The organism is Massilia polaris (assembly GCF_012927275.1).
GTDB lineage: Bacteria > Pseudomonadota > Gammaproteobacteria > Burkholderiales > Burkholderiaceae_D > Telluria_A > Telluria_A polaris.
The window spans coordinates 281,348-337,660 of sequence record NZ_JABBGG010000002.1 but is presented as its reverse complement, the minus strand read 5'-3'; the positions used below and the strand labels follow the sequence as shown (position 1 = coordinate 337,660).

Sequence of the window (56,313 nt, the reverse complement as noted above, 5' to 3'; positions counted from 1 at the left end):
TCTCCCAGGCGCCGGAGTGCCAGCTGTCGAGCATGTCGGTACTGGCGATCAGGGACGGCAAGGTCGCCTATGAATTCCAGTCCGGCCAACGCTTTATCGGCATCGGCGGACAGCCATCAAAACCGGCCAATGACCGCACTTTGTACCGGATGGCGTCAATTTCGAAGATGATGACGACGCTCGGCCTGATGCGGCTGGTCGAGGACGGCAAGCTGGCCCTCGACACCGACGCTGGCGCCTACCTCGGCTACCCGCTGCGCAACCCGCGCTTCCCGGACGAGCCGGTCACCCTGCGTACCTTGCTGAGCCATACCTCGACCTTGCGCGACGAGGCGGGCTATTCATTCCCGGCGGCGAAGTCGCTGAAGTCGCTGCTGCTCCCGGCTGGCGAGCTGCACGGGAACGGTGCGATGTGGGCGCCCACTGCGCCTCCGGGCCAGTATTTCACGTACTCGAACCTGAACTGGGGCGTGATTGGCACGATCATGGAGCGGGTCACCGGCGAGCGTTTCGACCGCCTGATGAAGCGCCTGCTGCTCGATCCGATGGGGCTGCATGGCGGGTACAACCCGTCCGAATTTTCGCCGGAAGACCTGTCTGACCTGGCAACCCTCTACCGCAAGCGCACGGTCGACACGGAAATCTGGAACACGGCCGGCCCGTGGATTCCCCAGGTCGACGACTACAGCCAGCGACCGCCGGCGCGCCCGGCCGGGATCGATACTTACGACATCGGCACCAACGCCACCCCGTTCAGCCCGACTGGCGGGATGCGCATGTCGGCGCACGACATGGGCAAGGTCATGCTGATGCTGCTGAACGATGGCAAGCACGAGGGGCGGCAGATCCTGCGTCCCGCCACGCTGGCTACGATGTTTTCGCAGCAATGGGCCGACAACGGCAGCAACGGCAATACCGACCATGGCCTGTTCAACTATTGGGGGCTGGGCAACCAGCACTTTGCGGACAAGCCGGGCATGCAGCTGGTCGAAGGGGGCGGATTCGCGGCCGTCGGCCATTTGGGGGAAGCGTACGGGCTGATGTCGGTGTTCGCCGCGGACCTGGCGGGCAAGAATGGCATGGTGGTGCTGGTGGGGGGCGTATCGTCGGATCCGGAGGTATATAAAGGCAAGTATTCCGCAATGCCACGCTTTGAGGAACAGGTCCTTACCGCGCTGCACCGCGGTGTTATTGTTGGTAAAAAAATCTGAACCCGGACGCTCCCGAACGGTGCATGAGCAGTGGTTATGGCCCTTCGATCTACATTCATTGGCCCGAAGCGGGGCCAGCGCCTAAGCTCATGCACTAAATTGTAACTACTTGGGTTGGAAATGCAGCATGTGATCGTAATCGGTGGCGGTGTCGTCGGCCTGACTTCAGCCTGGTGGCTGCTCGAGGCTGGATACGCCGTCACGCTGCTCGAACGCGAAGCTGCGGTTGGCACCGCTGCCAGCTACCGCAACGGCGGCCAGCTCAGCTACCGCTACGTGTCGCCGCTGGCCGATGCCGGCGTCCCGCTCAAGGCGCTGCAATGGCTGATGCAGGAAGACGGCCCGTTGCGATTCCGTCCCGAAGCCGACCTGCGCCAATGGCGCTGGCTGGCCAGCTTCCTGGCCAACTGCACCTCCGGCGCGAATGCGAAAACCACCGCCCGCCTGCTCAAGCTGGGCGAGCTGAGCCGCAAGAAAATGGCGGAACTCGCAGTCGTGCTGCCGCTGGAAGAATTCTCCTGGCGCGACGCCGGCAAGCTGGTGGTCTACCGGTCGCGCGACGTATTCGACGCCGCCGTGGCGCGGCCCGATTCGGACGAATCGCGCCAGGTGCTGTCGCCGTCCGAATGCGTGGCGCGCGAACCTGCGCTGGCCGAGGCCGAACGCGTGCTGGCCGGCGGCATCTTCAACAGTGGCGAAGCGGTGGCCGACTGCCACGCGTTCTGCCGCGCGCTCGAAGCAAGGCTCGAAGCCAACCCGCGTTTCCGTGGCGTGGTCCATGGCTCGGCGCGCGGCTTCATCACTGAAAGCGGCAAGGTCATCTTTCTCGACACCACTGCCGGCATGCTGTCCGCGGACACATTCGTACTGGCCGCCGGCATCCAGAGCCGCAACCTGGCAGACAGCGCGGGCATCTACCTGCCGCTCTATCCGCTCAAGGGCTACAGCCTGACCGCGCCGATCCGCGCCACCGACCGCGCGCCGGAAATCAGCGTCACCGACTTCGAGCGCAAGGTGCTGTACGCGCGCATCGGCGACAAGCTGCGCGTGGCGGCGATGGTCGACATGGTCGGCGAAGACACCTCGATCAACGCCGAACGCATCGCCGGCCTGACGCGCCAGGTGCGTGCGACGATGCCGCACGCTGCCGATTATGAACATATAGAAACCTGGGCCGGATTGCGTCCTGCAACCCCGAACAGCGCCCCGATCGTCGGCGCGACCAAGTATCCGAACCTGTGGCTCAACGTCGGCCACGGCCCGCTCGGCTTCACCTTCGCCTGCGGCACCGCCAGCATCCTCGCCGACCTCATGGGCGGCAAACAAGCGCCGATCCCGATGGGCGGCCTGTCCCTGCGCAACTAAACAATCGGGGTCAACGTGACCCGGTCCGTCCCCGGGGACAGACCCCAAGGGCTTTTGAAATATTTCAAAAGACTGCTGTACTGCCTCCGCGCTTCAATTTTCCGCGTCCACTCCCTCTGGGGACGCGGCGAAACAAGACATCTATATATACGTCGGGGTCCGTCCCCGGGGTCTGTCCCCGGGGACGGACCCCGATTCTTCGCGATTCTTCGTATTGCCCTGACTACGGTTTTTGCCCTAGCCTCGGATTCCACTGCTTGATCCCGGCTCCCGCTGCAAGTATTCTGTACTTGATGGCGTTATGTCAGGAGGCGCAGTGAGTACCCCTTCCGTGGCCGGTGATGAGCAGGCGAAACCCACCCTCAAACGGGTCATGGGGCCGTTGCTACTCTTGCTTTTCATCGTCGGCGATATCCTCGGCACCGGCATCTACGCGCTCACCGGCCAGGTCGCCAAACAGGTCGGCGGCGTGGTGTGGCTCCCGTTCGTCGTCGCCTTCGCCGTCGCGCTGATGACCGCGTTCAGCTACCTCGAACTGGTCACCAAATATCCCAAGGCCGCCGGCGCCGCCCTGTATACCCACAAAGCCTTCGGCATTCACTTCGTCACCTTTATCGTCGCCTTTGCGGTCATGTGTTCCGGCATCACGTCCGCCTCGACGGCGTCGCGGGCTTTCGCGGCGAACATGGCGAACGCCTTCGACCTCAACCTTGCGGGCGGGTTCGGCATTACCGCTGTCGGGCTGGCCTTCATGGCCCTGGTGGCGGCGATTAACTTCCGCGGCGTCAGCGAGAGCGTCAAGTTCAACGTCGTACTCACGTGCGTCGAACTGAGCGGATTGTTGATCATCATTTTTATCGGGCTGACCGCCATGTCCGCAGGCGAGGGGGATGTGTCCCGCGCCCTTGAGTTCAAGGCTGCCGAGGATGGCGGCGCCTTCTGGCCGGTAATCGCCGGAACGACGCTCGCGTTCTTCGCCATGGTCGGGTTCGAGGATTCGGTCAACATGGCCGAGGAGTGCAAGGACCCGGTGCGCCACTTCCCGAAAGTGCTGCTGGCCGGCCTCGTCATCACCGGGCTGATCTATGTCGCGGTGTCGGTCTCGGCAATCACGCTGGTGCCGGCCGATAAGCTGGGCCAGGGCGAAACTCCGCTGCTGCAGGTCGTCCAGGCCGGCGCACCGAACTTCCCGCTGTGGGTCTTCGCCATCATCACGATGTTCGCGGTCGCCAATAGCGCGCTGATCAACATGCTGATGGCCAGCCGCTTGTTGTATGGCATGAGTAACGAGCATGTCCTGCCCGCCTTGCTCGGCAAGGTGCACGCGAAGCGGCGCACGCCTTACGTCGCGATCGGCTTCACCACCTTGCTGGCCTTCGGCCTGATCACCTTCGTCGGCGAGGTGCCCGCACTCGGCGGGACCACCGCCTTGCTGCTGTTGTGCGTCTTTACCGTGGTGAATATCGCCGTGCTGGTGCTGCGGCGCGACCCGGTCGGCCACGAACATTTCAAGACGCCGAGCTTTCTTCCCGTAGTTGGCGCGCTGTCCTGCGCCTTCCTCGCCGGCCCGTGGACCGGCCGCGATCCGCTGCAATATAAGGTGGCCGGCGTGCTGATCGGCATCGGCATCGCGCTATGGGTGGTCACCGTACTGGTCAACCGGGCCACCGGCCAGAAGCCGGCGGAACCGGCCGTCGTGCCATCCGCCAGCGAATAAGCCGTACCGGGTGTCAACACCGGCGTAATGGCGGATAATGTCGCCATGCCGAAAATACCAGCTTCCTGCCCCTGCGGCGGCCCATCGTTTCCCACTTGTTGCGGACCCTTTCTGTCCGGCGACGCGGTCGCGCAGACGGCCGAAGCCTTGATGCGTTCGCGCTACACCGCCTATACCCTCGGCGACGAAGCCTACCTGCGCGCGACCTGGCACCCCAGCACCTGCCCGATTGAACCAATCGTGAATGAAAACGAAAGATTACAGTGGCTGGGACTTGAGGTAAAATCTGCTTTACGTTTACGTCAACGTAAAGTAAATACAGAGGAGGGCGACACCGTGGAATTTGTCGCCCGCTACAAGATCGGCGGACGCGCCCATCGCCTGCACGAAGTGAGCCGCTTCGTGCGCGAGGCCGGCAGCGGCGATGTGCCGCGCTGGTACTACCTCGACGGCAGTTTCCCCGAATAAGACGAAGGTCAGAAAAGGATCGCAATGCCCCACATCGACAGCAAACTCAATCCGCGCGGTGAAGACTTCAAAGCCAACGCCGCGGCGATGCAACTGATCGTCGACGACCTGCGCGCCAAGGTGGCGGCAGCGTCGGCCGGCGGCGGCGCCGCTGCCAGCGCCAAGCACGTCGCACGCGGCAAACTGCTGCCGCGCGACCGCGTGCAGATGCTGCTCGATCCGGGCACGCCCTTCCTCGAACTGTCGCAGCTGGCGGCTTACGAAATGTACGACAACGCGGCGCCTGCCGCCGGCATCATCACCGGCATCGGCCGCGTGGCCGGCCAGGAGTGCGTGATCGTCTGTAACGACGCCACCGTCAAGGGCGGCACCTACTATCCGATGACGGTCAAGAAGCACCTGCGCGCGCAGGAGATCGCCGACCAGAATAACTTGCCGTGCATTTACCTGGTCGACTCAGGCGGCGCCAACCTGCCGAACCAGGACGACGTGTTCCCGGACCGCGACCACTTCGGCCGCATCTTCTACAACCAGGCCAACCTGTCGGCCAAGGGCATCCCGCAGATCGCCGTGGTAATGGGCTCGTGCACGGCCGGCGGCGCGTACGTGCCGGCGATGAGCGACGAATCGATCATCGTCAAGGAACAGGGCACCATCTTCCTGGGCGGCCCGCCGCTGGTGAAAGCCGCAACCGGCGAAGTGGTGACGGCGGAAGACCTGGGCGGCGGCGATGTCCACACCCGCCTCTCCGGCGTGGTCGACCACCTGGCCCAGAACGACCTGCACGCGCTGTCGCTGGCGCGCACCATCGTATCGAACCTGAACCGCACCAAACCGCAGCAGATGGCCTTGCGCGAGTCAAGCGAGCCAAAATACGCCGCTGAAGAACTGTACGGCGTGATCCCGGTCGACACCCGCAAGCCCTTCGATGTACGCGAAGTCATCGCGCGCATCGTCGACGGCAGCGAGTTCGACGAGTTCAAGGCGCGCTACGGCACCACGCTGGTGTGCGGCTTCGCCCACATCTACGGCGTCAAGGTCGGCATCATCGCCAACAACGGCATCCTGTTCTCGGAGTCGGCGCTCAAGGGCACCCACTTCATCGAACTGTGCTGCCAGCGCAAGATCCCGCTGGTGTTCCTGCAAAATATCACCGGCTTCATGGTCGGCCGCAAATACGAAAACGAAGGCATCGCCCGCAACGGCGCCAAGATGGTGACGGCGGTGGCGACGGCAGCGGTACCTAAGTTCACCGTCATCATCGGCGGCAGCTTCGGCGCCGGTAACTACGGCATGTGCGGCCGCGCGTTCTCGCCGCGCTTCATGTGGATGTGGCCAAATGCGCGCATCTCCGTCATGGGCGGCGACCAGGCCGCGTCGGTGCTGGCGACCGTCAAGCGCGACGGCATCGAAGGCAAGGGCGGCAAGTGGAGCGCGGAGGAAGAAGCCGCGTTCAAGCAGCCGATCAAGGAGCAGTACGAGGAGCAGGGCCACCCTTATTACGCCACCGCGCGCCTGTGGGACGACGGCGTTATCGACCCGGCCGATACCCGCATGGTGCTGGGCCTCGGTTTGTCGGCTGCGCTGAACGCCGAAATCCCGGACACGAAGTTCGGCGTATTCCGGATGTAAGGAGATGACCTTGAACACGCACCAGACCCTGGCCGTCACGGTCGCAAACCGCGTCGCCACCGTCATGCTTAACCGCCCTGACGTACGCAACGCGTTCAACGAAACCACCATCGCCGAGCTGGCGCTGGCCTTCGATGAACTCGGCCGCCGCGACGACGTTCGCGCGATCGTCCTCGCGGCCAACGGCGTGGCCTTCTGCGCCGGCGCGGACCTGAACTGGATGAAGAAGATGGCAGGCTACTCGGACGCCGAGAACCTCGACGACGCCACCCGCCTGGCCGACATGCTGCGCACGATCTACCTGTGCCCGAAGCCGGTCGTGGCCAAGGTGCAGGGCGATTGCTACGCCGGCGGCATGGGCCTGGTGGCCGCATGCGACATCGTGGTTGCGGTCGAGGAAGCGAATTTCTGCCTGTCCGAAGTGAAGCTCGGCCTGATCCCGGCGACGATTTCGCCTTACGTGATCAAGGCGATGGGCGAGAACGCCGCGCGCCGTTACTTCCTGACGGCCGAACGCTTCAGCGCGACGGAAGCGCGCCGCATCGGCTTCGCCCATGAAGTGGTCGCCGCCGACAAGCTCGATGAACAGGTAGCCCTCATCGTCAGGTCGCTGGTCACCAACAGTCCGAACGCCGTCGCCGAAGCCAAGGTACTGGTGCGCGACCTCGCAGGCGAGGAAGTCACCGACGCGCTGCTGCTCGATACCGCGGAGCGCATCGCGAAAATCCGTTCGTCGCCGGAAGGGCGCGAAGGCGTCGCTTCCTTCCTCGAGAAACGCAAACCGTCCTGGCTGAACTGATTGGAATCCCGCATGTCACAAGATTGGGTTGCCCGTAGCCTGCGCAGTGTCTGGCATCCGTGCACCCAGATGCAGCACCACGAAACCGTGCCGCTGATCCCGGTCAGCCACGGCCGCGGCGCCTGGCTGTACGACCACGACGGCAAGCGCTACCTCGACGCGATCAGCTCGTGGTGGGTCAACCTGTTCGGCCACGCCAACCCGCGCATCAACGCGGCGCTCAAGGACCAGCTGGACATGCTGGAGCATGCGATGCTGGCGGGGTTCACGCACGAACCTGTTATCCAGCTGTCGGAACAGCTTTCCGACATGACCGGCAATGTGCTCGGCCATGCGTTCTACGCATCGGACGGCGCGTCGGCGGTCGAAATCGCTTTGAAGATGAGCTTCCACGCCTGGCGCAATGGCGGCCAGCCCGACAAGCAGGAATTCGTCTGCCTCGAAGGCAGCTACCACGGCGAGACCATCGGCGCGCTTGCCGTGACCGATGTCGCACTGTTCAAGGACGCCTACGGCCCGCTGCTGCGCGCCGCGCGCACCGTCACATCGCCGGACGCGCGCAATGCCCGTGAAGGCGAGACCGCGCAGGATGTCGCGCGCCGCGCCGCGGCCGACGTGGCACGCCTGTTCGAGGAACGCGCCGGCAAGATCGCCGCCATCATCATCGAACCGCTGGTGCAATGCGCCACCGGCATGGCGATGCACGACCCGCTGTACCTGAAGCTGGTGCGCGAACTGTGCGACCGCCACCAGGTGCACATGATCCTCGACGAAATCGCGGTCGGCTGCGGCCGTACCGGCACCTTCTTCGCGTGCGAGCAGGCCGGCATCTGGCCTGACTTCCTGTGCCTGTCCAAAGGCATCAGCGGCGGTTACCTGCCGCTGTCGCTGGTGCTGACGCGCGAAGAGGTGTACCAGGCCTTCTACAGCACCGATATGCGCCGCGGGTTCCTGCATTCGCATTCGTACACCGGCAATCCGCTGGCCTGCCGCGCGGCGCTGGCGACGCTGGCGATCTTCCGCGAAGACGATGTACTGAACCGCAACCGCGCGCGCGCCGAACGCCTGACCGCCGCACTGGCGCCGCTGGCGAACCATGAACGCGTGAAGAACTTCCGCCAGCGCGGCATGATCTGGGCCTTCGACGCGGTCGAGCCGGACGCGGAACGCGCATCGACCTTCTCGCGCCGTTTCTTCGCCAGCGCGGTTGAAAACGAACTGCTGCTGCGCCCGATCGGCCGCACCGTGTACCTGATGCCTCCTTATGTCTTGAACGACGACGAGATCGACGGACTGGCCGCGCGCACGCGCACCGTGTTCGAGTCCGTGATTGCGGCCTGACCGATGGACCTGATCGCATCCCTTGACCGCAAGCTGACGGCGCTCGACGAGCAAAGCCTGACGCGCCGCCGCCGTGTCGTCGACACGCCATCGGCCCCGCGCCTTGTGGTCGACGGCCGCCCGATGCTGGCGTTCTGCAGCAACGACTACCTTGGCCTGGCCGCGCACCCGCTGGTGATCGAGGCGCTGCGCGAAGGCGCGTCCCTGTACGGCGCCGGCAGCGGCGCTTCGCACCTGGTCAGCGGCCATGGCCGCGCGCACGAGCTGCTTGAAGAACGGCTGGCCGCCTTCCTCGGCCCGCACCTCGAATCGGCGCGCGCGCTGTCGTTCTGCACCGGTTACATGGCCAACCTGGCGATGCTGACTGCGCTGGGCGCCGATGCGGACGCCGAGATTTTCTCCGAGTCGCTCAACCACGCCTCGCTGATCGACGGCGCGCGGCTGGCGCGCGCCAGCGTCAAGGTCTATCCGCATGCCGACCTCGATGCGTTGGCCGCACTGCTTGAGGCGAGCAACGCTTCCGCCAAGGTAGTCGTCACCGACAGCGTCTTCAGCATGGATGGCGACCTCGCGCCGCTGCCGCAGATGCTGGCGCTGTGCGAGAAGCACGGCGCGTGGCTGGTCATCGACGACGCCCACGGCTTCGGCACCCTGGGCCCGCATGGGCGCGGCGCCCTTGAGCACTTCGACCTGCGCTCGTCCAACCTGGTTTATATGGGTACGCTCGGCAAGGCGGCTGGCGTCGGCGGCGCATTTGTCGCGGCGCACGCCAGCGTCATCGAATTGATGATCCAGCGCGCGCGCCCTTACATCTTTACCACCGCCGCCCCGCCGGCGCTCGCGCATGCGCTGCTGGCGAGCCTGGACATCATCGGCGGCGACGAAGGCGCGCAGCGCCGCGCGCACCTGCAGGCCCTGATCGCCCACCTCGACGGCGAACTCACACCGTCGCGCTGGCAGCGTCCCGTGTCGACGACGGCGATCCAGCCAGTTATCATCGGGAGCAATGCCGAGGCCATGCGTGTCGGTGCAGGCTTGTACCGGCGCGGACTGTGGGTCGCTGCAATCCGCCCGCCGACTGTGCCCGTGGATACCGCGCGCCTGCGCATTACGCTGTCGGCAGCCCATACTCACGAAGAGGTAACGCAGCTGGCAACGGCGCTCAACGAACTGGAAAGGACATGGGATGAGTCTCAATGATCCAACTGATACCGTAGCCGCGGCGAAGCTGGCGCCGGAAACCGCACCCGCCGCGGAGCGCGTGCCATCGCGCTTCAGCTGCTTCATCACCGGCACCGATACCGAAATCGGCAAGACGCTGGTATCGGCGGCGATCCTGCACAAGCTCGCCTCCGGCGGCGTGCGCGCCTGCGGCATGAAGCCTGTGGCCGCCGGCGCCGACATGCGCGATGGCGAACTGCATAACGACGACGCCGACATGCTCGCCGCGGCCGGCAATGTCCACCTGTTAGCCAGCATCACCACGCCGTTCATGCTGCGCCAGCCGTGCGCGCCGCACATCGCGGCGAAGCTGGACGGCGTCAGCATCACGCCGGTGCCGATCATCGCCGCGTATGCCGAAATCGCGGCCGCCGCCGATGCGGTCGTCGTTGAAGGCGTCGGCGGTTTTCGCGTTCCCTTCTCGGACGATTTCGACAGCGCCGACATGGCGCAGCAGCTCAACTTGCCGGTGATCCTGGTGGTTGGGATGCGCCTTGGCTGCATCAACCACGCGCTGCTGACGATCGAAGCGATCGTCGCGCGCGGGCTGGTGCTGGCGGGCTGGGTGGCCAACCAGGTCGACCCGGACATGGCGTACTTTGACGAGAACATCGAAGCACTTGCACAGCGTATCCCGGCTCCGATGCTGGGACGTGTGCCTTACCTCTCAAATCCTTCAGCCGCTGCGGCTGCGGAATTTATCGAACTCGCGGGCTTGCCAGGCTGGCCGCCCGTGCGTGACTGAACCACGAACAAGGAATCACAATGACCCAAACTACCGCCGTCTCCTTCCATCCGCCAGCGGATCCGATCACCCTGCCGAAGGAAGCTACCTGGCCGCTGGCCGACGTGCTGGCGCTGTTCGAGCTGCCGTTCAATGACCTGATGTTCCGCGCGCAGACCGTCCACCGCGCGAACTTCCCGGCTGGCGACGTCGAACTGGCGACCCTGTTGTCGATCAAGACCGGCGGCTGCGAGGAAGACTGCGGCTACTGCCCGCAGGCCGCACGCTACGATACCGGCGTCGAAGCCAAGAAGATCCTCGGCATCGACACCGTGCTGGACGCGGCACGCCAGGCAAAAGCCAACGGCGCGACCCGTTTCTGCATGGGCGCGGCATGGCGCAGCCCGAAAGAGCGCGACATGGAAAAGGTCGAAGAGATGGTACGCGAAGTGAAAGCGCTGGGCCTCGAAACCTGCGCCACCCTCGGCATGCTGGAAGAAGGCCAGGCCGACCGCCTGAAGAAGGCTGGCCTCGACTTCTACAACCACAACCTCGACACCGCGCCAGAGTTCTACAACAACGTGATCTCGACCCGCGAGTACCAGGACCGCCTGGACACGCTGGGGCACGTGCGCAATGCGGGCCTGAAGGTCTGCTGCGGCGGCATCGTCGGCATGGGCGAGTCGCGCGCGCAGCGCGCTGGCCTGATCGCCCAGCTGGCCAACCTGAATCCGTATCCCGAATCGGTGCCGGTCAACCACCTGGTACAGGTGGAAGGCACGCCGCTGCACGGCCTCGACCCGCTCGACCCGTTCGAATTCGTCCGCACCATCGCCGTCGCCCGCATCACGATGCCGCAAGCGCGCGTGCGCCTGTCCGCAGGCCGCCGCCAGATGGGCGAAGCAGTGCAGGCGATGTGCTTCCTGGCCGGCGCCAACTCGATCTTCTACGGCGACAAATTGCTCACGACCGACAATCCGGAAGCCGAGGACGACCGCGCGCTGCTGAACAAGCTTGGCCTGCAGACGCGCGCGGCGACGCTCGACTCCGCGCCGAAGGCAAGCTGCGGCGGCTAATCCCAATAACCTGTAAAAACCGATCGGATACTACGCATGTTCACAAAAATCCTCATCGCCAACCGCGGCGAAATCGCTTGCCGGGTTGCCGCCACCGCGCGCCGCATGGGCATCAAGACCGTCGCCGTGTATTCGGAAGCGGACGCCGACTCGAAGCACGTGGCGGTATGCGATGAGGCAGTACTGATCGGGCCTGCGGCAGCCAAGGAAAGCTACCTGGTGGGCGAGCGCATCATCGCGGTGGCGATGGCGACCGGCGCACAGGCGATCCACCCGGGCTATGGCTTCCTGTCGGAGAACGCCGACTTCGCGGACGCCTGCGCCGAAGCAGGCCTGGTGTTCATCGGCCCTCCGGGCTCGGCGATGCGCGCGATGGGTTCGAAGTCGGCGGCCAAGTCGCTGATGGAGACGGCCAACGTGCCGCTGGTGCCGGGTTATCACGGCGAGCGCCAGGATCCGGAATTTTTGCAGGAACAGGGCGACCGCATCGGCTACCCGGTGCTGCTCAAGGCCAGTGCGGGCGGCGGCGGCAAGGGCATGCGCGTGATCGAACGTTCGGAAGACTTCAAGGCGGCGCTGGAGTCGTGCAAGCGCGAGGCGATCAGCTCCTTCGGCGACGACAAGGTACTGGCTGAAAAATACCTGACCCGCCCGCGCCACATCGAGATCCAGGTGTTCGCCGATACGCACGGCAACTGCGTCTACCTGCACGAGCGCGACTGCTCGGTGCAGCGGCGCCACCAGAAGGTGCTGGAAGAAGCGCCTGCGCCAGGCATGTCGGCCAAGCGCCGCAATGAGATGGGCGAGGCCGCGGTGGCGGCAGCGAAGGCCGTCGGCTACGTCGGCGCCGGCACGGTGGAATTCATCGCCAACCAGGACGGCTCGTTCTACTTCATGGAGATGAACACCCGCCTGCAGGTGGAGCACCCTGTCACCGAAATGATCACCGGGACCGACCTGGTGGAATGGCAGCTGCGCGTAGCAGCCGGCCAGAAGCTGCCGAAGACGCAGGACGAGCTGGCGATCAACGGCCACTCGATCGAAGCGCGCATCTATGCGGAGAACCCTGAGAAGGGCTTCCTGCCTTCGATCGGCACACTGCGCCACATGGATACGCCGGGCGCCGTGTCGTTCGAACTGGGCGGAACGCCTGGCGGCGCGCCGGCTGCAGTTCGTATCGATTCCGGCGTGCGCGAAGGCGACGCGATTTCACCGTTCTACGACCCGATGATCGCCAAGCTGATCGTCTGGGGCGCGGACCGCACGCAGGCGCTGGCCCGCATGTCGCAGGCATTGGCCGAGTTCCAGATCGTCGGCCTCGCCACCAACATCGCGTTCCTCAAGCGGCTGGTGGAGGGCGCGGCGTTTTCCAGCGCCGACCTCGATACCGGCCTGATCGAACGTAACAGCGGCACGCTGTTCCCGAAAGCGAAAGCGGCTCCTGTCGGCGCACTGGCGCTGGCCGCGGTCGCACTGATCGGCGAAGAGACCCACAAATCGGCTGCGGCGTCGGCCAACCCGGACGACCCTTGGGGCAACGCCCGCGGCTGGCGCCTGAACAGCGCCTACCAGCGCCAGCTCTCGCTCACCGATGACTACAGCGCAGCCACCGATACCAAGACGTACGCGGTCGGCCTGACCTACCATCCGGGAGGCTGGCACCTCGAAGTCGGCGGCGTCGATGCCGACCTGTCGGTCACCGCGCGCGCAGGTTCGGAAGTGTCGATCAAGCTCGGCGCCACCTCAATCCACGGCAACGTACGCCGCGACGGCGATGTGTTCCATGTGTTCACCGGCGGCCGCCACTTTGCGCTGACCTATAACGATCCGATGGCGCACGCCGGCGAAACGGAAGCCCCAGGCGGACGCCTGACCGCGCCGATGCCAGGCAAGGTCGTGGCGGTGATGGCAAAGGCCGGCCAGGTAGTGCAGAAGGGCGACGCGCTCGTCATCATGGAAGCGATGAAGATGGAGCACACCATCGCCGCACCGTCCGATGGCCTGGTCGAGGAAGTGCTGTACCAGGTAGGCGACCAGGTCGCCGACGGCGCGCCGCTGCTGGCGTTCAAGGCGGCGTAACAAGCATGCGTATCCTCCTGCACCGTGCCGATGGCGTTACCGAACCATGGGTGCGCGACTTCGCCGAGCTTCTTCCCGAGGCAGAAGTGGTGGTGTGGCAGGAGGGCGCAAGCATCGCGCCGTGCGATTACGCGGTGTTGTGGATGCCTCCGGATGGCTTGCTGGCCGATCTGGCGCACGTGAAGGCGATCTTCCTGACCGGCGCGGGCGCCGACGCCATCCTCAAATACGGCGACGCGCTGCCGCCCGTGCCGATCATCCGCCTCGGCGACGCCGGCATGGCGATCCAGATGGCGGAGTATGTGTCGCATTACGTGCTGCGCTACTTCCGCCGTCTCGACGAGTATGAAAAGCAGGCACGCGCAGGCAGCTGGGCGCAGCTTCCGCAGCATCGCAAGGAAGATTTTTCCGTCGGCGTGATGGGCATGGGCGCTCTGGGCATGCGCACGATCGAGGCGCTGCTGCCGTTCGGTTTCCCGGTGCGCGGCTGGAGCCGCACGGCCAGGCAGGTCGACGGCGTGCAGTGCTTCAGCGGCGCCGATGGCCTGGATGAATTCCTGTCCGGTACCCGGGTACTGGTGTGCATGCTGCCGCTGACGCCCGATACCGCCAACCTGCTCGACCGCGCCCGCCTGTCGCAGCTGCCGCAAGGCGCCTACCTGATCAACGTGGCGCGCGGCGCGCACGTGGCCGAACCGGATTTGCTGGCACTGGTAAGATCGGGGCATATCGCCGGCGCTGCGCTGGATGTGTTCCGCAACGAACCGCTGCCGGCGCCGCACCCGTTCTGGGACGAGCCGCGCATCACGATCACGCCGCACATTTCGGCGCTGACGATCCGCACCGAGAGCATCCGCCAGATGGTGGGCAAGATCCGCGCGCTGGAGAACGGCGAGCCTGTGGCCGACGTGGTCGACCGCACCCGTGGTTATTGAGATAACGAGGACGAACATGAGCACCCAGCCAGAACTGCCGAAGAAGGTAAAGATCGTCGAAGTAGGCCCGCGCGACGGGCTGCAGAACGAGAAGGAAGCCGTACCCGCCGCCGTCAAGGTGGCGCTGGTCGACCGCCTGTCGCGCGCGGGCTTCCTGAATATCGAGGCGGCGTCCTTCGTGTCGCCGAAGTGGGTGCCGCAGATGGCCACCAGCACCGAGGTGATGGCCAGCATCACCCGCCGCGAAGGCACCATCTACTCGGCGCTGACGCCGAACATGCAGGGCTTCGAGGCCGCACTGGCCAGCCGCGCCGACGAGGTGGTGATCTTCGGTTCGGCGTCCGAGGCTTTCTCGCAAAAGAATATCAACTGCTCGATTGCGGAGTCGATCGCGCGCTTTGAAAGCGTCGCCAGGGCAGCCAAGGACAACGGCCTGCGCCTGCGCGGCAGCATCAGCTGCGCGTTTGGCTGCCCGTACCAGGGCGAGGTACCGCTCGATGCGGTAGCGGACGTGGTGGCGCGCATGCGCGACCTGGGCTGCGACGAAATCGATATCGCGGACACCATCGGTGTATCGACCGCGCGCAAGACGCAGGCGGTGATGCAGGTCGCGGCGCAGGAGTTCCACGTCGACCGTATCTCCGGCCATTTCCACGATACCTACGGCCAGGCGCTGGCGAATATCTACGCCAGCCTTGAAGTCGGCGTGTCGATCTTCCATTCGTCGGTCGCGGGCCTGGGCGGCTGCCCTTACGCGAAGGGCGCCACCGGTAACGTCGCAACCGAGGATGTGCTGTTCCTGATGAACGGGCTTGGCATCGAGACCGGCATCGACATCGACCAGGTTGTCGATGCCGGCCAGTTCATTTCGCAGCACCTCGGCCGCAAGGCCACCAGCCGCGCGGGCAATGCGCTGGTCGCAAAGCGCGCCGGATAACTAGCGGCGGCGGAACAGGCTGACCAGGCCGAGTCCGGCAAGCACCAGCGCATACGCGGCCGACTCGTCCGGCAGCACCCCATCCCAGGACACCGAGTATTGCCCCTTGCCTTTGACGCTGCGAATCCAGCGTTAGGTCAAGAGCGCCCGTTGGGCAGCTTGAACTTGCGCAGGGCAAACTCTTGGAACACAAAACAAAACAGGCCGACGAGAATAAACTCGTCAGCCTGTTTGCTGAAAACTGGTCGGAGTACAAGGATTCGAACCTTGGACCCCCTGGTCCCAAACCAGGTGCGCTACCGGACTGCGCCACACTCCGAAGAGGCAAGATAATAACGGCTGCACCCGCTATCGTCAAGGGGGATCGAAAATATAAGAAATTGTAAGCACGCTGTTGTTAGAAATGCATCCATGGCACGATGTGGCAGCGCGATGAATGGGACGCCAGTGAACGCGAATACAGCTCAGTTTGATCCAGCAGCCGGCAGTGCGGCGTTCAGGCGTCCGTTTCGGCTTGCCGTGGGCGTCGGCGTTTCGCTGGCCCTGCACGCGGCGCTGCTGTACGCATGGCGACACCACCTGCTTGCCGGACCGGCGCCGGACGACGAACCGGTGAGCCGGACCATCGCCGTGTGGCTGCGCCCGCCGCCGCCGCCGCCCCCGAAAGAGCAGCCAATGCCAACGCGGTCCACTACCGCCGCGAAAGAGCCCATGCCTGCCAGCACGGGCGCAAAGCGCAAGCCCGCAGCATCGAGCCAGCTGATTGCGATACCCGATCCGTCTCCCGGCGCGGCCGAGCCGCCGGATGTATTCTCGGTAGAGCCCGCGCAGGAACCGGCCGGCGGCAAACGCTTCGACCGCGATGCCGCGCTGCGCGTCGCGCGCGACATGGCGGACGACGTGGACCCGAACAAGCCACCGCCCAAACCGTACGCGACAGAAACCAAGCTGGCGCGCGCCATCGCCGGCGCCAGGCGGCGCGATTGCAAGGATGGTATACCGGGCGGGCTGTTGGCCCCGCTGATCCTGTTGATGGATAAGAAGGATAGCGGGTGCAAGTGGTAGTGATGACGACGGTACGCAGGCGGCCCCGCAGGTGCCTGCAACAGGCGGCCCCCGATTATTGCCGCTGCTGCCGGGCCTCTCCGAGAGCCGCCCGCGTATAAGTTAGACCGCACGGGCCTTTGGCAGTGCCATTGCGGCTGTCAGTCCTGCTGGCCCTTGATCTCCAGGGCGCGGTCGTAGAGCGCGTTTTTCTTCAGGCCAGTGATCTGCGCCGCCAGGCTTGCCGCCTGCTTGACGGTGCATTCGGCCAGCAAGATATTCAGCACGCGCTCGGCTTCGACTTCCTGCGCATCGCTGCTTTCCGCCGCGCCTTCGAGCAGCACCACGAATTCGCCGCGCTCGCGGTTAGGGTCCGCCTTCACCCATGCGGTCGCCTCCGACAACGGACAGCGGTGGATCTCTTCAAACAGTTTGGTCAGTTCGCGCGCAAATACCACCTGCCGCGTGGGCTCGAACATCTCGGCCAGCGCGCCGACGCAGTCGAGGATGCGGTGCGGCGCTTCGTAGAACACCATGGTCGCCGTTTCGGTCAGCAGGCCGCGCAGCATGTTCTCGCGCTGCTTGCTCTTGGCCGGAAGGAAACCGACAAACGAGAACCTGTCGTTGACGAGGCCGCTGGCCGACAGCGCCGTGATCGCCGCCGATGCGCCCGGCAAGGGCAGCACGCGCAGCCCGGCCGCCAGCACGGCGTCGACAATCCGCGCGCCCGGGTCGGACACGGCGGGCGTGCCGGCGTCGGAGATCAGCGCTACCCGCTCGCCCTTGAGCAGGCGCGCGATCAGCTTGTCCGCCACCTCGCGTTCATTGTGCTGGTGCGCGGCGATCATCGGCACCGACAAGCCGAAACGGCTCATCAGTTTTGAGCTGTTGCGGGTGTCTTCACAAGCGACCACATCGGCAATCGACAGCAGGTGCAGCGCGCGCAGGGTAATGTCGGTGACATTGCCGATCGGGGTCGCCACGACATACAGGGTTGCGGTAGGATAGGACTGTAGTGCTGCTTCGGCAATAACCGGAAGTTGTGCGATGTTGCTTGCGTGTGGTTCTGTCATTTGGGGATGAAATGCTAATAAAAAGTCTGAAAGGCGTGCTGGCCGCCTTGGCCGTTACTACCTTGGGCGCCTGCAGTACGCCTTGCGACGTGTCGGGGCGATTGTGCGCGCCAATCGAGGCAAACACAAGGGCGCCGCTGGCCCAGCCACGGGTCGCGCCACCTGTCCAGCCTGCCGAACCGGAAGCGGAAGTACAGACGATGCCGATCGATTCGCCGGACGGCCCGGCCCCGGAAGCTGCCGTGCCAAGCGGTAAGCCGGTGCGGGTCGGACTGCTGCTGCCGCTGCGCTCGGCGACCTTGGCGCAACCGGCCGAGATCCTGCGCGCCGGCTTCATGGCCGCGCATGCGCGCGAAGGCGCCGGCTTCACGGTTGAGGTCATCGAAACCGGCGACGGCGCCCAGGAAGCGCTCGACGCGTACGCGCGCGCCGTGGACAGCAACGATATCGTGGTCGGCCCGCTGTCCCGTCCTGCGGTGAGCGCCGTGGCCGGCAGCCCGGCCGCGCGCAAGCCGACGATTGCACTGAACCATCCGGACGCCGGCACCGTGGTGCCTGCCAACATGCTGGTGATCGGCCTGTCGATCGAAGACGAAGCGCGCCAGGCCGCGGCCTGGGTCGGCCGCGAGCAGCCCGGCGCGAACGCCCTGATCGTGTCCGGCACGTCCGCATGGCAGCGCCGCATCGCCACCGCCTTCGGCGAGGAGTGGGCCAGGCTGGGGCATGAATCCCAGCTGGTGGAAATCGCGTCCGGCAGCGGCTACGAGATCGAAATGTCCATCGGTAAGGTCAACAGCAAGATCCAGACCGAAGCGCCCAACCTGATTTTTGCCGCGCTCGACCCGTTCCAGACCCGCCAGCTGCGCGGCGTGATCGGCGCCAACGTGCCGTTCTACGGCGCGTCGTCGGTCAATCCGCGCGCCGTGGCCGGGGATACGCTGCCCGAACTCGACGGCATGCGCATGCTCGACCTGCCGTGGGTGGTCCAGCGCGACAACGCGACCGTGATGGCGTATCCGCGCTGGAACGGTGCTGCGCTCGGGCTCGACATGGAGCGCCTGTATGCCCTCGGCATCGACGCCTTCCGCGTCACCCGTGAAATCGCGCAAGGCCGCACGGCGTTCGAACTGGACGGCGTCACCGGCAAGCTGAAGGCCAGTTTCGGTGCCGGCAACGCGAAATTCACCCGTACCGTGCCCGCCGCCGTGTACCAGGCCGGCACCACCCGTCCCATCCTGGCCCACTAACATGTGGCCCCTCCGGCTCAGCGCGAAGCAGCAGGAGGGCCGGATAGGCGAGCAGGAAGCGCTTACTTACCTGCAGCAGCGCGGCCTCGAACTGGTTGAAACCAATTTCAACTGCAAGGCCGGCGAAATCGACCTCATCATGCGCGAGCGCGACACCCTGGTGTTTGTCGAAGTGCGCAAGCGCAGCGGCAAGCTGAAAGGCGCCGCCGCCGACAGCATCACCCCCGCCAAAAAGCGCCGGGTCATCTGCGCCGCCCAGCTGTATTTATCGCGCTTTCCCCGCATGCCGGAGTGCCGGATCGACGTCGTGACGATCGACGGCGACGCCCTCGAATGGTTGCCCAACGCCATCGAGATGTAAGCATTTTTAACAGCAGTTGCCCGGCTTGCTTGGCGGCTGCACTATAATCGGCACTTATGAATACTCAACGCATCCTCGCACACTTCCAGGAAAGCGCCGACCTGAAGCTCCAATCGGCAAACACCCTCGCGCAACCGATCTCGCAGGCCATCGAACTGATGTTCGGCGCATTGTCGAACGGGAACAAGATTCTTGCTTGCGGTAATGGCGGCTCGGCCGCCGACTGCCAGCATTTCGCCGCCGAACTGGTCGGCCGTTTCGAGCGCGAACGCTTCCCGCTGCCGGCAATGGCGCTGACCACCGACACCTCGATCATGACAGCGGTCGGCAACGACTACAGTTACAAGGAGATTTTCTCCAAGCAGGTCCAGGCCTTCGGCCAGGCCGGCGACGTGCTGCTGGCCATTTCGACCTCGGGCAACTCGGCCAACGTGCTGGCTGCCGTCGAAGCGGCGCTGGAACGCGAAATGCGCGTCGTTGCCATGACCGGCAAGGACGGCGGCGCGCTCGGCAAAATGCTGACCGACGCCGACGTCCATATCAATGTCGCGCACTCCCGCACCTGCCGCGTCCAGGAAGTCCACCTGCTCACGATTCACTGTATTTGCGACGGTATCGACGTTGCCCTGTTTGGAGGAGATGTCAATGAATAAGCCTGTTTCCCTGATGCGTCCGATGGCGAAAGCGCTTGCCTGCGTTGCCCTGCTGACCACGCTGAGTGGCTGCGTCGGCCTGGTTGCCGGCGGCGCCGTGATGAGTGCGGTTTCCGCCAACGACCGCCGCACCCTGGGCGCTCAGACTGAAGACAAGGCGATCGCGCTCAAGGGCGAATCGCGCGCCAGGAGCATCGTTGGCGAACAAGGCCACGTCAACGTCACCAGCTTTAACCGCAAAGTGCTGCTGACCGGCGAGGTACGCGACGAAGGCATGAAGGCAACGGTCGAGCGCGAAGTGCGCGCGATCAGCGGCGTTATCGGCCTCGTCAACGAACTGGAAGTCGGGCCACCGTCGAAATACACCACCCGTTCGAACGACGCGCTGATCACCACCAAGGTCAAGGCCAGCCTGGTCGACATGCAGACCATTTCGGCCAATTCGTTCAAGGTTGTTACCGAGCGCGGCAATGTCTACCTGATGGGCATGGTCACCCCGCGTGAAGCGCAGATCGGCACCGACATTGCGCGCGGCGTGTCGGGCGTGCAAAAGGTCGTCAAGGTATTCGAGTACATCAATGACGTCGACCTGAAGGCGCTGCCGCCGGTAACGAACGCAACCGGCTCCTAAGGTACTGCAATGGCCACGACTACCTCTCCCCGCTGGAAGAAACCGCTCATCATCTGCGCGCTGGTCGGTGGGCTCGTCGGCGGCGGCTATGTCGCGATGACGAAGAGCACGCCGGCCCCGGATGTCACCTTCATCGACCTCAAGGGCCAGAAGGTCAGCACCCAAAGCCTGCGCGGCAAGGTCGTGATGGTCAATTTCTGGGCGACCTCCTGCGTCACCTGCGTCAAGGAAATGCCGCAGATGATCGAGACGTACAACAAGTACAAGGGTCAGGGGCTGGAGTTCGTGGCGGTCGCGATGCAGTACGATCCGGCCAACTACGTGATCAATTTCACCGAAACGCGCAAGCTGCCGTTCACGGTGGCGCTCGACTCAGGCGGCGACATCGCCAAGTCGTTTGGCGACGTCACGCTGACGCCGACCACGTTCGTGATCGACAAGGACGGCAAGATCATCAAGCGCTATGTGGGCGAACCGAAGTTCGCCGACCTCCACAAGCTGCTGGAGAAAGAGCTGGCCGGCTAAGCGGCCGGCTGCTTACTTCGGATACAGAATCATCTGGGTGCAACGGAACAAGGCGATCGTCTTGCCGTTCGCCTCATTCGTCACCACCACATCCCAAACCTGCGTTGTCCTGCCGAGGTGAATCGCTTTCGCCAGGGCAGCGATCGCGCCTTCGCGCACGGTTCCCAAGTGGTTCGACTTCAGTTCGATGGTGGTGAAGCTGTTGGCGCCTTCAGGCAGGTTGGCCATGCAGGCGTAGCCGGCAGCCGTGTCGGCCAGGGTCACGACGGTGCCAGCGTGCAGGTATTCGTTAGGCGCCAGGTGGTGCGGCTTGATGTCGATACGGGCGCCGACTTCGGCGTTTTCGACGCGGGTGATTTCGATGCCCATGTAGCCGGGCAAGCGGTTGGCGCCGAATTCGTTAGCGAAATCGAGGTTGAATTTTGATGCGGTCATGATGGAAGTCCGAAGTAGATATCGGCACCATTGTACGGTTTTGCGCGTCTCGATGCCGGCAGCCGCCTTCGCAGTTTTAACGCCGCTTGCCGCCGCCGTGTTTATTTCCACCCTGCTTGACAGCGCCACTCTGCTTCTTGCGCGCCGCCGCGTTCTGCGCGTGCAAAATTGAATCGACGCGTTCCGACGCCGTCCGCGCCAACTCCTGCGCCAGCTCGATACTCGGGAAATACTCCGGCACCCGGTAACTAACCCACGCATACGCCGAATACATCCGGCACGTGTCCTCCACTTCCTGCAAACTCTGGAAAAGCAGGTCGTTCGGATGCGGCTGCAGCTTGCATATCTTCTTCTTCGCCAGCGAATACGACCAGTGCTCCCACGCGCTTTGCAGGGTCGGCACCTTGGTCGATATCGGCACCAGCGACAGCATGAACTTCTCGGCCAGCGACAGGGTCAGTGTATCGAGCCACAGCGCGCGCTCCGATTGCTCCTCCGTGATGCGCGGGTAAAAGAACCCGTCCGGCACATCGATGTTATGCACGAAGCGCTTGAGCAGCTTGACCAGCGAAGTCTCGCCCGTCACCGACGCAATGCGGTGCAGGTGTTCAATCGACGGCGCCACCGAAAAGCCGCTGGTGCTCACCGGCGGAATTTTCTCCTTGAGCAGCGAGCGCATGACCTCATGCGTCTCGTCGTCATATCCGGCGACGAAGCCTTCTTCATGCACGCCGTAACGGCCCGCACGGCCCGCGATTTGGCGCGCCAATGCAGCCGGTATCTCTTCTTCCTCGACGCCGTTGTACTTGACCGTCGTGGTCATGACGATGCGCGAGATCGGCAGGTTCAGCCCCATCGCCAGCGCATCGGTTCCGACAACAACGTCCGCCGTGCCATTGCGGAAGCGTTCGGCCTGCGCGCGCCGCACTTCCGGCGACAGGTTGCCGTACACCGTGGCGACCGACAAGCCAATCTCGGTGATCATGTCGCGCCACTTCAGCACTTCACGGCGCGAGAATGCGATGACGGCGTCGCCACGCTGCAGGTTGCGCAGCTTGCGCACCGCGCCGGACTCCATCGACAGTGGCGCCTTGCGTTTGAGGACGTGCACTTCAAGCTCGCATTCAAGGCGATCAGCCAGCGCCTCGATCGCGCGCCGCGCTTCCGGAGCGCCGACCAGGTAGACCACGTTCGCCGGGGCGCCGCACACCGCCGCTGTCCATGCGGCGCCGCGGTCGCGATCGGCCAGCATCTGGATCTCGTCGATGACCGCCACTTCGACCGGTGTGCGGGCATCCAGCATTTCGACCGTGCTCGCCACGTGCGTCGCGCCTTCGACCACGCGGCGCTCCTCGCCTGTGATCAGGCTGACCTTCAGATCCTCGCCCTCGTGCTCCACGTTCAGCAGGCGCTCGTAGTTCTCCAGTGCGAGCAGGCGCAGGGGAGCGAGGTAGGCGCCGCTTTTGGCCTTTGCCAGCGCTTCCATCGCCATATGGGTCTTGCCGGAGTTGGTCGGGCCGAGCAGGGCGATGAAGCGGCGGCGCATGCGGCTGGCCACTTCGAACGACGCGGGATACTCGGCGAGGTTAATGCTTTCCTTGGTGCGCGCGGCGTGGCGCTCTTCCTGCTCACGTTCGACGGCGTGGGTCAGGCGCTGGCGGATCCGTTCGAACACGTAGTCGGCGGGCTCCGAGGTCTCGAGTTCGTCCAGTACGTTGAGGAAGGTGACGGCGTCGAGGCCGACATCATCGGCGGCTTCGAAGATTTCTTCGACAAAGTCGACGGCGCTGCGGTGGAGGGCGTGCGCGGCTGCGCCGGTGACGCGTTCGGTAAGCAGCGCGCGGCGGGCGGCGCGGTCCATCTTGCGCCATTTGCTTGGCTTGGCAAGCACGCCCTGGCTTGGGACCAGTTGGTAGGGGACGGTCAGGCCGGCGGTTTCGACCACGCCGGCGAAGCGGATGAAGACGCGGCCTTCCATCTTGACCAGCTGTGCGCCGCGCGCTTCGAGGCCGAGTTCGCGCACCAGCGAGTCGTCGTCGCCTTCGTCCAGATGGTCGGAAAGGGTAGGCGAAGAAGCTGGTTTCATGGTGACTCCACGGGTGAGGCATGGTTCAGGCGCCCACAAAACTCCGGCAAGCGTTTGCGACGATGAAGCTGGTCGGTATTACGATCTATTTGTCGTCATAATGAAAACGACAAGCTGCGACGTAGATGCATCCATCGTCGGGCAGGTAAACCAGCCGATGTTCACGATCGATCCGCCTTGACCAAAATCCTGTAAGTTCCCCTTTGAGAGGCTCCGGCTTCCCAGTGCCCCGGAAAGGGTCATTTAGGCATTCATCGATCAAATCGTTGATCTTGCCTACATATTTTGAATCTGTCGCTTGCCAGTAGAGATAGTCTTCCCATCCCTCGTCGGACCACGACAATACTGCACTCTTACTTTGTTGCTTGTTTGCCGCCTTTTTGTTCTTCATTGCGTACAAGTCCCCGTGATTGGGCCTTACCAGCTTTAATTTGGGCAACAGATTTCATCAAACGACTGGCATTTTTCCCTGAACCGAGAAGATACATTGTTTCCTCGATACTATTGAAATCTGACAGCGACAACATCACGACGTGTTCACCGTTGACGCGAGTGATGACCGTTGGAGTGTGATCAGTGCAAACGTTATCCATCACACTCTTCAAGCCAGCGCGCGCCTCGCTAAAAGTTAGGATGTTCATAAATATCGTTACCTTTCGGTCTCGCCAAAATTCAGCAAGACAAAGTGGTGAGCCACCATTGACTCGATCATTCGTGGTTGATCGCGATGCGGTCCTGGACCTGTTACGATTCCACATGAAAAATGGTACAAGATGTTGTACTTCGAGTCAACTGAATTTGTACAGAATTTTGTACAACTGGAGCCAATTGCGCCGTTCGTGGCGAGCCCTGCGAATTCACTTTGTGGAGTGGCAGGAGCTTACGTGAATGGGTTGCGCCGTCAGAACGACGGAACGAAGAATGTAATCGGCAGGCGGATTGGGGGAACAAGACTTGAAACGCGCGGACCCGCCGGCGCCACCCATTTGGGCGGAGCCGTTATTCGGCGGATGCGGCCCCGGCGGCAGCCCGCTTATCCGCGCTACGTGATACGAGGTATCGAATTAAGCGGCGACGCCCGCGTTATGGGCCTGTACGTCAGCGTGGTACGAGCTGCGCACCATCGCACCGACCGCCGCGTGCACGAAGCCCATCTCGTAAGCCTTCTCTTCAAACATCTTGAAGACGTCCGGGTGCACATAGCGGCGCACCGGCAGGTGCGAGTTCGACGGCGCGAGGTACTGGCCGATCGTCAGCATGTCGATGTTATGGGCGCGCATGTCGCGCATCACTTCGAGGATCTCTTCGTCCGTCTCGCCCAGGCCAACCATGATGCCCGACTTGGTGACGGCGCTCGGATACATCTCTTTGAAGTCGCGCAGCAGCTGCAGCGAGTGCGCGTAGTCGGCGCCCGGGCGCGCTTCCTTGTACAGGCGCGGCACGGTTTCGAGGTTGTGGTTCATGACGTCCGGCAGGCCGTCCTTGAAGATGTCGAGCGCCTTCTGCAGGCGGCCGCGGAAGTCGGGCACCAGCACTTCGATCTTGGTCGCAGGCGTCAGCGCGCGCGTCTTCTGGATGCAGTCGACGAAGTGGCCGGCGCCGCCGTCGCGCAGGTCATCGCGGTCGACCGAGGTGATGACGACGTAGGTCAGGCGCAGGTCGGCGATGGTCTTGGCCAGCTTGCCCGGTTCTTCCGTGTCGAGCGGGTCAGGACGGCCGTGGCCGACGTCGCAGAACGGGCAGCGGCGGGTGCACTTGTCGCCCATGATCATGAAGGTCGCGGTGCCCTTGCCGAAGCATTCGCCGATGTTCGGGCAGCTGGCTTCTTCGCAGACGGTCACCAGGTTATTGGCGCGCAGGATGTCCTTGATTTCGTAGAAGCGGCTCGACGCGGTGGCAGCCTTGACGCGAATCCAGTCCGGTTTTTTCAGGCGCTCGATCTGTTCGATCGGGACGATCTTGATCGGAATGCGCGAGGTCTTGCTTGCGCCTTTTTGCTTTTCGCTCGGGTTGTAAGCTGGGACAGTGCCGGTTTCGATGTCGGTGGTCATTTGGCTGCTTGCCCCTCAGGGGCCTGGTTGATGTTGTTCGGTTCGGGCTCGGCCAGCTGGCGAACCAGTTCGGCCGCCAGTTGCTGTTGTACGGCGGCCAGCGCGGCATGCACGCCCATGGTGCGCATGTCGACGGTGGCAAGGCCGGAATAGCCGCACGGGTTAATCCATGAAAACGGCGTCAGGTCCATCGCGACATTCAGCGACACGCCGTGATAAGTGCATCCGTTGCCGCGCACCTTGAGGCCGAGCGCGGCGATCTTGTCGCCTTTGCGCGGGCCTGCGGCGATGTAGATGCCAGGCGCGCCCGCGATGCGCTCACCTTCAAGATTATACGCCTGCAGCACGTTGATGATCGCCTGTTCGATTTTAGTCACAAACTGGCGCGCATACAGCTTGCCGCCCGGTTTATTGCGGCGCAGGTCGATCAGCAGGTAGATGACCACCTGCCCGGGTCCGTGGAAGGTGACTTCGCCGCCACGATCGGTCTGCACCACTGGCACATCGTTGGCCGGCACGCCCGGCCCGGCCAGCAGGTGGCCGCGGTCGGCGCCCAGCCCCAGCGTGAACACCGGCGGATGCTCGACGATCCACAATTCGTCCGGCGTGGCGGTGTCGCGCGCGTCGGTAAAGGCGCGCATCGCGGCGAACACGGGTTCGTAATCGGCGCGGCCGAGATCGCGGATGATCGCCGGCGCGGGGCTGTTGGAGGGCATGAGGATAGTGGTGGCGGGTTCTTTACGGCACCCGCCATTATAAGCCAGCGCCAGCTTGCTGCCAGCGCGGGCCCAGGTGTGGCTTACATGACAATCTTGACCATCGGGTGCGCCGACAGGGCGCGGTACAAGTCGTCGAGCTGGACGCGGCTGGTGGCGCGCACGGTGACCGTCAGGCCGGTGTAGTTGCCTTTGGCCGAAGGACGCTCTTCGAGGCGGCCGATGTGGAAGGTCGGGTCGAATTCGAGGACGACATCGACGATGGTGGCGGCGAAATCCACATGCGTCGCGCCCATCACCTTGATCGGAAAGTCGCTCGGGTATTCGATGAGGGATTCAGGGGTCGTGGTCATACCAGGTCCAGTTCAAACGCGTTCAAAGGCACATTGTAGCCAATGTTTCGCGTTTAGCCAGAATGGCCAAAAAAAGAGGCCAGCTCGAGGCTGGCCATAAACTACTTCCATCGTAGGGGGAAAATAGCGGAGGACAAAGTCGGTAGCGGATCGCGCTACCGAGTAATGCCACAGTACCGATTTCCCCCGCGCGCCGTACGGTGGATGCGACGGACGGCGCGATTCGGGGCCTGCGATGCAAAAAAGGCCGACCGAAATGCCGCCCGGTCTTAGTGTTCCTGGGTTAGGTCAGGACGGTTGCCGCGGCGCTGCTGCGGCTCTTCGCGGGCGCGGCGCTCCTGCTGGACCACCGGATTGACGTCCTGGGCGGCCGGAGCCGCTGCTGGCGCCTGCACCTGCGGCTGGGGCGCGATTCGGCGCCGTTCTGGCTGCGCTTGCGGCATCTGCTGCGGCGCCGGCTGCTGCTGGACTGCCGCAGGCGCTGCCTGCACCTGGCCCTGGCGCGCACGCCGCATCTCGTCCATCTGGCTGCGCCGCTCGTCCATTTGCATGCGGCGCATCTGGTCGGCCTGCCCGCGGCGAGCCTCTTCGATCTGCGCCTGCCGCATCTGGTCCAGCTGGCTGCGGCGAGCGGCATCCGCCTGTTCGCGCCGTGCCGCTTCCATCTGTTCGCGACGTTCGTCGCCCCAGCGGGGACGCGGGTCGTCGGCGCCGCGCGCTTCCCGGCGCTCGTCGTTTCCAGCCCGACCCTCGCGGCGCGGCGCTGGCTGGACCTGCACCGGGGCCGCTACAGGCGCCTGTACCTGCGGCTGGACCGTTGGCGCAGGTGCTGCCTGCACCGGACGGCGAACGCGGTAGGACACGCCATCGGCTTCGACCGCTCCGTCACGCGGACGACGGACACGCTCACCCCTGCTCCACGAGGGCCTCTGCGGCGCAGCCACCGGCGCGTTTTGCAGCGCCAGCGGGGTGACGACGCCACGCGGCGCGGACGGCACCACAATCGGCGCACGGCGATTGAACTGGTCATGCGGGACCACGGTCAGGCCATGGCGGCGATGGTCGTCGTTGCGACGGCGGCCGTCATGCGGACGCGCGTGCCGGTTGATATAACGGAGGTGGTCGTTCTTCACACGGTAGCCAGGAGTGTAGTGCTCGCCGAATCCGAGCGGGTACCAGCCTTGCGCCGGAGCGGAACGGTGCATCGAGCCGCTGTTGAACGCCAGGTTCCATCCGCTGCCGCCAACCCAGCCGACCAGCGCAGGCGCCCAGACAGGACGGCCGGTGTGGCGGCCCGGCGCCCAGCCCCAGCGCTGGTTGACCATCACCCAGCGGCCGTAGTGCGATGGCGCGTAGCCCCATGGCGCGTTGTCGATCCAGGTCCAGCCCCATGGCGAGACCCAGGTCCAGCGGCCGTCGCGGTAGGGCGCCCAGCCAGCCGATACGTGGCGTGGCAGCCATACCGGGCCGTATTCGCTGTTGTCGCTCCAGCTGCCGTAGCGGTCGAGTTCTTCGTAGCCGGTCATCTCGGTGGTGACGTAGCGGTCCGAGACCACGCGGTCGTCCTGCAAGTCGCGCAGGCGCGCCCAGTCGTCGAAGCTGGTGCGTACCGCCAGTGCGGTCAGCAGGTCGCCCTGGCGCATCTCGACGCGGCGGCCGGGACGAACCGAGATGGTCGAGCCGTCCGAATCGACCAGCGCGACGCCGTCGAACACGTCGACCACGCTGGCGTCGCGATCGGCATCGATGCGGATGCGGCCTGCTTCGCGCATGCGCACGCGGCCCTGCGGCGTCTCGATCGAGAAGCCGTCCAGTACCTCGGTGTTGCGGACGCGGATGTTCGCGCTGCCGTAATGGAGCAGCAGCTGGAGGCGGTCGTCGTCCAGCTCAAGCACTTCAAGCGACGAGTCGCCGTCGAGGCGCACGGCGGTCGAGCCGATGCGGATCTCGGTGCGGGCGTTACGTTCGGTGGTAATGCGGTTATCGCTGGTCACCGGCCAGTTCACCAGTGCGCCTTCGGGCTGGTCGCCGTCCTCGCTGCTGATGGTGACCGGTCCCTGGACCAGCGACACGCGGCCCACGCGCGCAGGCGCTTCGGACTGGGCCTGGGCGAGGACGGAGCAAGCCATCAGCGCCAGCACGGCCGCGACTCTCATAAAGGGACTACGCATGGTGTTCTCCAGGGATTTGGATTAGGGCATCTGCCAAGTATAAAACGCGGCACGACGGCGAACGGACCACAAGCGTTACAAACGGTTGCAATCCGCCCGAAAAGGGAAACTCAGGCGGCCGTTGCGCCGCGCTTGACGAAGAACAGGGCGCCGCCGACCAGCATCAGCACGCCGCCGAAGAAGCGGTTCTGCTTTTTGACGGCGCGCGCGTCGCGGAAGAAGCGCTGCATCGACGAGGCCAGGAAGGCGTAGCCGTTCATGACGATCGAATCGACGACGACCATGGTGATGGCCAGGATGCCCAGCTGCGGCAGCAGCGGCGCGGCTTTCGAGATGAACTGCGGCAGCACCGCGACCATGAAGATGATCCCTTTCGGGTTGGTCGCATTGGTCAGGAAGCCGGTCAGCACGCGCTTGCCGAAGGCCGGCGCCAGGACCTGCGCCGGCGCGGTGGCGTCGCCGGGCATGATCTCGACCTTCGAGCGCCACTGCGCGAGGCCAAGCCAGATCAGGTAGAGCGCGCCGACGGTCTTGACGATGTTAAAGGCCAGCTCGGAGGCCAGCAGCAGCGAGCCGACACCGGCGCCGGCGATGGCGAGCACCAGCAGCAAGCCAAGCTGGAGGCCGAACACGGTGGCCCCGGCCTTCTTCACGCCATACGACAGCCCTTGCGACATCGCGAGCACGGCGCCGGAGCCAGGCGACACGGCGATGATCGAAGCGGCGAAGACGAAGGCAATCCAGGTGGCGAAGCTCATGGGGGGAATTCTGGGGAGGGGGAAATGACGCGGCGCCACGCTGCGGCGCCCGGTATGCCGGGGCCGCTGCGGGCACGCGGGGTGCTGCTTACTTCTTCTTTGGGTTGACCGCCGACTTCAGGGTCGCGCCAGCCGAGAATTTTGGCGTCTTCGAAGCAGCGATCTTGATCGCTTCGCCGGTCGATGGATTGCGGCCCTTGCGTGCAGCGCGCTTGGCGACGGAAAAGGTGCCGAAGCCGGTGATACCTACCGTGTCACCCTTTTTCAGGCGCTCGGTGATGATGTCGATGATGGTGTTGACAGCGCCGTTCGCGGCTGCGCCGGACATTTCCGTACGCTTCGCAAATTCTGCAATCAGTTCGCCTTTTTTCATACTATCCTCCGGGGTTAAAAGAGCGGGAAGATTAGCATAAATATTGCCGTGTGTAATAAATTCTAAGGCGGCGATGCAAAAGTAAGCCCTGCTGTGACTGGCCTGCGACGGCTTTGGTGCATTGCGGGGGATGCCGCAATGCGACCGTTCCGCTTAGTCGGCGAGCGCCGGCTGGCCCTTGCCGGCAGGGGCCAGCCGTGTGCGCAGCGCAGCATTGATCAGGGTCTGGTAGCCGGTACCGCAGCGTTCGGACAATGAACGGAACTCTTCCAGCACCTCGTCGTCGAGGTAAATCGTGATGCGGGTCTTGCGCTTGACAGGGCGCGCCGCGCCGCGGGTGACGGTGGTCGAGAAATCGTATTCGGTATTCATAAAGAACCTCGCTGGAAAGTCAGGCAGCCTGTTGATGCATCCAACTATACGGCGGGCGCGCGGGAAAATACGAACAAAGCGACGAGATGCAGTTTTTGCGGCCTGAACTGCCAAAATGCGGTGCTTTTTTGCGCATGCAGCGGGAGCGCGCCGTCAGGTAAGATGTGTGTCTTCGACATTCATACGGAGCAGTACCCATGGCAAGCAGCTTGCTGGCTTTACTCGACGACATCGCGACCATCCTTGACGACGTAGCCGTCATGAGCAAGGTCGCCGCCAAGAAAACCGCGGGCGTGCTGGGCGACGACCTGGCGCTCAACGCCCAGCAGGTATCGGGCGTGGATCCGGATCGCGAACTGCCGGTGGTGTGGGCGGTGGCCAAGGGCTCGTTCGTCAACAAGGCCATCCTGGTGCCGGCCGCGCTGGCGATCAGCGCGTTCGCGCCGTGGGCGGTGACGCCGCTGTTGATGATCGGCGGCGCGTTTCTCTGTTTCGAAGGCGCCGAAAAGCTGGCGCACAAATACCTGCACAAGGAAGAAGACGCGGCGCACGAACAGGAACTGGCCGCCGCGCTGGCCGATGAGTCGGTCGACATGGTGGCGCTGGAGAAGGACAAGATCAAGGGCGCGATCCGCACCGACTTCATTTTGTCGGCGGAGATCATCGTGATTTCGCTCGGCACCGTCGCCGCCGCCACGTTCACCGAGCGGGTAATGGTGCTGACCACCATCGCGCTGGTGATGACGGTTGGCGTGTACGGGCTGGTGGCGGGCATCGTCAAGCTGGATGACGCGGGCCTTTACCTCAGCAAGCTGAAGAACGCCGCCGCCCGGCGTTTCGGCGATTTCCTGCTGTGGATGGCGCCGAAGCTGATGAAGACCCTGTCGGTGCTGGGCACGGCGGCGATGTTCATGGTCGGCGGCAGCATCCTGATGCATGGCGTGCATGCGCTGGCGGTGATGGTTGAAAGTGCTGCGCTAACGGCGGGCACTGTGCCGGTGCTTGGCGGTGTGCTCAAAGCGGTGACGCCGACCCTGATCGATGCGGTGGCGGGGCTGATCGCGGGTGGGGTGGTGCTGTTGGTCGTTACCGTTATTCAGAAGATGTTCAAGCGGGAGAAGGCCGTAGCGCATTAAGGCGCAGTCGTTGTTCGCGTCCTCGAAAAAATGACGGAATGCGGCTTCGGCGAAGCGTGCCTTACGCGAAACTGACGCGAAACTGACGCGAAAATTTTATCTGTTGTTATCTGCACCAGATCGAGTGTTGCAGAATTGACTTTGTTGCATGTAAGTACGAGTATCAAAAGCAGGTTCGCAGCTTTTGCCGGTCGTAATTCCATCAACGAGGAAAAAAAACAATGCATAGAACGTTCGCACCCAAGAAACAGTTTCTCGCCTTAACCATCGCTTCGCTGTTCGCATCAAGCGCTTCCGTGGCGCAGACAGTGTCCAACGACCCCTCCGCCACTGTCGTCGTGACCGGTACCCGCGTTGCGAACCGCACCGCGCTCGATACCGCCGCCCCGGTCGACATCATTTCCGCCGATACGCTCAAAGCCAGCGGCAGCACCGAGATGAACCAGGCGCTGTCGGTGGCGCTGCCTTCGCTGAATTTCCCACGCCCCGGCCTTGCCGACGGTACCGACACCATCCGTCCTGCCACCCTGCGCGGCATGGCGCCGGACCAGACCCTGGTGCTGGTCAACTCGAAGCGCCGCCATGCGTCGGCGCTGGTGAACGTGAACGGTACGATCGGCCGCGGCTCGGCTGCCGTCGACATGAACACGATCCCTACCGCGATGGTCCGTACCATCGAGGTGCTGCGTGACGGCGCCGCCGCCCAGTACGGCTCGGATGCGATTTCGGGCGTGGTCAACATCCGCCTGCGCACCAACCGCGATGGCGGCGAGGCCACCGTTTCCTATGGCGCGCGCGAGAGCGAATACGATATCGTGGCCAGCCCGACGCCTGCCGGGGCCACCTGGGCCCCGCCTGCCTCGCGCAAGCGCTCCGACGGCGAGACCCTGACCGTCAGCCTGTGGAAGGGCCTGAGCCTCGGCGAAGACGGCTACCTGACCCTTGCCGCGGAAGTCAAGGACCAGAAGCGCACCGAGCGCGGCGGCTGGGATTTCCGCCAGCAATATCCGCTGGTAAACGGCGCCTTCGATCCGCGTGAAGCCACGATCAACCGCTTCAACGCCTGGTACGGCGAACCGGAAATGGAGCAGGCGACCGTGTTCGCCAACGCCGGCTACAACCTCGGCAGCAACGTCAAGCTGTACGGCTGGGCCAGCTACCAAAAGCGCGATGCCCGTTCGGCCGGCTTCTTCCGCCGCGCCTTGCAGGACCAGAACATCATCTCGATCTATCCGAACGGCTACCTGCCGATCATCGCCCCATCGGTTGACGACTACAGCGCGACCGGCGGCGTTTCATGGATCATGGGCGAGTGGGACATGGACGCGTCGCTCGGCTACGGCAAGAACAAGATGGCGTTCACCATCGAGAACACGCTGAACCGTTCGATCGGCCCGTCCAGCAAGACCGAGTTCGAAGCTGGCGGCTTCTCCTACGACCAGCTGGTCTTGAACCTGACCGGCGTGCGTTCGGTGCCGGTGGCCAGCCTGGCCTCGCCGCTGAACGTGGCCGTGGGCGCCGAGGCGCGCCGCGAGGGCTACGAGCTGTTTGCCGGCGAGCCGGATTCGTACCGTCACGGCGGCGTCACCCTGGCCAATGGCACGCCAGCGCCTCCGGGTGCGCAGGTGTTCCCTGGCTTCCGCCCGGCCAACGAAAGCAACACGCACCGCACCGCGATCGGCGCCTTCGTCGACCTGGAAGCGAACCTGACCAAGGAACTGCTGGCCTCGGTCGCGGTACGCGGCGAGCATTACTCCGACTTCGGCGAAAGCCTGGCCGGAAAGTTTGCGATGCGCTACGACTTCAACAAGGCGTTCGCGCTGCGCGGTTCGGTGCAGAACGGCTTCCGCGCACCGTCGCCGCAGCAGCAGAACTTCACGACGACGTCGACCAACTTCATCAACGGCGTGCCGTTCGAGATCACCACCTTCAAGCCGAATGATCCGGTCGCGGTGGCCCTCGGCGCCAAGCCATTGGACGCGGAAAAATCGCTCAACGTCTCGCTCGGCGCGGTGATGCGCTTCGGCGGCCTGAACGTGACGGTGGATGCCTACCGCATCGATATCGACGACCGCATCATCCTGTCGGAAAACCTGACGGCGACCAATGTGCGCGACTTCATCCGTGCGCAAGGCTTCATCGGTGTGGGCGGCGGCCGCTTCTTCATCAACGGTGTGGATACCAGCACCCGCGGCGTGGACGTGGTCTTCAACTGGCCGATGAACTTGGGCGAAGCCGGCAAGTTCGACTTCACCGTGGCCGGCAACTTTACCGACACCGAAGTGACCAAGGTACCGGTGACCGCCCAGCTGTCCGCGCTGAGTCCGGCGCCATCGTTGTTCGATCGCCTCAACGTGCTGTCGCTCGAGCAGGGCCAGCCGGAGAACAAGATCAACGCGAACGTGAACTGGAAGCTTGGCCAGTGGGGCGCAACCTTCCGCGCCACGCGTTACGGCAAGGTGCTGTCGCCTGGCACCACCGCCGCGCTGGACTTCACGATGGGCGCCCAGACCGTGGTCGACCTCGAAGCGCGCTACGCGGTGACGCCGAAGCTGAATGTGGCGGTCGGGGCGGACAACGTCTTCGACGAGTATCCTGAGTCGCTGCCGCCGGCGCTGAACACGACCGGCAACGCGGCGTTCGCCAACTACGCGCCGTTCGGACGTTCGGGCCGCTTCATCTACGCCCGCGCTTCGTACAGCTTCTAAGCTGAAGCAGGGTGGCGGGCGCCGCGGCGCTTGCCACCCTGTGTTTTTCTGCATCAGCATTCCGCCATACCACTTCCCCGACCGGTTCACGATCCGTATTCCGCCTTGCCGACCAATCAATTGCTCTTGTTCGACAATTCTAATATCATAGAAATATGATCGAACCTAACCCACTGGACACCAAACCTGTCATCGCCGCCCTCGCCGCCCTGGCGCAGGAGTCGCGCCTGGCCGTCTACCGCCTGCTCGTGCAAGCTGGCCCCGGAGGGATGACGCCCGGCAAGATCGCGGCGGAGCTCGGCATCCCGTCATCTTCGCTATCATTCCATTTGAAGGAGCTGGTTCACGCCCAGCTGATTACGGCAACCCAGGATGGCCGCTTCCTGCTGTATGCGGCGAATTTCGCAACCGTCAACGGGCTGATCGGTTTTCTGACCGAGAATTGCTGTGCTGGCCAGCCCTGCTGAAAAGGATAAGTCATGGCAACAATACGACAAGCAACAACCGCCGACCTGCCTGAGATTGGGCAGATTCTCGAGAACGCCGGACTGCCGTTTTCCGACATCGGGCCGTCGCATCTGCCCGATTTCCTCGTCGTCGAGAAAGACAGCGCGGTGGTTGGCTGTGTCGGCATCGAACGCTACGGCCGCGATGCGCTGCTGCGTTCGCTGGCGGTCGATGCGTCGCGCCAGGGCGTCGGACAAGGACGCCACCTGGTCGAGGCGATTGAAGCGCACGCGCGCCAGTCCGGCATTGCGCGCCTGTTCCTGCTGACAACCAGCGCCTCCGGCTTCTTCGAGGACCATGGTTACCGCGCAATCGCTCGCGAGGATGCGCCTGAGGCACTGCGCCACAGCACCCAGTTTTCAAAATTCTGCCCGGCCAGCGCCGTGTGCATGGAAAAAGACCTGACACAGGCGACCAAGGCAGGCGAATGAACAGTCGAAGTAACACGGCAAGAAGGCTGGTCGCGGAAGGACTGGGGACGGCCTTCCTGCTGGCGGTCGTGGTCGGTTCGGGCATCATGGCCGAACGCCTTGCTGGCGGCAATGTCGCAATCGCCTTGCTGGCCAATACGATTGCCACCGGCGCCGGCCTGGCCGCGCTGATCCTGACCTTCGGCCCGATTTCTGGCGCGCACTTCAACCCGGCGGTGACATTGTCCGAGGCGTGGCAACGCAACATGCCGGCGCGCGAAGTGCTGCCGTATATTGCCGTGCAGCTTATCGGCGCCTTCGCCGGCGTGATGGCGGCGCACCTGATGTTCGAGGCGCCCTTGCTGTTCGCCTCGGCGCACGAGCGCAGCGGGCCTGCGCAATGGTGGAGCGAGTTCGTCGCCACGTTCGGGTTGCTGGCGGTCATCATCGGCTGTTCGCGCAGCCGGCCGGCAATCACGCCGTTTGCCGTGGCCGCCTACATCACCGCCGCCTACTGGTTCACCGCGTCGACGTCGTTCGCCAACCCGGCCGTTACGCTGGCGCGTGCCGCCAGCGATACCTTTGCCGGCATCCGTCCGGTCGACGCGCCCGGATTCATCCTTGCCCAACTGGCTGGCGCCGCGGCCGCGACGATGGTGTTCTGCTGGCTGTATCCGGCCGCGCCGAAAGACGCGACCATCGCCGGCACAGTCGCACCGGGCGATTTCGACAGTACCGCCGGCCAGGCCTGAAACCTGGCGGTCAGCCCGACTGCGCCGTTTCGGCGTAGGTGTGCTCCTGCTGCGCCGGAACCGGCTGGATCAGTTCGGGATTGCGCAGGCGGACCGTGTCCGAGCGAATTCCACCGATCAATCCCCATGCCGCGACCCAGCGGATCGCCTTGTCCTGCTCATTCGGCGTCGGCGCGCTGATGGCGCGGCTGATCGCCCGGCTCATGCGCAGCATGCCGTAGCTTTTTCGCTCCTGGCGGTCAGTTCGTGTCATGTCGTATGAGGAGTTGCAAATATTTTATCGTTCATATTTTACGGCTGAGCGCGGTCAAAACTACTGGGCGCTTGTACAGTTGAACAAATGATCCCTGCATTTCTTTGGCTGGAACAAGGTATGTTGTCGAATTTGCGACGAAACGTTTCCGCAGGAATTCAGATTGATTGCGTGATCGCACGAATAGCGCGAACAACGACGATTGCCGCCGCTGATCGTACGTTCACGCACTGTCCGCAAGGGGGGCGGACGCTAGTGTGGTTACAAGAGCGGACAAGTAGCGGGTAATTTATGAATCACCGTCCCAGGGAACAACGAAAAGCTTACGCCATGCATCGCATGGCGGAGGCGATCGGACGTGCGATCCGGTCCGAGTCAGCGCAGGAACAGGAACGCGCGAAGCGCTGGGCTGCCGCGTGGGGAGTGGTCAGCGGCATCCGGTCGAGCGGCATCCGGCTGCGGCGCGACGTCCTGTTCGACGGCCGCGGCAAGGGTGGCCCGCGCATGGCCTGATCAGCGCGCGCGGATGCTTTTGAGCACTTTGTACTGCGCGTCGAGCATGGCAGTGTTCGGATCGTGGCCGACACGTTCGAGCAGGATATGGTCCTTGTGCGGCGCGACGATGCTGTCGAAATACGCCTTCGTCACTTCCTTCGTCGTCACCAGGTCTTCAGCGCCCTGGATCAGGTACACCGGCATGTCGAACCGCGTGCCAAGCTTCGGCAGGTCGATCGTGCGGAGCATGCCGTCGCCTTCCATGCCGACGAACTGCAGGTAGGCGTAATCCTCGCCCGCCTCGTATTCGGCTGCCGCCTGCGCCGTGGCGTACTCGGGCGCGCGCGTCCACCAGGCGGCTGGCGCCGGATCCGTCACCTTTGCTTCGTATAGCCGCGTCGCACGCCGCAGGATGCCGAAGTTGCGCGGGTTCTTCCATGGCGGCGGTCCCAGCGCTTCGATGGTAGCGACGGTTTTGCTGTCGCCGGCGGCACGGGCGCGCTCCAGAACCTTGGTGTAGCTGGCCAGTGAATTGTCGCGATTGCTGATGAGCTGGCTGGTGCCGACGTAGGCGGCGAACAGGTCCGGCCGCATCTTCGCCATGTGCACCGCCAGCACCGAACCCCACGATCCGCCCTTGAGGATCACTTTCTGCTTGCCGAGGCGGTGCGTCAGGTATTCCGCCACCTCGACGCCATCCTTCGCCATGCGCTCGACCGTCAGGGTCTCGTCCGCGCTGCCTTTATTGCGACCGAAGGTCCGGCCGGCGCCGCGCTGGTCCCACTGGACGAGCGTGAACTCCTTCTCCCAAGCTCCGTAGAGCTTGCTCGCGTAAGGCGTCATCGGATTTCCAGGCCCGCCATGCACGATCAGCACGACAGGATTGGCGCAGCTGGCGCCCCTGATCGTCATCCATTGCTCGATGCCGCCGATCGACACGTAACGTTGTTCGGCAATGCCGCCGCCTTTGCGGGCGCACTCATGCGTTTCCACGACCGGCGCTGCGGCGGATGCCGCTAATGGAAAGAGAAACAACGGGATGAGACAGAGTCGGACGATGGCGCGCATGATTCCCTGACAAAGAGTTAATCTTTTAACTATATATCGGCTCAGCCATGCAGGATAGAAAAATCAGAAGGTAATGATGAAGCGCGCCCCGCCGCCAAGCGACCTGGCATAGCGAACCGCGCCGCCATTGCGGTGCACCAGCTGGCGCACCATGGCCAGGCCGATGCCGCTGCCTTTCTCCCGCGTCGAGAAGAAGGGCGTGAAGATGGCGGCGATCAGGTCGTCCGGCACGCCGGGACCGTTGTCGCTTACGGCGATATGCAGGCGCCCGCCGCGTGCGAGCCTGGCGCTGATCCGCACTTCCGGCACCGCCTGTCCTGCGCTTGCTTCGGCCGCGTTCTTGATCAGGTTGACCAGTGCCTGCTCCAGTTGCCCCGGGTCGGCCATCAGTTCAAGGGAATCGGGCTCGACGACAAAGATGGCGCGACCGCCACGGGCCTGCCACGCCGGGCCCACCAGGGCGGACAACCCGGCGAACATCCGCGACACGGCGATCCGCTGCGGACGGGCTTCCGGCACGCTCGCCAGGGTGCGGTAGCCGCTGACGAACTGCGTCAGGCTGTCGGCGCGGCGGCTGATCGCATCGAGTGCGATGTCGAGATCGCCGGCGATGTCTGCCGGCAGGCTGGCGCTGGCGCCGCGCAGCAACTCGCGCGAGGTCTGCGACAGCGATGCCACCGGCGTCAGCGAATTCATGATTTCATGGGTCAGCACATGGACCAGCTTTTGCCATGCCTGCATGGCTTCGGCTTCGAGCTCGTCTTCCATCGGCATCAGCGCCACCAGGCGCTGCGGCTCGCCATCGACCGTCATCGCGTTGGCGGTGGCGAGCGCGCGTTCGGTGCCGCGCTCGGTATCGAAATCGATGACGCGGCGCTGGCCGACCGCCAGTTCCGCCAGCGCGCGGTGCACCGCTGGCACATCCGATGCGCGGCCCGGCGCCAGCAGGCGGCGCGCGCTGGCGTTGACTGGTTCGACCGCGTCCAGGCGCGAGGGAAGAATACGAAACAGCGCGATGGGCGCGTGTTCCAGCTGCGACTCAAGGCCAAGCGCGCGCGTCGCAAGCATGGCCTGGTCGGGTGGCAATCCAACCGCGACCTCAAGCGGCGGCAATTGTTCCGCTGCGGCCAGGCCACGGCGGAACAGCATGATCGCCACGGTCGCGGCAACCGCGCTGGCACCGAGACGCGCGGAATCTGTTGGTGCCGAACCAGCGCCCCACGCTGCCATCGCCAACAGCAACGCGCCACCGTACACGAGGCGTTTCGGGCGCGGGTCAGAGTCCATGTTTTTCCAGCTTCCGGTACAAGGCGGCGCGGCTGATGCCGAGCAGTTTCGCCGCATGGCTGATGTTGCCCTGCGCTTGTTCCAGCGAAGCGGCGACCGCGTCGCGTTCGAGCGCGTCGAGCTTGAGGGCAGTGGCCGTGGAGGCCGATGGCGCAGGGACTGGAACCGGGTCGGCGCTATGCAAGCCGAAATCCGCGAGGGAGTAGAGCTCCGACTCGGACAGGATCACGGCGCGCTCGCAGGCATGGCGCAGCGCGCGCACATTGCCCGGCCATGCATGCGAACACAGCGCATCGAATGCGGAAGGCGCGATGGCGCGCCCGGGCCTGCCGTATTGATTTTGGTACAGCGCCAGGTAATGCGTCAGCAGCTGGGGAATGTCGCCGGGCCGCTCGCGCAAGGGCGGCACGCGGATGACGATCGTGTTCAGGCGGAACAGCAAGTCGGGACGGAAGCCTTGCGCGTCATACAGCCTTGCTTCATCGAGGTTGGTGGCGCTGATGATGCGCACGTCAATTGTTTGCGGGCGATCGGCTCCCAGCGGCGTGACTTCGCGGCGTTCCAGCGCAGTCAGCAGCTTCGATTGTGCGGCCAGCGCCAGGTTGCCGATCTCGTCGAGGAACAGCGTGCCTCCCGAGGCGGACTGGAATCGCCCCGCACGGTCGTTGCGCGCATCCGTGAACGCGCCTTTGCGGTGGCCAAACAGCTCACTTTCGAGCATCGATTCCGGCAAGCTTCCCATATCGACGGCGAGGAATTGCCCGGCGGCGCGGCGCGACGCGAGATGGACGCCGCGCGCCACCAGTTCCTTGCCCACGCCGTTCTCGCCGAGCACCATGACATTGGCCTCGGTCGGTCCCACATTGGCAATCGCCGCGCGCAGTGCGCGCATGGCGACCGAGTCGCCGAGCAGGGCGGATGTGGCCGGCGGCGGTGGCGATGCGGCAGCGGCGCGGCGCGCCAATGCCGCATCGACGGTGGCAGCCAGGCGCGCATTGTCCCACGGCTTGGTGATGAAGTCGCAGGCGCCGCGCTTCATCGCGGCAACCGCCAGCGGGACGTCGGCATACGCCGTCATGGCGATCACGGCGGGCGGATTGGGCAAGGCTTGCAACTGGTCCAGCACCTTCAATCCCTGCGCGCCATCGGTCCGTCCCGGCGTGAAATTGAAATCGAGCAGCACCACATCAGGCGCGCTGTGCTGCAGGTAACGCGCGACCTGCGAGGGATCGCCCAGCGTGGTGACCTGTCCGGCGCGACGCAGCAGCAGTTTCGCGGCGTAGGCCACATCGGCATCGTCGTCGAGGATCAGGATCTGCGCTGGGATGCCGGGCATGGGGAGTGGGGTGGGAAGCGGTGCGCCGATTCTAGCAGCAGCGTCCGGTTGCCAGCAATCACATAGCCGGGTTTGCGGCGGAGTGTCCGGAAGCGAACACCTGGATCGTCCGTTACTGGACATTCGCTGCGTGGCGAACGACGAATTCGCACCGACACGGGCGTGGCATGGAAGTTGCGATTAAAAGCACATGACTCTGCCATTCCCCCGATTGCCCGAACGTCCGACCGGCGCCGCGATGGACCAGCCGCTGCCGCAGCGGCGGGGCCGCCGCGCCGTCGCCGCAGCCGCCATCGTTGCCGCCGTGATCGCGCTGGCGACGGCGCTGTGGCAACTCGCTCCGCGCGGGCTGCAAGTGCCTTTAGCGAGCGCGCGAGTCGCGACCGTCGAGCGCGGCATGTTCCTCGACGATGTGGCGCTGCGCGCGATTGCGGCGCCACTCCATTCGGTCATGCTCGATGCGGTGGAAACGGGCCGCGTGGAAGAAGTGTTCGCTGCCGATGGCGCGCTGGTGGCGCGTGGCGACGTGCTGTTCCGCCTGTCGAATCCGCAGCGCAGGCTGGAGCTGCTGGCGCGCGAGGCCGAGCACGCACAACAGATTTCGAACCTGACCAACCTGCGCGTGTCGCTCGAAGCGAGCCGCGGCCAGCGGCAGCGCCGCGCGTCGGACGTGGCGTTCGCGCTGATGCAGGCGCAGAAACAGCACGGCCGCAACCTGGCGCTCGCGCAGAAGGGATTTATTTCCAGCGCGGTGCTGGAAGAGTCGGCAGACAGGGCCGCGCAGCAGCAGCGCCTGCTGGAATCGGACAAGGCCAGCGATGCAATCGAAAGCGCCACCCAGCTCGATGCCGTCCGGCAGATGGAGCAAGCCATTGCGCGTGTGGAAGCCGGCATGCGCCTGGCAAATGCGACCGTCGAGGCGCTGGCTGTGCGTGCGCCGGTCGCGGGACGGCTGACGGATTTCCGCCTGCAAGTCGGCGAGACCGTCAAACCGGACCAGCATCTCGGCCGCATCGACGACGTTGCCCGGTTCAAGCTGACTGCCCAGGTCGACGAGTATTACCTCAACCGGCTGGTGCCGGGACGGCAAGGCGTGGCGGCGATTGGCGGGCGGCGCCATCCCGTGAAGCTCAGCCGCGTGTACCCGCAGATCAACGATGGGCGCTTCGCTGTGGAACTAGCTTTCGAACAAGGCCAGCCGGGCGCGATGAACCCGGGGCAGGGCGTGGAGGTGCTGGTCACGCTGGGCGGCGCGACACCGGCGCTGCTGCTTCCCAACGATGCCTTCATGAACGACAGCGGCGGCGCCTGGGTATTCGTACTGGACCGCGGCGGCGCGACGGCCCAACGGCGCGCGCTGCGTACCGGGCGCAGGAATAACAGCCAGGTGGAGGTGATGGCGGGCCTCGAGGCCGGCGAACGGGTGATCGTGTCGTCGTATGCGCATTACGGCAAGGCCGAACGGCTGCAATTTACACAATAGATTTTTCTAGAACATTTTCCTGGAGGTGACACAATAATGAACTCGATATCAGACCCACAAGCAGGCATGCTCAAGCTCCTGAACGTCAGCAAGACCTACCAAGGCGGCGAAGTGCGTACGACGGCGCTCGACCGCATCAACCTCGACATCGATGCCGGCGAATATGTCGCCATCACCGGCCCGTCGGGATGCGGCAAGTCGACCTTGCTGTCGATGCTCGGCCTGCTCGATACGCCCGACAGCGGCGAGTACTGGTTCGACGGCCAGAATGTGGCGGGCTGGAGCGAAGCGCAGCTGAACCAGTTGCGGCGTGGGCGGGTCGGCTTCATTTTCCAGAGCTTCAACCTGATCGAGGAATTGTCGGTTGCCGAGAATGTCGAGCTGGCGCTGGAATACATGGACGTGCCTGCGAAGGAAAGGCGCGATCGCGTTGCGGCCATGCTCGACAAGCTTGGCGTGGCGCATCGCGCGAAGCATCGTCCATCGCAGCTGTCCGGCGGGCAGCAACAGCGCGTGGCAATTGCCCGCGCACTGGTGTCGAATCCAGCGATGCTGCTGGCCGACGAGCCGACCGGCAATCTCGACACCGCCCACGGCGACGAAGTCATGCGCATCCTGCGCCAGATAAACGCCGAGGGTACGACCATCGTGATGGTCACCCACTCGCCCGCGCATGCGGCACAGGCGTCGCGCACTTTGCGCCTGCTGGACGGCCGCATCCTGGTCGACGCACTGCAAGCCGCGTGACCGGAGCGACCATGAGACTTAAAGATTTTCGTATCGGCTGGCGCACGCTGGTGCAGGAACCGGCGTACTCGCTGGTTGTCATACTTGGGCTGGGTGTTGGCCTTGCAGCATCGCTGCTACTGTTCGGCTTCGTCCAGTATTCGTGGCAGTACAACGCCACCGTGCCTGATGTCGGCAACGTGTATGTCGTCAAGCACCGCGCGAACATGGACCCGAGGGCGCCGTGGTATGACCAAGTACCGCTGTTCCTGCGGCCTGCCGCGCAGAAAACGCAGGGCGTTGCGGCGGCGGTGGCCTACCTTCCGTCGCGCCCGAATGAAACGGGCTTCACGGTCAGTATCGACGGCAAATTATCCCAGTTGGTCAGCCTGACGGCGACGCCGGGGTTCGCGGAAATGCTTGGGCTGCAGGCGATCCGCGGCAATCTCAATGCCGCGCTTGAAAATCCTGACACCATCGTCCTCAGTGAGGAAGCTGCGGTACGCCTTTTTGCCAGGCCGGATGTCGTGGGCCGCTCGGTTCAGATCGAAGGTAAGGTCGCACGCGTGGGCGCCGTGGTGCGAAGGTCCGAGGCGAACACGACCATCCCGTTTGAGATGCTACTGGGTGTTAATTCAGTGCTGATGGACAAAAATGTTCGCGATGAAATGCAAACCGGCGAGCAGGGCTGGCCCGCCAAGCTGCTGGTTCGCACGCATCCAGGTGTATCGCTCACTACCATCACCGGATCCTTGCAGCAAGCGCTCGATAGCGCGCCGCAATTGCAGAAGCTGCCGCCGGACGTGAAACAGCGGCTCGGAAAACGCAAGGTGATGGACATCGCCCTGTCGCCGCTGCGCGATGCTTATTTCGACCAGGAAGTGGAAGGCAACTTCATCGCAGGCACGGGCGACCGCGCCAATCGCGCGGTGGTGGCCGGACTGGGTGCGATCGCCGTGCTCATCCTGGCGCTGGCGGCAATGAACTACGTCAACCTGGCGGCGGTGCGCGTACTTCGGCGCCAGCGTGAAGTGGCGATGCGAAAAGTGCTGGGCGCGAGCATGCGGCAGATCGTCCTGCAATTGCTGGCCGAGTCGATGCTGGTCTCCATGGTCGCGACAGGACTGGGACTGCTGCTGGCATGGATGGCGTTGCCGATGTTTTCCGACCTGGTCAACCGCGATCTCGACGGCATACTCTCGACAGGCAATATCGCGGCGGCGCTGGCCATTGGCGCGCTGCTTGGCGTGGTGACGGCCATCTGGCCAGCATGGATTGCGGTGCACGTGCGTCCAGGCGAAGCGCTGGCGGGGCGGGCTGGTACCGAGTCGCCGCGCGGCATGCAGTTGCGCCGTGCGATGACGGTATTGCAGGTGTCGACGGCGATGGGGTTTGCCAGCATTACCCTTGCCGTCGCCTGGCAGACCGAGTTTGCGATGCGGGTGGACCCGGGCTTCGATGCGGCGCCGATGCTGGTGATCGACCTGCCTTTCGAAGCGATGAATTCGGGCCCTGCGGCGCGGAATCTTTTGACTGCCTTGTCGGCGCACCCGGCGATTGCCGGCTATGCGGTATCGGAAGACGCGATCGGCAGGAAGAACGGCATCTACCATCGCGAACTGAAGCGGCCGGAAGGTGGCGTGGCGTCCACGGAAATGAAATGGGTCAGCCCAGGCTTCTTCGAGCACTACCGCATTAAACCGGAGGCGGGCAGGCTGTTCAATTCCAGGATCGATAAGGAAGATGATCCGGTTCCGCTCGTCATCAATGCGATTGCCGCGCGCGAGCTTGGATTTGCCACGCCGTCGGCGGCTGTCGGGCATACGCTGGTGTATCCCGGCCCCGAAGGCAAACCGGTGCACAAGCGCGTTGTCGGTATCGCGCCGGAGGTCAGGTTCCATTCCTTGCGCGAGGCGCCACGGGCGATGGGGTATGAACTGTCGACGGCCAGCACGATCCTGAGCGTGCGAGCGGCAGGCACGGTGGCAGATGCGGAACGCGCGCTGCGGGAAATTTGGCCGAAGTACTTTCCTGACGCGATCCTGAAAATGCATCACGCAGGGGACGTCCTGGCGCTGAACTACGCGGACGATGCGCGGATGGCGAAGCTGCTCGCCGTAGCAACCTGCATCGCCTTGGCCATCGCGGCATTCGGCACTTACGTGTTGTCGGCACACACCGTGCAGCGGCGCGCGAAGGAAATTGTGCTGCGTAAGTTGCACGGGGCGAGGCGCCGGGATATCGGAAAGCTAGTGCTGCGTGAGATTGGTGCGCTGACGCTTGTATCCGCACTGATCGGGTTGCCGCTCGCCGCCGTCGCCATCGAGCGTTACCTTGCCACCTACGTCGAACACGCGCCAATCGGCTATTGGACGATGTTGTTTGCGCTGGCTTCGACGCTTGCAGTGGCGATGATCGCTGTGGCACGGCAGGCCTGGATTGCGATGCGCATGATGCCGGCGGAAGCGCTACGGGTGTAGTTGAACTGTCGGGCGCGGACCGCTGTCTGCTATTGAAAGTGGCAGCGGTACGGCAGGCCGTCTTTAAATCACAACGTTCCAACGAGGGCTTGGTGGGAATCTGGTTATTGCGTATGGGCAATGCTAGTTCGTCGCGTATCATACGAAATCCCCACAACGACACCCTACTGGAGACGACATGGCACGCCAGGAAGTCACATTTGACGAGGTTACGGCGGCGGCCATCGGCTTACAGAACGACGGCAAGCAGGTAACCATCGATTCGGTGCGCGAGATTCTCGCCATCGGTTCCCCACACACGATCCACAAGCACCTGCTTACATGGCGCGCTGGCCAGGCCAAGCCGGCCGAAGCGCCGAAGGTCGAGCTTCCGGATGCGATTGTTGCCGCACTAGGTGTCTGGGCGCAGCAATTTGCGCAAGAGGCCGGGGCCGGCATTCGCGAGGCGCTGGCGCAGTCCGAAAACGACATGGACGCCCTGCTTAAGTCAGGTGAGCAGCTAGAAGCTGAGCGCGAGGAACTGCTGGCCGAGGTCGATACTGTCGCGGCTGAGCGCGATCAGGCTACGGCAACGGCAATTGAGCGCAGTGAAGAGATCGAGCGACTGACCACTGAGCTGCGCGACGCACGGCGGATCGCCACCGATGCCCTGGTCGGAAAGGCAAAAGACCAGCTGGCGATTGACGGCAAGGATGCCCAATTGACGACCCTGCGCACTCAGATCGAGCGCCATGTGGCGTCGTTGGCGGCGGAGTCCGACGCGCGGCTTGCCGCCGAGATGGATCTGGTCGGTGCTGTCACCGCGCGGGACAACTTCGCCGCGGAGATTACGGAACTGCGCGCCCAGCTCGACGCTGCCAAGTCCGAGCGCAACGCCTTGCGCGAACAGGTGCGGCGCGTCAAACCAGGCACGGCTGCCTAAGTCGGCTGCAGAGCAATATCCCAACGGAAAACGGCTGCGAGCATACAGCGCGCAGCCGTTTTTTCGTTATCTGAGCCCGAAACATATCCGTTTAATCTGTCATAAATATCGATGAATTTTCGGCGTCTTCATAGGGGAAATCTTCTACCTATCGCCGAGTGGAACTTTCCCCGATTTGTATACCAAGTGCCAAAATCCAATAAAAAAAGAGCCCATGCGTACATGAGCTCCCATACTTGAGGGGAACAGCGGCTGTTATCCGAACTTGACCAAGTTCAGAGTTGGCAACGGTCCGCCTGGGAACTGCGAATGCGCCGTCATCGCTCGCAAGGTAGGCCACAGCACCGGCGATATCCGCTCCAACGCCATAGCGACCAACAGCGATACCAGGCTTGACGAAGTCGGCGATGGGGCCGTCGGCTGGGTTCATATCACTATCGGTTGGTCCTGGGTGGATGGTATTCACGGTAATGCCCAGCGGGCCCAGGTCCCGCACGAGGCCGCGCATGAAGCCGGAAACGGCGCCTTTGGTCAACGTATAGGCAGACGCGGTTGGGAAAGCCGCGTACTGGGTCATTGAGCTACCGATGTGAATCACGCGACCACCTTGGCCCATATGGCGAAGCGCTTCTTGCGTCGCGACGAAAACGCCAGTGACGTTGACTGCCAAAATGCGCTCAAAGTCGTCGAACTTGATGTCCTGCGGTGCGCCCAGCACGCTGATGCCGGCGTTATTGACCAGGATATCGATTTTGCCGTAACGCTTTGCTACGTCGGCTACCGCCGCGCGAACTGCTTCTGGGTTGCCGGCATCTGCCGCGATTGCGATAGCGCGTCCCCCCGCCGCTTCAATGGCGGCGACGACAGCGTTCGCTTTTTCAGGGGACGCGTTGTAGGTCAGAGCGACGATGGCGCCTTCGGCGGCAAGACGCTTGGCGATGGCGGCGCCGATGCTACGCGAGCCGCCGGTAACGATTGCAATTTTGCCGTTGAGTCGAATTGTCGTGTTCATGGAATTTCTCCGTAAAGGTAGGTGGGGAACTCTCATTATGGGAACCGAGGCTTAGCATCGGTAGTAGATGCTGGCTATAATCATCTTCAAGCAACTGTTGAAGGCGAGAATATGGAAACCTTATCGAACTTGGAATCCTTCGTACGTAGCGCTGAATCCGCTAGCTTTTCCGCCGCCGCACGGCGACTTGCGCTCACGCCGGCGGCTATCAGCCGAAACGTCGCTCAGCTCGAACGCAACCTTGGCGTTCGCCTATTCCAGCGCAGTACGCGCGGGCTAAAGCTGACGGAGGAAGGCGAACGCTTCCTGGCATCGGTCAGCGGCGGGCTAGACATGATTCAAGGTGCCATCGCCGATGTGACGGCGAACATGGGCGTGCCACATGGGGTGCTGAAGCTTGGCGCTGCACCGCGTTTCGGACGCAGCCATGTGCTCCCACTCATGACAGATTTTCTCGCCCTTTATCCCTCTGTCCTACCCGACTGGAACTTCGATAACCGCCAGGTGGATTTAATCGCCGACGGCTTCGACGCGTCAATCGGTGGCGGCTTCGACTTGTCTCCCGGCGTTGTGGCCCGAAAGCTTGCGCCAGCACATGTCATCGCGGTTGCATCACCAGCATTCATGAGCAACAAACGGGCGCCACGTTCGCCAGCGGACTTGGGCGGACTGGCAGGCGTCGTAATGCGCTCCCCCGAAACACGCCGCATCAGGCTCTGGACAATGCGGCACGCCAGTGGCGCCGAAATGCCTGCCCAGCAACATCCCCATATCGTCCTCAATGACCCGGATGCTATCTGCAGCGCAGTAATAGCAGGCATGGGCGTGGGCCTAGTCGCGCTCTCCGATGTTCTTGCCGAAATAGAGCGAGGTGAGCTCACGCGCCTTCTCCCTGACTGGTGCGTCGACGCTGGGCAAATTTCGCTCTATTTTCCCAGCCAAAAGTTGTTGCCGTCAAAAACCCGTGCTTTCGTAGACTTCGTCACCGCCGCCTTTGAGACCCAGAACTTGTCCAAACGATTTTCAGCACAATAGAAGTCCGCTCTTCGAAGGCGACTTTCATCGATACCTAAGCTTGCGCGCTAACCTGCAAGTGCCAAAGACGCAGCGCCATGTGGAGCTCTAGCTGCCGCTCGCAAGACGGCCAGCCATTTATTAGGGCTTGAATGAATGTGAATTTTTGGAATCCTCCCGCCTTACCGCCACCAAAATGCGGGCGAGCTCCCCCAATCGTTTTGGTTTCGAATTCAGTGTCAGAACCTCTGACGGTCAGAGAAGATGTCGACACTTACGGCAGCGCCGCACACGAGTCTTCGGACCGAGGAGCTGTCCTTCCGCTACCACCTTGCATAGGGAAGCGGACGCACAATTCGTTTCCCCTGGGCCCAACGAGGTGATATAAATACACGACGATTTTCGTTGGACGACCATTTCATGAACAATCAACCCACCGTCGAAATATTCGAAAGCGCGGACAAGCGCTCCCTCGGCGATGCCGCCATCTCCATCGATGACCGTCGACTTAAGCGGTTGACATCACTCGCCATCCATAGCCTCGATGCCGATATCGGCGGAATTAGTATCGTCCATTCAGACCGCATCTGGCTACCATCTCATGTCGGCCCAGTTAGAAACGTCATCGAAACTTCGGGTTCATTTTGCTCATCTGCAATCCAAGCAAAGGAGCGCTGGTTTGAAGTTGGCGATGCCTGCGTGACAGAGGAGTTTTCGCGTAATCCCCTCGTGGAGCTTTGCGCGTTCCGGCATTACGCTGCTGTTCCCTTAGTCCTTGGCTCTACTCCTCTCCAAGGCACACTGTGGGTGATGCGCAAGAGGGCAGGACAAATGACCATGGCACAGCGCCAAGCACTGGTCGACTTGGCCGACTTGGCCACCGAAGCGCTCGAAGTCCGATATTTTGACGAGATAACCGGAATGTGCAATCGTACTTTCTTCGAGCATCAACTCCAGAGCCTGATGGATGCGGGATTGATGCACGTAACAGTAGGCTACATCAACATCAAAGCGTCCAATCAGTTACGCAGTGCCCTAGGCGAAGACGCGTCACAGACTCTTGTTCGTACCATCGGAAAGCGGCTGGAGGCCTGGGCGGGAGGGGGCGCGTTAGTAAGCCACTTAGGCGGCGACCGTTTTGCCTTCGCGCTGCTGTCGGGTAGCCCGGCAGCAGACGAACGAATAGATGCTCTTACGGATATCCTCCAGATGCCAGTGGAGCTACCGGGCGGGCGGGACCATTGGCCAAGAGTGCGAATCGGAGTAAAAAGTGGCGAGCTCAATGGCCAGACGGCTTCAGAGTTACTCCAAAACGCCAGCAGCGCAGCGCTGGCTTGCCAAGGTTGGACCATTCGCCACTATGACACAGCCCGCTTCGACGAGGCAAAGTTATTGTCGCAGCTGTGTAAAGTCGTTCGCAATAACGCGGAGTTCGGAGCGCTCGAGGTTCACTACCAACCCCAAGTTGACGTCGCTCGCGGCGCCATAGTTGGGTGGGAGGCGTTAGTTAGATGGCGGCATCCTCAGCACGGACTCATCTTGCCAGGCGCCTTCATACCGCTAGCAGAGCAAGCCGGCGAAATCGCCGCGCTGGATATCCTCGTCCTGGGACAGGTCTGCCAAGACCTGCGGAGCTGGCTCGACTTGGGCCTAGCTGTACCACCCGTGGCTCTCAACTTTTCTCGCGACACGCTCTTCCACACCGACCTCATGCGTTCTGTCATCGCATTAATGGAACAATACGAAATATCCGGTGCGTATCTGGAGTGCGAGGTTACTGAAACACAATGTTCAGACCTTCCCGCGCTAGCGCATGTAGTCACGCGATTCCGCGAACTGAACTGGCGAATCGCCATAGACGACTTCGGTACGGGATACGCTAATTTGGAAACCGTGCGCCAAGTACCTTGCGACCGCATAAAGATAGACCGTCAATTTGTCCACGGCGTGAGTTGCAATCCTATCCTGGCCGGTTTGATGCGTACCTTAGGCGATATCGCCAAGCTCTTTCAGCTTGAACTTCTATGCGAGGGTGTCGAAGATGCCAACGATGTACGATGGCTTTCAGAGCAAGGCATGCCACTGGTTCAGGGCTGGTACTTTGGCAAAGCAATGCCGTCAACTAAAGTTATAGAACTACTTAACGGCTCGCAGGTAGCAGACACGATTGTAGAAAATCTTACCCTTCGCGACTTGATTTTCAATAGCCGATAATACGCCGATACACGGGCGAAAAGAAACTGGGTAAACGACCTGTCGTCAGACTCGTAGTCGCAGCATGTCCAGTAAACCGGCGCTTCCATCCCCGCTCAGCAGTAGCGGTAACCGGCCCCATCACGGTCGACGAAAAAAAATTAAACGGATATGTTCCAGCCTCAGACGTTATGGCAGATCTGGTGAGGCTTACTCGACCGTAACCGACTTCGCCAGGTTACGTGGCTTGTCGACGTCGGTGCCGCGCGCCAGCGCGGTGTGGTACGCCAGCAATTGCAGCGCGGCGACGTGCAGGATCGGCGAGAGCTGGCCGTAGTGTTCCGGCAGGCGGATCACGTGGACGCCGTCGCCCGAATTGATGCGCGAGTCGACGTCGGCGAACACGTACAGCTGGCCGCCTCGGGCGCGCACTTCCTGCATGTTGGACTTCAGCTTTTCCAGCAACGCATCGTTCGGTGCGATGGTGACCACCGGCATCTCATCGGTGACCAGCGCCAGTGGGCCGTGCTTCAGTTCGCCCGCTGGGTAGGCTTCGGCGTGGATGTACGAAATTTCCTTCAGCTTCAGCGCGCCTTCGAGGGCGATCGGATAGTGCAGGCCGCGGCCGAGGAACAGGGCATGTTCCTTGCGCGCGAATTCTTCCGCCCAGGCGATGATCTGCGGTTCCAGCGCCAGTACGGCGGCGATGGCGACCGGCAGGTGGCGCATCTGCTTCAGGTAAGTTGCTTCCTCTTCGTCGCTAAGGCGGCCGTTGACTTGCGCCAGGGTCAGGGTCAGCAGGAACAGCGCGGCCAGCTGGGTGGTGAATGCTTTGGTCGAGGCAACGCCGACTTCGACGCCGGCGCGCGTGATGTACGACAGCGCGCATTCGCGCACCATCGCGCTGGTCGACACATTGCAGATGGTCAGCGTGTGTTCCATGCCAAGGCTGCGCGCGTGCTTCAGCGCGGCCAGGGTGTCGGCGGTTTCGCCGCTCTGCGAGATCGTGACGACCAGGGTGTTCGGGTTCGGCACGCTGTCGCGGTAGCGGTATTCGCTGGCGATTTCGACGTTGACAGGGACTTTGGCGATCGATTCGATCCAGTACTTGGCAGTCAGGCCCGCGTAGTAGCTGGTGCCGCAGGCCAGGATCAGCACGCGGTCGATTTGCTTGAAGACCTTGTAGGCGTTGTCGCCAAACAGCTCCGGCATGATGCCGGTGACGCCTTCGAGGGTGTCGCCGACCACGCGCGGCTGCTCGAAGATTTCCTTTTGCATATAGTGGCGGTACGGGCCAAGCTCGGCCGCGCCGGTGTGCGCGTGCACGATTTTGACTTCGCGGTTCGCGGCGCGGCCTTCGCTGTCGACGATCCAGTATTTGCCGATCTGCAGGTCGACAACGTCGCCTTCTTCCAGGTAAATGATGCGGTTGGTGGTGCCGGCCAGCGCCATCGCGTCCGACGCGACGAAGTTTTCGCCTTCGCCGACGCCGAGGATCAGCGGCGAACCCTGGCGCGCGGCGACCACGCGATGCGGCTCTTCGCGGCTGAACACGGCAATCGCGTAGGCGCCGTGCAGGCGCTTGACCGCTTGCTGGACGGTCTCGAACAGGTCGCCGTTGTACATGTGATCGACTAAGTGAGCGATTACTTCGGTGTCGGTCTGGCTCTGGAACACGTAGCCGAGGCCGGTCAGTTCGTCGCGCAGTTCGTCGTGGTTTTCGATGATGCCGTTATGGACCAGCGCGATGCGGGCCGCTTCTTCGGTCGGCGAGAAGTGCGGGTGGGCATTGTGGGATGCGGGCGCGCCATGCGTGGCCCAGCGGGTGTGGGCGATGCCGGTGAAGCCGGCAAGGTGGGCTTCGGCGACCTGGCTTTCGAGGTCGGCCACGCGCGAGGTGCTGCGCGAACGCTTGAGGCGGCCATCGACGTACAGCGCGACGCCGCAGGAGTCGTAGCCGCGGTACTCGAGGCGCTTCAGTCCTTCGATCAGGATCGGGGTGATGTTACGCTGCGCTACTGCTCCGACGATGCCGCACATAAAGACCTCTGCTGTTGGGAAAATTAACAATAGGTAAATACTAGATCAGAGTTTGTGAAATATGCTTTCTAAATCTCATGTAAATCGTTATATTATTTCATCAAACACGAACGATGAAATATTATTTCATTTGAATATAATTAATGGATTTTTATTCCACATCCCATGACAGAACAACAGTACCAGATGGACGATTTGGATCGTCGCATCTTAAATACGCTGCAGCTTGACTCATCGCATACCAATGCTGAGCTTGCAGAACTGGTGCATGTTTCGCCGCCCACCTGCCTGCGGCGGGTCAAGCAGATGCATGAGGCAGGCATCATCGAGCGCCAGGTAACGATTGTCGCGCCGGAAAAAGTCGGCGCGCGCCTGACTGCGATCGTCGAGATCACGCTCGACGTCCAGGCCGCCGAGCGCATGGATGAGTTCGAACGCCATGTTGCCGGGGAAGCTGCGGTGATGCAATGCTACCGCGTGGCGCCGGGGCCGGATTTCGTGCTGATCGTCCAGGTCGCCGACATGCCGGCCTACCACGCGCTGGCGCACCGCCTGTTCGCCGCGCACGCCAACGTGCGGAATGTGAAAACCTATTTTTCCACTTTCCGCAGCAAATTCGAAACCCGCATCGCCGTCTGAGTGCAATTGACGCTCCGCAACTTGTTCCGCATATAAATAGTGTCTACTGGCAATAGATGAGCCGGCGCCCTGCTGGCCGGTACGCGGCGAGGCGAGATTGCGATGGACGTCATCCAGAACTTGAAATCCGGGCCGCCGGCTGAGGCGCCCGACCCGGTGGAATTGAAGGGCGTGCACAAGCGCCACGGGCATGGGCTTTCCGGCCTGCATGCGCTGCACGACATCGACCTGACCCTGGCGCAGGGCGAGATGGTGGCGATCTGCGGCCCCTCGGGCAGCGGCAAGACCAGCCTGCTCAACATCATCGGCATGCTCGACACGGCCAGCGAAGGCAGCGTCATCGTTGCGCGGCTGCTGGTCTCCAGGATGTCCGACCAGGCCCGGGCCGACTTGCGCAATGAAATGATCGGCTTCGTGTTCCAGTCGTACAGCCTGATTCCGGTGATGACCGCGCATGAAAACGTCCTGCTGCCGTTGATGCTGCGCGGCCATCTCGACGCCGCCGCCCTTGAGCAAGCCGAGCAGCGCGCCGCCGAGCTTCTGTCGCGGCTCGGCCTGGCGACGCAGATGCGTCACTACCCGGTCCGCCTCGACGCCAGCCAGAGCCAGCGCGTCGCCATTGCGCGCGCGCTGGTAGCCCATCCGCGCCTGGTGGTGGCCGACGAACCGACATCGCGCCTCGACAACGGCTGCGTGCGGCTGGTGATGGACCTGTTCGCGCGCTACCAATATGAACACGGCACCGCGTTTGTGCTGTCGACGCGCGACCAGCGCCAGTTCAGCAGGGTCAACCGTACCTTGCAGCTGAGCGAAGGGCGGCTCTCGGCGGCGCCATCGAAAACACGCCGTCGACCGCTCAGGGTGCAGCTGTGAGCCCGCAGCGGCTGGCGCTGCGCACGGTGCTGCTCGGCCGCCCGCGCACCGTGCTGGCCGTGCTGGTCATTGCGGCCAGCCTGTCCGCGCTCGACCTGTTCGCCGGCCACATCGCCAGCGACCGCGCCCGGCTCGAATACCGCGCCGTCATCGGCGAGCGGCTCGGCCACCTGGCCATCCAGCGTACGCGCGGCAAGCAAAATGAAGGCGCGCCGATGTTCGACCGCGATGAAGCGGCGCGCATCCGGCAAATTGCCGAGGCCATGCCCGGTGTCGCGCTGGTGTTGCCGCAGATGAGCGTGGGCGGAATGGCATCGACCGGCGAGCGTTCGGCCTTGTTCCGCGGCGAAGGCATCGCCGCCGATGCGCCCGCCGAAGCGCCAGGAAAGCTCAAGGCTGGCGTGCGCAACGGCATCGCGGTGAGCGTGGGCCAGGCGCGAACGCTGGGCTTGCGCAACGGCAGCAACGTGACCCTGACCGGCGCCGCCGAGGATGCGGAAACCCGGCCCCTGAGCGCCGAGGTGGTCGATATCTTCAGCACCAGCGGCCTGAGCGCTGACGCGCGTTCGGTGCTGATGCCGTTCGAACTGGCGCAGAGCCTGCTCGACACCCAGCGCACCGAACGCATTGTTGTGTTTCTGACCGATCCTGCCGCGATGGAAGCAAAGCGCGACCAGCTGCGGCGCGCGCTCAAGCGGGGCGGCGTGGCGGCGGATATCCGCAGCTGGCAAGAGCAGTCGCCATCCTTCATCGTCGAAGAAAAAACTGCCAGGATCTCGTTCGACTGCGTGGCGGGGATGGCGTTCGCGGCGATCGCCGCCGCGATTGCCGCGACGATTTCGATGAATGCGTTGGAACGCCGGCGCGAAGTCGGCACGCTGCGCGCGTTGGGCATGCGCAACGTGTCGGTATTTTTGATGTTTGCGGCCGAAGCGCTATGGATGGCCGCGATCGGCGTGGTGGTCAGCCTGGTCGCAAGCGGTCTGATCGCGTGGGTAGTGAACCGCGCGGCGCTATCCTATTCCGCGCATCATGCGCTGCGGCCGGCGCCGATGCTGGTCGAGCTCGACCTCAACCGAATGACGATGGCGGTGGTGACGGCGATGGCCGTCGCCCTGCTTGCGGCGCTGGTCCCCGCCTTCAAAGCCGCCCGCGGCGGCATCGCCGAAGCCCTAACTTAACGACGCGCATATCGGGGTCCGTCCCCGGGGTCCGTCCCCGGGGACGGACCCCGATTTTTGGGTGCCGCCTTTTTAGACGATTTGCGTTATTTCTTGACCTTGACCGGGCGCGTCCAGCCTTCGATCGTCATTTGCTTGGAACGCGAGATCGTCAGCTGGCCGGCGGGGGCGTCCTTGGTCAGCGTCGTGCCGGCGCCCAGCGTGGCGCCAGCGCCGACCGTGACCGGCGCGACCAGCTGGCTGTCGCTGCCGATGAAGGCGTCGTCGCCGATGACGGTGCGGAACTTGTTGGCGCCGTCGTAATTGCAGGTGATCGTGCCGGCGCCAATGTTCACACGCGACCCGACCGTTGCATCACCGACATACGCCAGATGGTTGGCCTTGCTGTGCGCGGCGATCTGGCTGTTCTTGATTTCCACGAAGTTGCCGATGTGGACGTCTTCGGCGAGCTCCGTTCCAGGCCGCAGCCGCGCATACGGACCAATCATCGACTTGGCGCCGACCAGCGCGTCTTCAATGTGGCAGAACGGCTTGATCTGGGCGCCGGCGGCGATCTTCGCATTGACGATGACGCTGTGCGCGCCGACCGTGACGCCGTCCGCCAGTTCAACCCGGCCTTCGAACACGCAGCCGACGTCGATCGTGACGTCGCGGCCGCAGATCAGCTCGCCACGGATGTCAATGCGCGCCGGGTCCATCAATGTCACGCCTTTTTCCAGCAGGGCATTGGCGATGTTGAGCTGGTGGCGGCGCTCGAGCTCGGCCAGTTGGACCTTGCTGTTGACGCCGGCAACTTCCCACTCGCCCGATGGCTGGCTTGACACCACCGGCACGCCGTCCGCTACCGCGCGGGCAACGATGTCGGTCAGGTAGTACTCGCCTTGCGCGTTGTTGTTCTGGAGCGAGGACAGCCATTGCGTCAGGTGGCGCGTCGGCACCACCATGATGCCGCTGTTGATTTCGCGGATCGCGCGCTCGGCTTCGTTGGCGTCCTTTTCCTCGACGATGCGCACAATCTTGCCGCCTTCGCGGATGATGCGGCCCAGCCCGAACGGGTTCTGCTGCGCGACCGTCAGGATCGCGAGCTTGTCCGTTCCTGCGACCTCGACCAGGCGCTTGAGCGAGTCAAGTGTGGTGAGCGGCACGTCGCCGTACAGCACCAGGGTCGGCGCATCGTCGTCGATATGCGGCAGCGCTTGCATGAACGCGTGGCCGGTGCCGAGTTGCGGCTCTTGCAGGGCGGTATCGATGTTGGTGTATGTGCCGTTATTCTGCTTGGCAATCATCTCCGGCACCGCTGCGCCGCCGTGTCCGTAAATCACGCATAATTTGCTCGGCGACAGCCCACGCGCGGTGTCGATCACGTGCGCCAGCAGCGGCTTGCCAGCGAGCGGGTGCAGTACTTTCGGCAGCGCGGATTGCATCCGCTTCCCCATGCCAGCGG

General features: G+C 63.5%; 54 protein-coding genes and 1 tRNA gene (2 of these 55 only partly in view). 34 read left to right on the top strand and 21 right to left on the bottom strand.

The features are described from left to right. From HHL21_RS05390 to HHL21_RS05330, 13 genes are all read left to right on the top strand, one after another. Positions 1-1,211, top strand: partial view of a serine hydrolase domain-containing protein gene (locus tag HHL21_RS05390; protein WP_169464218.1) — the 3' portion only. Its footprint begins 136 nt before the window's first position; the window shows 1,211 of its 1,347 coding nt (coding positions 137-1,347); the start codon falls outside the window, past its left edge; its stop codon occupies positions 1,209-1,211. Between the two features lie 120 nt (positions 1,212-1,331). Continuing rightward, positions 1,332-2,576, top strand: a complete 1,245-nt coding sequence (locus HHL21_RS05385) for a D-amino acid dehydrogenase (RefSeq protein WP_169464217.1) — start codon at positions 1,332-1,334, stop codon at positions 2,574-2,576. Positions 2,577-2,892: 316 nt separating this feature from the next. After that, the gene (locus HHL21_RS05380) at positions 2,893-4,293 is read left to right on the top strand and encodes an APC family permease (RefSeq protein ID WP_370659669.1); all 1,401 of its coding nucleotides are present in this window, start codon (positions 2,893-2,895) and stop codon (positions 4,291-4,293) included. 45 nt (positions 4,294-4,338) lie between these two features. Next, positions 4,339-4,761 (top strand): YchJ family protein, encoded by a 423-nt coding sequence (locus HHL21_RS05375; RefSeq protein ID WP_169464215.1) that lies wholly within the window; start codon positions 4,339-4,341, stop codon positions 4,759-4,761. 24 nt (positions 4,762-4,785) lie between these two features. Continuing rightward, positions 4,786-6,393, top strand: coding sequence for a carboxyl transferase domain-containing protein (locus HHL21_RS05370; protein ID WP_169464214.1), 1,608 nt, complete (start codon positions 4,786-4,788; stop codon positions 6,391-6,393). A gap of 10 nt (positions 6,394-6,403) precedes the next feature. Beyond that, complete coding sequence (locus tag HHL21_RS05365; protein WP_169464213.1) at positions 6,404-7,192, top strand: enoyl-CoA hydratase/isomerase family protein; 789 nt, start codon at positions 6,404-6,406, stop codon at positions 7,190-7,192. A 12-nt stretch (positions 7,193-7,204) separates the two neighbouring features. Continuing rightward, a complete protein-coding gene (gene bioA / locus HHL21_RS05360) occupies positions 7,205-8,533 on the top strand; it encodes an adenosylmethionine--8-amino-7-oxononanoate transaminase (RefSeq protein WP_169464212.1) in 1,329 nt (442 codons plus the stop codon). Positions 8,534-8,536: 3 nt separating this feature from the next. Continuing rightward, positions 8,537-9,733 carry an 8-amino-7-oxononanoate synthase gene (bioF, locus tag HHL21_RS05355; protein WP_169464211.1) on the top strand — a complete coding sequence of 399 codons (1,197 nt, stop codon included), beginning with the start codon at positions 8,537-8,539 and terminating at the stop codon, positions 9,731-9,733. Continuing rightward, the gene (gene bioD / locus HHL21_RS05350; RefSeq protein ID WP_169464210.1) at positions 9,720-10,499 is read left to right on the top strand and encodes a dethiobiotin synthase; all 780 of its coding nucleotides are present in this window, start codon (positions 9,720-9,722) and stop codon (positions 10,497-10,499) included. The genes bioF and bioD overlap by 14 nt, the downstream gene beginning before the upstream one ends. Before the next feature lie 20 nt (positions 10,500-10,519). Next, the gene (bioB, locus tag HHL21_RS05345) at positions 10,520-11,554 is read left to right on the top strand and encodes a biotin synthase BioB (protein ID WP_229496058.1); all 1,035 of its coding nucleotides are present in this window, start codon (positions 10,520-10,522) and stop codon (positions 11,552-11,554) included. A 36-nt stretch (positions 11,555-11,590) separates the two neighbouring features. Further along, positions 11,591-13,633: an acetyl/propionyl/methylcrotonyl-CoA carboxylase subunit alpha gene (locus HHL21_RS05340; RefSeq protein ID WP_169464209.1), complete on the top strand. Its 2,043-nt coding sequence runs from the start codon at positions 11,591-11,593 to the stop codon at positions 13,631-13,633. A 5-nt stretch (positions 13,634-13,638) separates the two neighbouring features. Further along, positions 13,639-14,568, top strand: coding sequence for a 2-hydroxyacid dehydrogenase (locus HHL21_RS05335; RefSeq protein WP_169464208.1), 930 nt, complete (start codon positions 13,639-13,641; stop codon positions 14,566-14,568). 16 nt (positions 14,569-14,584) lie between these two features. After that, positions 14,585-15,505, top strand: a complete 921-nt coding sequence (locus HHL21_RS05330; protein ID WP_169464207.1) for a hydroxymethylglutaryl-CoA lyase — start codon at positions 14,585-14,587, stop codon at positions 15,503-15,505. Here HHL21_RS05330 and HHL21_RS22015 read toward each other — a convergent pair whose 3' ends face one another. Together HHL21_RS22015 and HHL21_RS05325 are read right to left on the bottom strand one after the other, a co-directional pair. Continuing rightward, positions 15,506-15,598: an MYXO-CTERM sorting domain-containing protein gene (locus tag HHL21_RS22015; RefSeq protein ID WP_308640221.1), complete on the bottom strand. Its 93-nt coding sequence runs from the start codon at positions 15,596-15,598 to the stop codon at positions 15,506-15,508. Positions 15,599-15,747: 149 nt separating this feature from the next. Continuing rightward, positions 15,748-15,824: transfer RNA gene (locus tag HHL21_RS05325), tRNA-Pro, on the bottom strand. Between the two features lie 128 nt (positions 15,825-15,952). On the opposite strand from HHL21_RS05325, the gene HHL21_RS05320 reads away from it, so the two are divergent. Further along, positions 15,953-16,570 carry a hypothetical protein gene (locus HHL21_RS05320; protein WP_169464206.1) on the top strand — a complete coding sequence of 206 codons (618 nt, stop codon included), beginning with the start codon at positions 15,953-15,955 and terminating at the stop codon, positions 16,568-16,570. Between the two features lie 140 nt (positions 16,571-16,710). Here the strand turns inward: HHL21_RS05320 and rsmI are convergent, their stop codons facing one another. Beyond that, positions 16,711-17,622 carry a 16S rRNA (cytidine(1402)-2'-O)-methyltransferase gene (gene rsmI / locus HHL21_RS05315; RefSeq protein WP_169464205.1) on the bottom strand — a complete coding sequence of 304 codons (912 nt, stop codon included), beginning with the start codon at positions 17,620-17,622 and terminating at the stop codon, positions 16,711-16,713. An 11-nt stretch (positions 17,623-17,633) separates the two neighbouring features. On the opposite strand from rsmI, the gene HHL21_RS05310 reads away from it, so the two are divergent. Genes HHL21_RS05310 through HHL21_RS05290 form a run of 5 tightly spaced genes read left to right on the top strand, consistent with a single transcriptional unit; the run spans position 17,634 to position 21,039 of the window. Further along, on the top strand, positions 17,634-18,869 hold the full coding sequence (locus tag HHL21_RS05310; protein WP_169464204.1) for a penicillin-binding protein activator: 1,236 nt from the start codon (positions 17,634-17,636) through the stop codon (positions 18,867-18,869). Between the two features lies 1 nt (position 18,870). Then, positions 18,871-19,230 carry a YraN family protein gene (locus tag HHL21_RS05305; protein WP_169464203.1) on the top strand — a complete coding sequence of 120 codons (360 nt, stop codon included), beginning with the start codon at positions 18,871-18,873 and terminating at the stop codon, positions 19,228-19,230. Between the two features lie 56 nt (positions 19,231-19,286). Then, on the top strand, positions 19,287-19,883 hold the full coding sequence (locus tag HHL21_RS05300; protein WP_169464202.1) for a phosphoheptose isomerase: 597 nt from the start codon (positions 19,287-19,289) through the stop codon (positions 19,881-19,883). Continuing rightward, positions 19,876-20,514: a BON domain-containing protein gene (locus HHL21_RS05295; protein ID WP_169464201.1), complete on the top strand. Its 639-nt coding sequence runs from the start codon at positions 19,876-19,878 to the stop codon at positions 20,512-20,514. Before HHL21_RS05300 ends, HHL21_RS05295 begins: the two co-directional genes overlap by 8 nt. A 9-nt stretch (positions 20,515-20,523) precedes the next feature. Then, on the top strand, positions 20,524-21,039 hold the full coding sequence (locus tag HHL21_RS05290) for a TlpA disulfide reductase family protein (protein ID WP_169464200.1): 516 nt from the start codon (positions 20,524-20,526) through the stop codon (positions 21,037-21,039). A 12-nt stretch (positions 21,040-21,051) separates the two neighbouring features. On the opposite strand, the gene HHL21_RS05285 is transcribed toward HHL21_RS05290, so the two are convergent. The 11 genes from HHL21_RS05285 to HHL21_RS05235 form a co-directional block, all read right to left on the bottom strand. Next, positions 21,052-21,474: a PaaI family thioesterase gene (locus HHL21_RS05285; RefSeq protein ID WP_169464199.1), complete on the bottom strand. Its 423-nt coding sequence runs from the start codon at positions 21,472-21,474 to the stop codon at positions 21,052-21,054. A 76-nt stretch (positions 21,475-21,550) separates the two neighbouring features. Then, positions 21,551-23,560 (bottom strand): helicase-related protein, encoded by a 2,010-nt coding sequence (locus HHL21_RS05280; protein ID WP_229496056.1) that lies wholly within the window; start codon positions 23,558-23,560, stop codon positions 21,551-21,553. 85 nt (positions 23,561-23,645) lie between these two features. Further along, positions 23,646-23,951 carry a Txe/YoeB family addiction module toxin gene (locus HHL21_RS05275; RefSeq protein ID WP_169464198.1) on the bottom strand — a complete coding sequence of 102 codons (306 nt, stop codon included), beginning with the start codon at positions 23,949-23,951 and terminating at the stop codon, positions 23,646-23,648. Further along, positions 23,914-24,201: a type II toxin-antitoxin system Phd/YefM family antitoxin gene (locus HHL21_RS05270; RefSeq protein ID WP_169464197.1), complete on the bottom strand. Its 288-nt coding sequence runs from the start codon at positions 24,199-24,201 to the stop codon at positions 23,914-23,916. The genes HHL21_RS05275 and HHL21_RS05270 overlap by 38 nt, the downstream gene beginning before the upstream one ends. Before the next feature lie 423 nt (positions 24,202-24,624). Then, positions 24,625-25,611 carry a lipoyl synthase gene (gene lipA / locus HHL21_RS05265; RefSeq protein ID WP_169464196.1) on the bottom strand — a complete coding sequence of 329 codons (987 nt, stop codon included), beginning with the start codon at positions 25,609-25,611 and terminating at the stop codon, positions 24,625-24,627. Further along, the gene (gene lipB, locus HHL21_RS05260; RefSeq protein WP_169464195.1) at positions 25,608-26,327 is read right to left on the bottom strand and encodes a lipoyl(octanoyl) transferase LipB; all 720 of its coding nucleotides are present in this window, start codon (positions 26,325-26,327) and stop codon (positions 25,608-25,610) included. Before lipB ends, lipA begins: the two co-directional genes overlap by 4 nt. 83 nt (positions 26,328-26,410) lie before the next feature. Further along, positions 26,411-26,680, bottom strand: coding sequence for a DUF493 family protein (locus tag HHL21_RS05255; RefSeq protein ID WP_169464194.1), 270 nt, complete (start codon positions 26,678-26,680; stop codon positions 26,411-26,413). A gap of 269 nt (positions 26,681-26,949) precedes the next feature. Continuing rightward, complete coding sequence (locus tag HHL21_RS05250) at positions 26,950-28,851, bottom strand: DUF6600 domain-containing protein (protein WP_169464193.1); 1,902 nt, start codon at positions 28,849-28,851, stop codon at positions 26,950-26,952. A gap of 110 nt (positions 28,852-28,961) precedes the next feature. Beyond that, positions 28,962-29,609: a LysE family transporter gene (locus tag HHL21_RS05245; RefSeq protein WP_169464192.1), complete on the bottom strand. Its 648-nt coding sequence runs from the start codon at positions 29,607-29,609 to the stop codon at positions 28,962-28,964. A gap of 88 nt (positions 29,610-29,697) precedes the next feature. Continuing rightward, positions 29,698-29,982, bottom strand: coding sequence for an HU family DNA-binding protein (locus HHL21_RS05240; RefSeq protein ID WP_131423695.1), 285 nt, complete (start codon positions 29,980-29,982; stop codon positions 29,698-29,700). A 153-nt stretch (positions 29,983-30,135) separates the two neighbouring features. Beyond that, on the bottom strand, positions 30,136-30,468 hold the full coding sequence (locus HHL21_RS05235; RefSeq protein WP_206085593.1) for a BrnA antitoxin family protein: 333 nt from the start codon (positions 30,466-30,468) through the stop codon (positions 30,136-30,138). An 83-nt stretch (positions 30,469-30,551) separates the two neighbouring features. Here HHL21_RS05235 and HHL21_RS05230 point away from each other — a divergent pair, with 83 nt between their 5' ends. From HHL21_RS05230 to HHL21_RS05210, 5 genes are all read left to right on the top strand, one after another. Further along, positions 30,552-31,490, top strand: coding sequence for a DUF808 domain-containing protein (locus HHL21_RS05230; protein ID WP_169464191.1), 939 nt, complete (start codon positions 30,552-30,554; stop codon positions 31,488-31,490). A gap of 308 nt (positions 31,491-31,798) precedes the next feature. Continuing rightward, on the top strand, positions 31,799-34,198 hold the full coding sequence (locus HHL21_RS05225) for a TonB-dependent receptor plug domain-containing protein (RefSeq protein ID WP_370659668.1): 2,400 nt from the start codon (positions 31,799-31,801) through the stop codon (positions 34,196-34,198). A gap of 155 nt (positions 34,199-34,353) precedes the next feature. Then, entirely contained in the window at positions 34,354-34,665 is a 312-nt protein-coding gene (locus tag HHL21_RS05220) for an ArsR/SmtB family transcription factor (protein ID WP_370659667.1), read from the top strand. A gap of 12 nt (positions 34,666-34,677) precedes the next feature. Next, positions 34,678-35,136, top strand: a complete 459-nt coding sequence (arsN2, locus tag HHL21_RS05215; RefSeq protein ID WP_169464189.1) for an arsenic resistance N-acetyltransferase ArsN2 — start codon at positions 34,678-34,680, stop codon at positions 35,134-35,136. Further along, positions 35,133-35,867 (top strand): MIP/aquaporin family protein, encoded by a 735-nt coding sequence (locus HHL21_RS05210; protein ID WP_169464188.1) that lies wholly within the window; start codon positions 35,133-35,135, stop codon positions 35,865-35,867. The genes arsN2 and HHL21_RS05210 overlap by 4 nt, the downstream gene beginning before the upstream one ends. A 10-nt stretch (positions 35,868-35,877) precedes the next feature. Here HHL21_RS05210 and HHL21_RS05205 read toward each other — a convergent pair whose 3' ends face one another. After that, positions 35,878-36,120, bottom strand: coding sequence for a hypothetical protein (locus tag HHL21_RS05205; RefSeq protein ID WP_169464187.1), 243 nt, complete (start codon positions 36,118-36,120; stop codon positions 35,878-35,880). 291 nt (positions 36,121-36,411) lie between these two features. Between HHL21_RS05205 and HHL21_RS05200 the strand changes: the two genes are divergently transcribed. Further along, positions 36,412-36,633 (top strand): hypothetical protein, encoded by a 222-nt coding sequence (locus HHL21_RS05200; RefSeq protein ID WP_169464186.1) that lies wholly within the window; start codon positions 36,412-36,414, stop codon positions 36,631-36,633. On the opposite strand, the gene HHL21_RS05195 is transcribed toward HHL21_RS05200, so the two are convergent. From HHL21_RS05195 to HHL21_RS05185, 3 genes are all read right to left on the bottom strand, one after another. Further along, positions 36,634-37,608, bottom strand: coding sequence for an alpha/beta hydrolase (locus HHL21_RS05195; protein WP_206085592.1), 975 nt, complete (start codon positions 37,606-37,608; stop codon positions 36,634-36,636). It abuts the gene before it with no gap. A 138-nt stretch (positions 37,609-37,746) separates the two neighbouring features. Beyond that, positions 37,747-38,970 (bottom strand): sensor histidine kinase, encoded by a 1,224-nt coding sequence (locus tag HHL21_RS05190; RefSeq protein ID WP_169464185.1) that lies wholly within the window; start codon positions 38,968-38,970, stop codon positions 37,747-37,749. After that, positions 38,960-40,297: a sigma-54-dependent transcriptional regulator gene (locus HHL21_RS05185; RefSeq protein ID WP_370659672.1), complete on the bottom strand. Its 1,338-nt coding sequence runs from the start codon at positions 40,295-40,297 to the stop codon at positions 38,960-38,962. The genes HHL21_RS05190 and HHL21_RS05185 overlap by 11 nt, the downstream gene beginning before the upstream one ends. A 199-nt stretch (positions 40,298-40,496) precedes the next feature. On the opposite strand from HHL21_RS05185, the gene HHL21_RS05180 reads away from it, so the two are divergent. From HHL21_RS05180 to HHL21_RS05165, 4 genes are all read left to right on the top strand, one after another. Continuing rightward, positions 40,497-41,789, top strand: coding sequence for an efflux RND transporter periplasmic adaptor subunit (locus HHL21_RS05180; protein WP_229496052.1), 1,293 nt, complete (start codon positions 40,497-40,499; stop codon positions 41,787-41,789). A 36-nt stretch (positions 41,790-41,825) separates the two neighbouring features. After that, the gene (locus tag HHL21_RS05175; protein WP_229496050.1) at positions 41,826-42,536 is read left to right on the top strand and encodes an ABC transporter ATP-binding protein; all 711 of its coding nucleotides are present in this window, start codon (positions 41,826-41,828) and stop codon (positions 42,534-42,536) included. 11 nt (positions 42,537-42,547) lie between these two features. Beyond that, positions 42,548-44,995 carry an FtsX-like permease family protein gene (locus tag HHL21_RS05170; RefSeq protein WP_169464183.1) on the top strand — a complete coding sequence of 816 codons (2,448 nt, stop codon included), beginning with the start codon at positions 42,548-42,550 and terminating at the stop codon, positions 44,993-44,995. Positions 44,996-45,173: 178 nt separating this feature from the next. Further along, complete coding sequence (locus HHL21_RS05165; RefSeq protein ID WP_169464182.1) at positions 45,174-45,917, top strand: DNA-binding protein; 744 nt, start codon at positions 45,174-45,176, stop codon at positions 45,915-45,917. Between the two features lie 148 nt (positions 45,918-46,065). Here HHL21_RS05165 and HHL21_RS05160 read toward each other — a convergent pair whose 3' ends face one another. Next, positions 46,066-46,929, bottom strand: a complete 864-nt coding sequence (locus HHL21_RS05160; RefSeq protein ID WP_169464181.1) for an SDR family NAD(P)-dependent oxidoreductase — start codon at positions 46,927-46,929, stop codon at positions 46,066-46,068. A gap of 111 nt (positions 46,930-47,040) precedes the next feature. Between HHL21_RS05160 and HHL21_RS05155 the strand changes: the two genes are divergently transcribed. Together HHL21_RS05155 and HHL21_RS05150 are read left to right on the top strand one after the other, a co-directional pair. Continuing rightward, a complete protein-coding gene (locus HHL21_RS05155) occupies positions 47,041-47,964 on the top strand; it encodes a LysR family transcriptional regulator (RefSeq protein ID WP_169464180.1) in 924 nt (307 codons plus the stop codon). Between the two features lie 399 nt (positions 47,965-48,363). After that, positions 48,364-50,157: a GGDEF domain-containing phosphodiesterase gene (locus HHL21_RS05150; protein ID WP_169464179.1), complete on the top strand. Its 1,794-nt coding sequence runs from the start codon at positions 48,364-48,366 to the stop codon at positions 50,155-50,157. Between the two features lie 189 nt (positions 50,158-50,346). Here HHL21_RS05150 and glmS read toward each other — a convergent pair whose 3' ends face one another. After that, on the bottom strand, positions 50,347-52,176 hold the full coding sequence (gene glmS / locus HHL21_RS05145) for a glutamine--fructose-6-phosphate transaminase (isomerizing) (protein WP_169464178.1): 1,830 nt from the start codon (positions 52,174-52,176) through the stop codon (positions 50,347-50,349). Positions 52,177-52,362: 186 nt separating this feature from the next. Between glmS and HHL21_RS05140 the strand changes: the two genes are divergently transcribed. From HHL21_RS05140 to HHL21_RS22010, 3 genes are all read left to right on the top strand, one after another. Further along, complete coding sequence (locus HHL21_RS05140; protein ID WP_169464408.1) at positions 52,363-52,815, top strand: Lrp/AsnC family transcriptional regulator; 453 nt, start codon at positions 52,363-52,365, stop codon at positions 52,813-52,815. A gap of 102 nt (positions 52,816-52,917) precedes the next feature. After that, a complete protein-coding gene (locus HHL21_RS05135; RefSeq protein WP_169464177.1) occupies positions 52,918-53,688 on the top strand; it encodes an ABC transporter ATP-binding protein in 771 nt (256 codons plus the stop codon). Beyond that, a complete protein-coding gene (locus tag HHL21_RS22010; protein WP_169464176.1) occupies positions 53,685-54,869 on the top strand; it encodes an ABC transporter permease in 1,185 nt (394 codons plus the stop codon). The genes HHL21_RS05135 and HHL21_RS22010 overlap by 4 nt, the downstream gene beginning before the upstream one ends. An 86-nt stretch (positions 54,870-54,955) precedes the next feature. On the opposite strand, the gene glmU is transcribed toward HHL21_RS22010, so the two are convergent. Further along, positions 54,956-56,313 carry the 3' portion of a bifunctional UDP-N-acetylglucosamine diphosphorylase/glucosamine-1-phosphate N-acetyltransferase GlmU gene (gene glmU, locus HHL21_RS05125; protein WP_169464175.1) on the bottom strand. Its footprint extends 19 nt past the window's final position, so the window shows 1,358 of its 1,377 coding nt (coding positions 20-1,377); the start codon falls outside the window, past its right edge; the stop codon is at positions 54,956-54,958.

What these genes read in the sequence shown, in the direction of transcription:
- HHL21_RS05285 (WP_169464199.1), bottom strand. Translation starts at nt 21,474, where the DNA reads ATGACCGCATCAAAATTCAACCTCGATTTCGCTAACGAATTCGGCGCC.
- HHL21_RS05335 (WP_169464208.1), top strand. Translation starts at nt 13,639, where the DNA reads ATGCGTATCCTCCTGCACCGTGCCGATGGCGTTACCGAACCATGGGTG.
- HHL21_RS05270 (WP_169464197.1), bottom strand. Translation starts at nt 24,201, where the DNA reads ATGAACATCCTAACTTTTAGCGAGGCGCGCGCTGGCTTGAAGAGTGTG.
- HHL21_RS05330 (WP_169464207.1), top strand. Translation starts at nt 14,585, where the DNA reads ATGAGCACCCAGCCAGAACTGCCGAAGAAGGTAAAGATCGTCGAAGTA.
- HHL21_RS05220 (WP_370659667.1), top strand. Translation starts at nt 34,354, where the DNA reads ATGATCGAACCTAACCCACTGGACACCAAACCTGTCATCGCCGCCCTC.
- rsmI (WP_169464205.1), bottom strand. Translation starts at nt 17,622, where the DNA reads ATGACAGAACCACACGCAAGCAACATCGCACAACTTCCGGTTATTGCC.
- HHL21_RS05295 (WP_169464201.1), top strand. Translation starts at nt 19,876, where the DNA reads ATGAATAAGCCTGTTTCCCTGATGCGTCCGATGGCGAAAGCGCTTGCC.
- HHL21_RS05230 (WP_169464191.1), top strand. Translation starts at nt 30,552, where the DNA reads ATGGCAAGCAGCTTGCTGGCTTTACTCGACGACATCGCGACCATCCTT.
- HHL21_RS05290 (WP_169464200.1), top strand. Translation starts at nt 20,524, where the DNA reads ATGGCCACGACTACCTCTCCCCGCTGGAAGAAACCGCTCATCATCTGC.
- lipB (WP_169464195.1), bottom strand. Translation starts at nt 26,327, where the DNA reads ATGCCCTCCAACAGCCCCGCGCCGGCGATCATCCGCGATCTCGGCCGC.
- HHL21_RS05275 (WP_169464198.1), bottom strand. Translation starts at nt 23,951, where the DNA reads ATGAAGAACAAAAAGGCGGCAAACAAGCAACAAAGTAAGAGTGCAGTA.
- HHL21_RS05210 (WP_169464188.1), top strand. Translation starts at nt 35,133, where the DNA reads ATGAACAGTCGAAGTAACACGGCAAGAAGGCTGGTCGCGGAAGGACTG.
- HHL21_RS05140 (WP_169464408.1), top strand. Translation starts at nt 52,363, where the DNA reads ATGGACGATTTGGATCGTCGCATCTTAAATACGCTGCAGCTTGACTCA.
- HHL21_RS05340 (WP_169464209.1), top strand. Translation starts at nt 11,591, where the DNA reads ATGTTCACAAAAATCCTCATCGCCAACCGCGGCGAAATCGCTTGCCGG.
- HHL21_RS05240 (WP_131423695.1), bottom strand. Translation starts at nt 29,982, where the DNA reads ATGAAAAAAGGCGAACTGATTGCAGAATTTGCGAAGCGTACGGAAATG.
- lipA (WP_169464196.1), bottom strand. Translation starts at nt 25,611, where the DNA reads ATGACCACCGACATCGAAACCGGCACTGTCCCAGCTTACAACCCGAGC.
- HHL21_RS05205 (WP_169464187.1), bottom strand. Translation starts at nt 36,120, where the DNA reads ATGACACGAACTGACCGCCAGGAGCGAAAAAGCTACGGCATGCTGCGC.
- HHL21_RS05375 (WP_169464215.1), top strand. Translation starts at nt 4,339, where the DNA reads ATGCCGAAAATACCAGCTTCCTGCCCCTGCGGCGGCCCATCGTTTCCC.
- HHL21_RS05255 (WP_169464194.1), bottom strand. Translation starts at nt 26,680, where the DNA reads ATGACCACGACCCCTGAATCCCTCATCGAATACCCGAGCGACTTTCCG.
- HHL21_RS05280 (WP_229496056.1), bottom strand. Translation starts at nt 23,560, where the DNA reads ATGAAACCAGCTTCTTCGCCTACCCTTTCCGACCATCTGGACGAAGGC.
- HHL21_RS05180 (WP_229496052.1), top strand. Translation starts at nt 40,497, where the DNA reads ATGACTCTGCCATTCCCCCGATTGCCCGAACGTCCGACCGGCGCCGCG.
- HHL21_RS05250 (WP_169464193.1), bottom strand. Translation starts at nt 28,851, where the DNA reads ATGCGTAGTCCCTTTATGAGAGTCGCGGCCGTGCTGGCGCTGATGGCT.
- HHL21_RS05310 (WP_169464204.1), top strand. Translation starts at nt 17,634, where the DNA reads ATGCTAATAAAAAGTCTGAAAGGCGTGCTGGCCGCCTTGGCCGTTACT.
- HHL21_RS05155 (WP_169464180.1), top strand. Translation starts at nt 47,041, where the DNA reads ATGGAAACCTTATCGAACTTGGAATCCTTCGTACGTAGCGCTGAATCC.
- bioD (WP_169464210.1), top strand. Translation starts at nt 9,720, where the DNA reads ATGAGTCTCAATGATCCAACTGATACCGTAGCCGCGGCGAAGCTGGCG.
- HHL21_RS05305 (WP_169464203.1), top strand. Translation starts at nt 18,871, where the DNA reads ATGTGGCCCCTCCGGCTCAGCGCGAAGCAGCAGGAGGGCCGGATAGGC.
- arsN2 (WP_169464189.1), top strand. Translation starts at nt 34,678, where the DNA reads ATGGCAACAATACGACAAGCAACAACCGCCGACCTGCCTGAGATTGGG.
- HHL21_RS05245 (WP_169464192.1), bottom strand. Translation starts at nt 29,609, where the DNA reads ATGAGCTTCGCCACCTGGATTGCCTTCGTCTTCGCCGCTTCGATCATC.
- HHL21_RS05135 (WP_169464177.1), top strand. Translation starts at nt 52,918, where the DNA reads ATGGACGTCATCCAGAACTTGAAATCCGGGCCGCCGGCTGAGGCGCCC.
- HHL21_RS05175 (WP_229496050.1), top strand. Translation starts at nt 41,826, where the DNA reads ATGAACTCGATATCAGACCCACAAGCAGGCATGCTCAAGCTCCTGAAC.
- HHL21_RS05150 (WP_169464179.1), top strand. Translation starts at nt 48,364, where the DNA reads ATGAACAATCAACCCACCGTCGAAATATTCGAAAGCGCGGACAAGCGC.
- HHL21_RS05385 (WP_169464217.1), top strand. Translation starts at nt 1,332, where the DNA reads ATGCAGCATGTGATCGTAATCGGTGGCGGTGTCGTCGGCCTGACTTCA.
- bioF (WP_169464211.1), top strand. Translation starts at nt 8,537, where the DNA reads ATGGACCTGATCGCATCCCTTGACCGCAAGCTGACGGCGCTCGACGAG.
- HHL21_RS05160 (WP_169464181.1), bottom strand. Translation starts at nt 46,929, where the DNA reads ATGAACACGACAATTCGACTCAACGGCAAAATTGCAATCGTTACCGGC.
- HHL21_RS05170 (WP_169464183.1), top strand. Translation starts at nt 42,548, where the DNA reads ATGAGACTTAAAGATTTTCGTATCGGCTGGCGCACGCTGGTGCAGGAA.
- HHL21_RS05165 (WP_169464182.1), top strand. Translation starts at nt 45,174, where the DNA reads ATGGCACGCCAGGAAGTCACATTTGACGAGGTTACGGCGGCGGCCATC.
- glmS (WP_169464178.1), bottom strand. Translation starts at nt 52,176, where the DNA reads ATGTGCGGCATCGTCGGAGCAGTAGCGCAGCGTAACATCACCCCGATC.
- bioA (WP_169464212.1), top strand. Translation starts at nt 7,205, where the DNA reads ATGTCACAAGATTGGGTTGCCCGTAGCCTGCGCAGTGTCTGGCATCCG.
- HHL21_RS05190 (WP_169464185.1), bottom strand. Translation starts at nt 38,970, where the DNA reads ATGGACTCTGACCCGCGCCCGAAACGCCTCGTGTACGGTGGCGCGTTG.
- HHL21_RS05300 (WP_169464202.1), top strand. Translation starts at nt 19,287, where the DNA reads ATGAATACTCAACGCATCCTCGCACACTTCCAGGAAAGCGCCGACCTG.
- HHL21_RS05200 (WP_169464186.1), top strand. Translation starts at nt 36,412, where the DNA reads ATGAATCACCGTCCCAGGGAACAACGAAAAGCTTACGCCATGCATCGC.
- bioB (WP_229496058.1), top strand. Translation starts at nt 10,520, where the DNA reads ATGACCCAAACTACCGCCGTCTCCTTCCATCCGCCAGCGGATCCGATC.
- HHL21_RS05370 (WP_169464214.1), top strand. Translation starts at nt 4,786, where the DNA reads ATGCCCCACATCGACAGCAAACTCAATCCGCGCGGTGAAGACTTCAAA.